This is a genomic window from Nostoc sp. (assembly GCF_036916735.1).
GTDB lineage: Bacteria > Cyanobacteriota > Cyanobacteriia > Cyanobacteriales > Nostocaceae > Nostoc.
Genome location: NZ_JBALFV010000001.1, coordinates 1 through 57,671, shown reverse-complemented (window position 1 = coordinate 57,671; position 57,671 = coordinate 1). Strand labels below are relative to the sequence as shown.

Genomic DNA, 57,671 nt, shown 5'->3' with positions numbered 1-57,671 from the left:
TGATTTGCTGTCAACATACCTAGAGTGCAACACACTTCCAAACCCATTGCGGTTACATCCTTGACCATTTCCAGGACTTCCTCAAATTGTGAGTTATCCCGTACTTCGCGCCAAGCAGCACCCATGCAGATGCGACTAACACCAGTTTCTTTCGCTTTCTTGGCGATGTTAACTACCGTTTTCTTTTCTAGGAGTGCTTCCGGTTTTACCTCTGTTTTATAGCGGGAAGATTGGGCACAGTAGCTGCAATCTTCTGGGCAACCTCCCGTTTTAATAGATATAAGCTTACAAACTTGTATTTTTGTTGGGTCATGATATTGGCGATGCACGCTAGCAGCTTGATAAATAAGCTCTAGCAATGGCGTGTTGTATATCGCCCGAATCTCTAATTCCTGCCAATCGTAGCGTATTCCCACCACATCACTATCCTTCTTGTAGACTGGGTTAAATCTTGAGCTGTCTTTTGGTTGAATTTCCTGCAGTACAGCATTTGGGCAAAGCGATTTTCTCGAAGTTATGCCGCTTACTGTGCTTTATCACCCATTGGCTCTCAATCCTTCCGCTCTAGATATTAGACATCAGCTTATCAAGATTTTGGTTGAATGGCAGATTACCAGTAAAAATACTCATAAATTCAGCATTGGGCAATCCAACTGGCGTGCAATTCTATTTGCCCTGGCTGCTGCTAAACCGTGGGTATGAGAGAATTTAAAATCTAGAGAATGTTTTAAGAAGAGATGCCGTTAATTAAGTAATTTATGATATCCGAACTGCCACTAATTACAAGCGATCGCCTATTCTTACGAGTGGCTATCCATGAAGATATACCCGAAATTCTGAAATACTTCATTTATAACAAAACCTATCTCACTCCATATTACCCTCTTTGGGTTGATGGGTTTTTCACCCAAGAGTATTGGCAGTATCAGATAGAGAACAATTTTTTGGAATTTATTAATGGGCAATCTTTAAAGCTATTTATTTTTACTAAAAAAAACCCAACTGTAATTATTGGAATTGTAAATTTTAGTAATTTTGTCAGAGGAGCCGCTCATTTTTGCTATGTAGGATATAGCCTTGCTGAAAGTAAACAAGGTAAAGGATATATGACAGAAGGGCTAAAAGCCGCCATTCAATATCTTTTTCAAGAGTTAAATTTTCACCGAGTCATGGCAAATTATATGCCTCACAATCGGCGCAGTGGCAACGTACTCAAAAGACTCGGTTTTGTCATTGAAGGATATGCTAGAGATTATTTGTTAATTAATGGGCAATGGGAAGATCATATTATGACAAGTCTCATCAATCCTAATTGGCAACCACCTAAATTTTAAAGGCGACTGAGTATAATTTTTAATATAATATATTTTCCTTACTTGCTATAACTATTGGTGAATGTAGTCATTCGTATCAAAAATAATGTGAGGGAATGCTTAAATAAGTTAAAGCACGTATCTTTGACCACCTTTTTACTACTAAATAACTTGGTAAAGGTACTGGATTTGGATTAGCGATCGCCCAGCAAATTATAGTAGAAAAACACAACGGTATAACGGTATGATCTCAGTTAATTCTACCTCCGAAAGTCCTGCTGATGTAGACGCTATTGGAGTGATGAGTGGTGTGTTGGTGGGAAATCTGGCGCGAAGATTCGTTGTTCTTTGAAAAACTAGATCCTAATGGCAATATGGAGTGATAACACGAATTATGCTACGTATTTACTTTATAAATAATCTCTGAAAACACGCGCAGTTTTATTAATCTAATTTGAATGAAAATCGTCATTCTAGGCACTTAAAAATTTTGAGTGCGTACAAAAAATTAGAATGAATACAATGACCCCAGTCATAGTGCGACCCGTCCTCATTTTTGGGTTACGGAGAAAACATTGGCTGTAGCGTAGTTAGTGAACCTTTGTAAATATTACGTGTGTCTGCAAAAAATTTATGAAATGAAACTGAAAACTCAACAGACACTACGCTGTAAAATTATCAAATAAGAATTTTTATAAACTTTTATAAACAATTAGTTGGTTCTGCATAAAACTTATATGCCCAATGTAAATTATGTAGGTACTTGCTTGACGAGCATTAATTAAAGTTTACTTGCTTTGGATCGCGTAACCGTTGTGGGAGCAACTACTGCTTGTTTCGGTATTATTTGATTACAAAACTCATGAAAATTATACTTATAATAAGCTTAGTAGCCTTTATTACTAGCTTATTAATTTACTTCCTACTGACCTCAAGAAGTCGAATTTTGCTCAAATCCTTGGTGACAAAAATAAAGTGCCAATGGTGGAAACTTAGGTTTGGCAAGCTTAACCGATTAGAATCAAGATTTTCTAAGACTATAACAATTGCTGCCATTATTATGCTAGCAGTAATTGCTGGAAATAGTGTATCCGCGCAGGTTACGGGGTCGCCTCCAGTTTCGCTCAAGAGCGTATCGGTTCCAGAACCTGACAATCTTGGAGACTTTGTAAAAAACAAAGCAGCTGCAATCAAGTTAGGAAAAACTCTCTTTTGGGATATACAAGTTGGGAGCGACGGAGTGACTGCCTGTGCTAGTTGTCACTTCCATGCTGGAGCCGACAATAGATCCATAAATCAGATTGCTCCTGGGCTTTTGCGGATTAACGCTGATCGTACACAGAATCCAGATACAATTTTTAATACAGGCGCCGGGCCAAACTACCAGTTAACAAAAGCAGATTTTCCCTTTCACAAGCTGTCAAATCCAAATGATTCTACGACTGTGGTATCTGACAGTAATGATGTTAGCTCTTCTCAGGGAGTCGCCAATACAAAGTTTCTTGGTGTTATACCTGGTAGTTCAAAAGACTTAGATACAAGTGAGCCAGATCCAGTGTTTCAAGTGGGAGGTATCAATGTGCGCCGCGTCCAGCCGCGTAATACGCCAACCGTAATTAATGCAGCATTAAACTTTCGCAACTTCTGGGATGGAAGGGCACAGGATATCTTTAATGGGGTGAATCCTTTCGGTTTAAGAGACCCTAACACCTCTGTAGTGAAAGCAGAAAACCCAAATCAGCTTAAATTTGTCAAAGTCAGCCTGAATAATTCGTCTTTGGCTTCCCAAGCGGTCGGCCCGCCACTGAGTTCCTTTGAGTCGTCTGCTGATGGCCGTACTTTTCAAGAAATTGGTAATAAGTTTGGTCAAATTGACCTGAGCAAATTTATAGTTGTCAACAACTCGCTGGGTTCGCTGGAAAATATTCTGTCAATTGGGGGTACAAAGCTCCCTCGATTACTAGGGCAAAAGTTATCTGGACTTACACCACTAGGTAAACAGGTTGTGCATCCACAAGACAGCGTTTTAGGTGCAGACAGTAGTTATCCTCAGCCTGGACTGAAGGAAACTTACGAGCAGCTGATTCAAGATGCCTTTAAGCCAGAGTGGTGGAACTCTAATCAACTCATCCAAATAGATACTCAAGGTAAACGGACTTTTGTCAACAGCCCTGATAACTCTTCCGAAACTGATGAGTTCACGCTGTTGGATTATAACTTTTCGCTATTCTTTGGGCTGGCAATTCAGTTGTACGAGTCTACACTCATTGCCAATGATACGCCCTACGATCGCTTCTTAGAAGGAAATATTACCGCCCTCACCGTGCAGCAGCAACGAGGCAAACAACTATTCGAGGGCAAAGCTGCCTGCATCTTCTGCCATAGTGGGTTAGAACTCACCAGCGCCTCGATTAGCAACGTCAAGAACCAAAGACTCAGAGCCACTACTACTACTCCCAGAACCGTCTCAGACAGAGGTTTCTTCAATATTGGTGTTAGACCCACCCTAGAAGACATCAGTCTTGGTGGTCAAGACCCATTTGGTAATCCACTTTCGGAGTCAGGGGTAGCTGCTTTAGGGAAATTCCCACTACTTCTGGGTTCAAGCCCCAATGTTACAGTTAGCCCCAATGACACAGTAGTTGCAGACGGACAGTTTAAGGTTCCTGGACTACGCAACATTGAACTGACAGCTCCTTACTTCCACAATGGTGGCTATTTGACTTTGCCGCAAGTAGTGGACTTCTATAATCGTGGTGGAGATTTCCGCCAGCAAGGGGTTCTTCGCCCATTAGGATTAAGCGAAACTGAAAAAGCTGACTTGGTGGCTTTCCTCAAAGGACTCACTGATGAGCGAGTCGTCTCTGAGAAAGCGCCCTTTGACCACCCGCAACTGTTCGTTCCCAATGGACATTTCGGTAACTCTATGTATGTTGTCAATGATGGTACTGGCAAAGCTGCCGATAACCTACTAGAAATTCCTGCTGTAGGTAAGAATGGTGGTAAAGGTACTCCAAATTTCCTGAACTAACTAGCAATTTGAGTTAGTCGCTCAGGTGTTAGAGCAGGGGGAGATAAGCGAAAAAAATTACTTCCTTGTCCCCCTGATCATTGCATACTTACAAACTGATGCTAATTTACTAACAGAAATTGGGCGTTGCTGAATTTAAGTATGAATTCGGATGTAGAAACGTAGCACTGCTACGTCTCTACAAAAATTTTGGTATTATGCAAAATCATTTTCATCCGTGGAATCAGCAACGCCAGAAATTGAACCAGCATTAATTACTTGGTTTATACCTCTGCAATAGTCAGCTTCAAGTTTTAGAAAATCAATTTTATTTAATTAATGTTAAATTTCAGAAGACTGACGGATTTGTTCCAAACTTCGGTTGAGCCAGTCTTCATACCAATTATAAAAACTTAAAGGGTGCTCCTCATTGCTATTTGGATAAGAATCATCAGGGTTGATGTCATGAAAAGCATGGCAAAAACTCAAACAAGCAGGATATATTCCATTATCATTAGTACGATCATCTATCCAGATTTTTCCTGACTGCTCTCCAGTAACGACTAACATCGCATAAATTCCACAACCATAATTTGTAATGGTAAGAGTACCCTGAATAAATTTATTGTCGAAGTAGTCATCATTGTTGGTAACCAAATCTGTATTATTTTTGACAATTAAATCCAAATCATTCCATGCTTTTGTAAAAGGAAATGGTTTAGAAAGAATTTCGTAGTTCTCAGGGTATAGTTTTTCTGAGATGATATCTTCAGATTTAATTCCCGATAGTCCAGATAAGCCGTATCCTGGGCCAGCACCACCATTACCAATTTCTAAGAGAAAGTTTCGATATTCACTTGGTAGTGTAATATTATATCTAGATTCAAACACTTGAATATCTTTGTTACTCAAGCAAGGTTTGAATTGATATTGGTGTGATTCTGAGCCAAAAACCTCAAATGTAGCGTCTAAAATAGCTAATTGAGTTAAGTTTTTCTTTAATTCTAAAACTTTATTCATTATGCGCTCTAGATTTTGATGGGGGCGCTGCCATATTTTAGATATGGGTCGCTTTTTGCGTCTGTGCTGATGCTGAAGCCAGAGGTAGTATTAAGGGAAGAATGAATTAAGTTTTGCTCGTAATGACTCTGGCTGAAACTCCAAACTACAAAAATTCTAGCAATCCTTTTCTCTCCCTCAACTACGAAAGCGCCTTGGAATCTTTAGGCGATGACTACTATGATGAGGTTGCAGCAGAAAAATTTCCTCAACACCTCCTGCGTTGGCGTAATGATGCACTACTACCCCGCTTGGGTTTAGACCCCCAACTAGTCAAAGATGATGATTTTATCACAGCTTTTGGCAAATTTCAGGGGCGTAAACCCTTGTTGGCACTACGTTACCACGGTTATCAATTTGGTGAATATAACAGACAGTTAGGTGATGGTAGAGGCTTCCTCTACGGGCAAGTACGCACCACTGATGGCGAATTGTACGATTTTGGCACGAAAGGTTCTGGAAGAACGCCTTACTCCCGTGGTGGCGATGGTATGCTGACGCTCAAAGGTGGAGTGCGGGAAGTTCTGGCTGCAGAAGCACTACACCAATTGGGTGTACGTACCTCGCGCTGTCTGAGCTTGATTGAAACAGGTTTACCCCTTTGGCGGGGCGATGAACCTTCGCCTACTCGCTCATGTGTGATGATTAGAATGAGCAGTTCTCATATTCGGTTTGGCACTTTTGAGCGACTGCATTATTTCCAGCGTCCAGATTTAACTAAGAAGTTATTAGACCACGTAATTGAGCAGTATTATCGACACTTAAGTGCTGAACAAAATAAATATGCCTTGTTTTACGCCGAATTAGTGAAACGAGTTGCAGAACTAGTAGCCCAGTGGATGGCGGCTGGCTTTTGTCATGCAGTCCTTAATACTGACAATATGTCGATTACGGGAGAGAGTTTTGACTATGGCCCTTATGCGTTTATCCCAACTTATAACCCATCCTTTATAGCTGCATATTTTGACTATTATGGACGCTATTGTTACGGTAATCAACCAAGTATTTGCCAGTTGAATTTACAAATGCTCCAGGAACCTTTAAAGGCAATTATTGATAAAGGCGAAATGGAAGCTGGATTAGCAATGTTTGATGAGTATTATCAAGCTGAATACAGTTCTTTGATGTTGAAAAAGTTAGGTTTTGAGGATTTGCCACATCCAGAAGCTGGAATACTGTTGAATCTAACGATTGAATTTTTGAAAGATAGCCAAGTTGGTTATCACCAGTTTTTTTATGAGATGGCTCGGACTTTTTCATCGAAATGGCGAGATGATCCAGGTTTTGTGTTAAATAATTCAGATATTGTGCCAGTACCAGGTGCGTCAGGAGTTTTTGATGATTGGTGCATACTGTACCATAAAATTTTGAATGATTTGGAGAGCGATGTCTACGACGGACTACGCCTACGCATTGATGTAATTGCCCAAACTCTAGCTGTTCATAATCCCAAAACAGCATTATTAAGACCTGTAATTGAATCTATTTGGGAACCAATTGCTCAGGAAGATAATTGGCAACTTTTTTATGACTTAATCAAGGCAATCCAGTCTAGAAGATAATAGCGGGGCATTGAGCATGGGGCATTGGTTATTCACCTGTCTTTCCTGCTCCCTTGCCCCTGTGCCTCTTTTCAATTCCAATGCCCAAAAACTCCACGCCACTTGCAGGATGGAGTTTTTCATTGAGTCTACTTTGTTTGTGCAACTGGTTGCACGCGCAAACCCTCAGTCTCATCAACTGTAGGAGTAGCAATCAGCGATTCATTTCCTGTCAGTCCTGATGTAATTTCTACTTCAGTACCATAATCTCGCCCAACAGCAACTTTTTGATAATGCACTGTTTGGTCTTGGGTTACAGTGGCAACCTGCGTACCTCCGGCGTTAACGACTAAGGCACTATCTGGCACAACAAAGGGAGTATTAGCACGGTTAATCGCAAATTTGACAGTGGCATACATCCCAGGTCGCAGCGTCGCATCGGAATTCTGCACTTCTAATTGTGTCAGCAAAGTGCGAGTATTTGGATCTATAGCGTTGCTAGTACGCACTACTTTACCTGTAAACACTCGTTGTGGTAACTCTCTGACTGTAATTTGTGCTGTTTGACCAGTCTGAAGTGACGGTGATAAACTCTGTGGGACATTCACATTCACATCTAACTTGTCATAAGCAGCAATAGTATAAAGGCTAGTATTGCTAGTGTTGGTGTTGCTGGTATTGGTGGTACTACTAGTATTGCTGTTGCCACTACCTGCTGAAATCAAAACACCTGTATTTACGTTACGTGCAGTAATCACTCCTGAGAAAGGAGCAGTAACTTTTTTGTAAGACTGCAATACGGTATTACGCTGGAAGTTTGCAAGACTTGCATAGGCGTTAGCTTGTGCTGCTTTGACGTTGGCAGAGTCAGAATTGACAGTGTTTTGTGCTGCCTCAACGCTGGCAAGATTTGCCTGATATGTAGCATATTTTGTATCTGCATCTTGTTGAGGCACTGCACCTTGCTTAACAAGAACACTCCAGCGCTGCCAGGTCTGACGTGCTATCAATAGATTAGCGCGGGCTTGCTTCAAATCAGAAACACCTTTAGCTAAACTAGCACGACTTTGAAGCACGTTGGCTTGTGCTTGTGCTAACTCTGCCTTCGCTTGCAAAACTTGCTGATCTATGTCTGGTGAATCAATCTCGGCTAACAACTGACCAGCTTGGACGCGATCGCCAATGTCTGCGTACCACCGCCGCAAATACCCAGTACTGCGAGCGTAGATGGTCGTTTGGTTAAGGGGTACAACACTGCCAGGTAGTTCCAAATTGGTAGTAGCAGCAGCGCGACGGGGAGTGATAACGTTAACTGAGGGTACGGTGCTTGCTTCTTTAACTGCTGCTTGTAATTCTGACCTTTGGCTTAACCGAGGCAGAATACCTATGGCTAGTAGGCTACCAAAAAAAACAGCACCAATTACAGCCCAACCAATTCGACCGATGCCGCGTCTTTTTCTAGAAGTCGTTTGTTGTTGAGAATCAGGAGATGCAGGAGGCTGAGAATCCATAGGTAATACTCATTCGTAATTGAGAAAGTCAGATTCAATCTGGGTTTGAGGGTTTGAATCTGTTGCCGAATTTTAGAAAATTAGTATAATTTGCATGAATTCGGCAGCTAGAGTCATTACCCTCATTGGCTTTGGCAATTTTGAACAATGAAATTGCTTATGACTTACTTTGGGATGATGACAAGGAGTATGCAGTCTGTGGATCTGAGAAATTTAAATCGTCATCATCCTCATCAATAGGACGAGGTTGTTGACGCCGTAATATGCTGTATACAACAGGTACAAAGACGAGAGTTGCAACTGTTGCAGCTGACAAGCCGCCAATCACAGCGCGACCCAAAGGCGCATTCTGCTCGCCACCTTCACCAAGACCGAGAGACATTGGCACCATACCAATGAGCATGGCTAAGGCAGTCATCAACACAGGACGCAAGCGTGTGTGACCTGCCGCCTGGGCTGCATTATAGGCATTTTGCCCTTCTTGACGCTGGTCATTAGCAAAAGTGATCAGTAGAATACTGTTTGATGTCGCTACACCTATACTCATAATTGCACCCATTAACGAAGGGACGCTAAAGGTGGTGCGGGTGACAAACAGCATCCAGACAATACCAGCTAAAGCGCTTGGCAGTGCCATCATAATAATCAAGGGATCGAGCCAAGATTGGAAGTTCACTACCATTAAGCAGTAAACCAGTACAATTGCAAACACAAGTCCGAAACCAAGTCCCAGGAACGAAGAGTTCATCGTTTGCACTTGCCCACGGACATTAATTTGACTACCATGAGGCAATTTTTTCTTATAATCAGCGATGATTCGATCTACATCGCGGGCAACTCCCCCCAGATCGCGATCGTAGGAGTTAGCGTAGATATCGAAAACTGGCTGAATGTTGTAGTGATTTACAACTTGCATTACTGTGTCGCGTTTGACACTAGCCAAATTACCTAAAAGTTGGGGTGCAGTTTGACCGTTGCCAACTGGCGTATTTTTCAGGCTGTCAATAGAGTCAATTTTGTACTGGGGAACTTGTACAGCAAGAGTGTAACTTACGCCTTTTTTGGGATCGAGCCATTGGTTAATTGCGGCTTGACCGCTTGAACTTAAGGAAGTAAGAACGCTATTGGCAACATCACGCTGAGTCATACCCAGTTGTTGAGCCTCGGTGCGATCTACATCAAGACGTAACTCTGGAGCATCGACAACTTGCTGCATGTGTACATCTACAGCACCAGGAATGCGCGTCATCTTTGCTTCGATTTCTTTGGCAATTTTAAAGTTGGCCTTTGAGTTTTGCAGAGGGCCAGATATTTGCACGTCAACAGCAGCAGGCAAACCGAAATTCAGAATTTGAGTCACAATATCAGCTGGTTCAAAAAAGAAGGTGTAATTGGGAAATGTCGCTTTCAATTTCTGGCGGAGTTGCTTAACGTAAGAAAAAGTTGAACCAGATTTTTTTAGGGACACCAGAATATCAGCATCAGCCGGCCCAATTGTCGCACCGTTGTAGCCGTATGTAAGGTTAATACCGCTATTGGGTAAGCCGATGTTATCCAAAATCTTCGAGAGATTTTCTTGAGGTACAGTCTGGCGGATAACGCCTTCGACTTGGCTGACAATTCTTTCTGTCTCTTCCAAACGAGTACCAGGTAAGGCTCGAACATGGAGGCTAAACTGACCACCATCGACTTCCGGGAAAAAATCTTGACCGACGAATGGTAACAAAACTCCTGCACTGACTATAAAAGCACCAAACAGCACAAAAACTATGCGGCGGTGATTTAATGCTGAGGTCAGGACATCGTAGTACCAACTGCGAAGTTTCTCAAATTGTCGGTTAAACTTTTCGTGTAGCCGCCATATCCAATCTTTCTTGACAGATTGCGTTTTTTGTGCAGTCGCTGTGGTTTGGTGGTTGTCATGACCATTATTGTTTTGGACTGGTGAATGGGTGTGGTGGTTGTCGCGATTATCATGGATTTCGACTGGTGAATGGGTGTGGCGATCGCCATGACCATTATTGTTTTGGACTAGCGAATCAGTATGATGGTTGTCGCGACCATTATTGTTTTGAACTGGCGAATCTATATGATGGTTGTCGCTATGACCATTATGATCCTCGCTTTCTCTATGCCAATCCGCTTCCTGTGGTAAGAAATAATTTGCCATCGTCGGTACTACAGTCCGAGATAGCAGATAGGAAGCAAGCATGGCAAATACTACCGCCATCGCTAGGGGGACAAACAGGTACTTTGCCACTCCACTCAAAAACACCACCGGTACAAAGACAATACAAATACATAATGTTGCGACAAATGCTGGAGTTGCGATTTGCTGCGCTCCATCCAAGATTGCTCGCTTAATTGGTTTACCTTGTCCGAGATTTCGATGGATATTTTCAATTTCTACTGTGGCATCATCTACGAGAATACCGACAGCTAAGGACAAACCACCTAAAGTCATAATGTTGAAAGTTTGTCCCAAACGACTCATCACAATAATCGAAACCAGCATCGAAAGGGGAATCGATACGGCTACAATTATAGTGCTGCGCCAACTTCCCAGGAAAACCAGAATCATCAGCGCGGTGAGACACGCGGCAATCAATCCTTCTTTAAGAACGCCTTGAATCGAAGCTTCAACAAATATAGATTGATCAAACAAAAAGGCTAAATTCAGTCCTGGGGGTAAAGTGGATTGGATGCGAGGCAAAGCTTTTTTTACCCGATCAATCACATCAATTGTTGAGGCATTGCCACTCTTAAGAATACTCAGTAAGCTTGATCGCTTACCATTTTCACGTACTATGTTCGTTTGCACGGCAAAGCCATCCCTTACCTGCGCCACATCGCGAATGTAAGTCACATTTCCATTAACTTGCTTAATTGGCAAATCGTTGAGGGCTGCCACTATATCTGGACTATTGTTGATTTGTACAGCAAAGTCGCGAGCGCCTATCTTCATATTGCCTGCGGGCAAGACTAGGTTTTGGGCGCTGACAGCGTTAGTCACGTCTTGGGCAGAAACGCCTTTAGCCAACATCGCTTGGGGATCGATATCAACCATAATTTGCCGAGCTTTACCACCATACGGCAAAGGTACACTCGCCCCTTGCACTGTTGCTAACTGGGTGCGGACAAAGTTAGTAGCATAGTCGTTGAGCGCTTGTTCCGGCAAATTTTTGCTGCTGACGCTCATCTGGATAATCGGCACGCTAGAAGCGTTGTATTGAATAATGAATGGCGGCGTGATCCCCGGTGGCAAAGGACGAAGAATTGTTTGGCTGACAGAGGTGATTTGAGCAACTGCTGAGGCTATATTGACACTTGGTTGGAAGAAAACCTTGACAACACTAACACCATTTAAAGATTGAGACTCAATGTGTTCGATGTCACCAACAGTTGTTGTCATGGAGCGTTCGCTAATCGTTACGATTCGCTGTGCCATTTCCTCAGATGTGGTACCAGTATAAGTCCAAACTATACTGACAACCGGAATGTTGATTGCCGGAAAAATGTCAACCGCTGTGCCAAATATCGTTACTACACCCAAGATCACAATCATCAAGGCAGCGATCGCGAATGTATACGGAAGACGTAAAGCAATTTTGACGATCCACATAGTTAGTTAGGATACTTCAAAAGTTTTTTTGTGTTAAAGCAGTTTTATTGAGGTTGGCCTTTGGGCTAATTGAAGTTGTTCTGTTTGGAGTTGCTCAACTAGCCACTCAATTTCTGATTTGATCACTTCAACTCCCCGCTTTTGCACTTTCACTTGATATAAATCATCAGTAACTTCAAGTGCTTTTTTCTCTGCAAGGCGTAACTGACATAACATCAATCGATGTTCGATTAACTGGATTCGTTCTTTGGGTAATAAATAACTAAAGAAAAAAAATTTGATAAAGAATCGCGATCGCGCATTAACCCAGCTTTCATGAGGATATGCCAACATCTCTTGATACCAAGTGGTTTTGCCGAGGGATGTAATCTCATATACCTTTCCACACTGTCCACTTTCTTCTCCTTGTTCTGCACATAGCATCGCTTCACCTTGTTCTTCCATGCGCTTCAGAAGAGGATAGATTGCGCCATAGTTGACACAAATACTGCAACTCATAAACATCTCTAGTTGCTGTTTAAGCCGATAACCATTTAATGGCTCTCGCTGTAATAAACCTAACACTGCCAACTTTAGCATTTTGATATATCAATTTGATATGTCGATTAACAATATCAAATTGAGCCTTTTTAGCCAAGTACTTAAGGTTCAATTGTCAGAATTCTCTGTGATACCGTAAAGGCGAAGCCGTATAAGTTACCTGTCAATACCGTTCGGATAAGCTCTTGAGGCAGGGGAGGCAGGGGAGGTTTGACTAACTAAAGTGCTGGGCATAAAATCGCGCATAGCGACGCTCTAGCACTAATAATTCTTCATGGGTTCCCGATTCAACAATTTGACCCTGTTCGAAAACTAAAATGCGATCGCACCTCCTAACTGTTGATAAACGGTGAGCAATAATAAACACCGTCCGTTTTTCCATCAGTCTTTCCAGCGCTTCCTGTACCAATGCTTCCGACTCAGAATCTAATGCTGATGTCGCTTCATCAAGAATCAAGATTTGGGGATTAAGCAGAACAGCACGAGCGATCGCAATTCTTTGTCTTTGTCCACCTGATATGTTTACCCCACGTTCACCCACCCAAGTCCGATAACCCTCTGGTAGTTGGCTAATAAACTTATGGGCATTAGCAATTTTTGCTGCCTCTTTAACTGCTTCTATGTCAAAAACGTCTTGTCCAAAGGCGATATTTTGGGCAATTGTCCCGGAAAACATGATGGTTTCTTGAGGAACAATCCCAATTTGTCGCCGTAGACTATGCAGCTTTACATCTCGAATATCAGTACCATCAATTAATATTTGACCAATTTCGGGGTCGTAAAAACGGGGGAGAAGATTGACGAATGTGGTTTTACCAGCACCAGAAGCACCCACAAGAGCGATCGCTTCACCTGGTGATATTAATAAACTGATATCTTTTAATACAGGTTCACCCGGTTTATAACCGAAGGAAATATGACGATATTCTACTTTGCCTTTGACTGGGAGTAGAGCGATCGCATTTGCTTTTTCTATCACCGTCGGCTGAATTGCCATCAATTCAAAAACGCGGTCAACAGATGCTTCACCCTGCTTAAATTCGTTGTAATTATTAGTAGTATGACCAATTGGATCAATTAATAACGCTGCTGCCGCCAGATAACTGAAAAAACTCGCCACTGTCAAGTTACCTTGGGAAATTTGCCACGCTCCCACAATCAGTAACGATAACGCACTTAAAGCTTCCAGAAATCCGACAATGGGAATTTGAATCGCTTTCAGGCGTTCGGCTGAGTATTTGGCTTTGAGACTGCGTTCTGCTTCATGGCCAAAGCGGGCAATTTCGTAATTTTCGGCTGCAAAAGCCTGTACCAAACGAATACCGTTGAAAACTTCTGCGAGGATAGCTGATAAACCCGAAACGCGATTTTGACTTTTTAAGGAATATTTGCCCAAGCGTTCACCAAACCAGCCAACTAAAATACCCATCAGTGGTGCAACTATCACAGTTGCTAATGTCAGTTGCCAATTGAGGTAAATCATGTAAACCGGAATTGCTAGCAACTGCAAAATGCAGGGGATAAAGTCGTGAAATACTTTATTTACCACTTCGCCAACGCGGTCAACATCTTCTGTGAGGCGGTAAGATAAATCACCTGCTTTTGCGGTTTCAAAATAGCTGAGATTTAACTTTTGCAGATGTGTGTAGACTTGCTGACGGAGATGAAAAGCAACTTTCAAAGAAGCTTTCGCCATGTACATATCTTGTATAGACTGAAATAAGCCTCTAACAAGAAATACTAAGGCACAGCTACCAGTTATTTGAGCGATCGCTACTACATTACCTTGTGCAAAGGGAGTTGCCAATTTACCGGCAAGATTGATCAACACTAATGTTGCCAGCACATATCCCAAAATACCAATAATCCCCTTAGTGATGGTTCGCCACTGGAGTCGGATATAAGGCAGTAGTTGCCAGTAATTAGAACGGGTTTTCAAGCTTGAAAGTCCACAATGATATTTTCCTTTGTTTGACGCTAGCAGTTTTTGGTGAGTTTCTGAACAGTTCACTAAAGCGAACGCCTCGCTACGCTCTAAGCGCAGCTATGCCGCAGGCTTTAGGCAATGGTGCTCGTTCGCCCTTGGGAGAAGACTCGCTCTAAACGTACCTCTGCGGGGAAGCAAGCTAGGTGTAGCGTCTCTAAGAGTTGCTATGCCGAAGGCGTTGCCCTCGTTCGCGCAGCGTCTTTGATAGGAGAAGAGAAGGCTTTATGCTACGCTAGCGCAGCTATGCCGCAGGCTTTACGCAATTACATTTTGTAACGGGGATTTAAATTTAGCTTCCATTCTCGCTGCTTGATAGAAGCTATGCAACTTAAACCCCTAAACTAGGTTAAAAAGATCCAAGCCTCAGTAATAACACAGGACGTAGATATTAAAACTACACCCTTTTATAGAGGAAAGTTTTTTAGTTTTTATTAATAATAAAGTTTTTAGTTTTTATTAATAATACTTACGTTTATATTTGACCATTACTTACACCCATGCTTTATTGTTTTGCAGCTTAAACTATATGGATGTAGATGAGTTTAACCAACAGATAGAAAAATTGCGATCATGGGTAAAAGGAGTATGGCAGGGCACTGTAACTCAACCAAACTCAGAAAAAGAGCTAATGATAGCGGCTTTCGATGAACTCCAAACGGCAGTGGAAGAACTATTGACTACCTCCGAGGAGTTAGAGCTAGCAAGAATGAAAGCAGAGATAGAACGCCAGCGTTACCAAGAATTATTCGATTTTGCGCCGGATGGTTACTTGGTAACTAATACCGTAGGGAAGATCCTAGAGGCTAACTATGCAGCAGCAACTATGCTCTGTATGCACCAAAAATATCTGGTAGGTAAACCATTAGTTCTGTTTATTGCTCAACAAGACCGCCAGATGTTTATCTCTTTGATAAATGATTCGCAGCAGATAAAAGACTGCGTAATTGACCTAAAGCCACGCTCGGGTACACTCTTTCCTGCTAGTATTAAGGTATCTCCAGTGTATGACTCACAAGAAAAGTTGATAAGCTGGCGTTGGTTGCTGCGTAATATCACTGAAGCTAAACAAGCAAAAGAACAAGTAGCAAAACGCACAGTGCAACTGGCAAAAGCAAATCAGCAATTGCTGAGTGAAATTAGAGAGCATAAACAAGCCAAGTCACAACTGCTGCACTTGGCGTTTCATGATGTACTAACGGGACTCCCAAACCGCGCTTTATTTATGAACCGCTTAAAAGATGCGGTCAATTATTCCCAACGGCATCCAGATTATCAATTTGCTGTCTTGTTTCTAGACCTAGATCGTTTCAAACTGATCAATGACAGCCTGGGACACACATTTGGAGATCAATTACTGCTTACGGTTGCTCAAAGGCTTCAAGAATGCTTGCGTTCTATAGATATAGCTGCACGACTGGGAGGAGACGAGTTTATTATCTTGCTAGTGGGAATTAGAGATGTATTAGAAGTGGTAACGGTTGTTGAGCGAATACAAAAGAATCTGGCACATCCAATGGTTCTAGACGGGCACGAAGTGTCTACTACAGCGAGTATTGGCATTGCTTTAAGCATAACAGGTTGTGAACAACCAGAAGATTACTTGCGTGACGCCGATATTGCAATGTACCGAGCTAAGGCACAAGGTAGGGCGTGCTATAAGATTTTTAACACTGATATGCATATTCAAGCAATGGCACACTTGGAGTTAGTTAACGAGCTGCGCCGAGCCGTTGAGCTTCAAGAGTTTCGGGTTTATTATCAACCGATAGTGTCACTCAGTCGCGGCAGGATAACTGGTTTTGAAGTGCTTGTGCGCTGGCTACATCCAAAACACGGCATTGTTTTGCCAGAGTATTTCATGTCAACTGCCCAAGAAACCGGGCTAATTAACCTTATTGAGCAGTGGGTCTTGCATGAGGCATGTAGTCAGATACAGCAATGGCAAGAACAATTTTCCTCTAGCTGTGGGGATCTGGCTGAGTGTCCCTTGACCATTAGTGTCAATCTTTGTACTACTAGGTTCAGTGAAGAAAACTTGCTGCCGCACATCAATAAAGTTCTACAAGACACCGGAATCCCCGCGTCGAATTTGACGCTGGAGATTACAGAAGGCGTAATTATGGAAAACAATGATCGAGCCATTATCAGGCTAAAGCAACTGAGAAATTTAGGAATTAAGTTGGCAATTGACGACTTCGGTACAGGCTATTCCTCATTAGGTCGTCTCCACCACTTTCCAATTAATCAATTGAAGATAGACCGCTCTTTTGTTAGCGGGAGCATTATTGATGATGGAAATTTAGATATTGTTGAGACAATTATTACATTGGCACATAAATTAGGTCTGGATGTGACCGCCGAAGGGGTAGAGACAGAAGAGCAACTAGCACTGTTGAGAATGTTGAAGTGTGAATATGGGCAGGGATATTTTTTCTCCCATCCATTAGATAGCTCTCAGGCAACGGCATTAATTATGGCAAATCCTCAGTGGTGATGCAATACTATTCGGTTAAGATCCCCCCGCCTACGGCGACCCCTTTTTTAAGGGGGTAAAAGAGGCTTGGAAGCCCCACTTTTTAAGGAGGGTTGGGGGGATCTTCAAAATATGAAAACGTTAACCGAACCGTATTGGAACTACAGGGGGGTTAAAACGATCTCAAATTCTCACGAATGATTTAGGACTGCTATATAATACCAATTCTGTATGAAGATGCGCTTATGGGGCAAGAAATAAAAAACGAACCGCCAAGAGCGCCAAGTACGCCAAGAAATAAGAAATTAAGAGATTTAGCGCAGCTTCACAAAGAAACGGTATAAGCAACAGATACCTCGAAGTCATGTTGAGGTACTTCAAAGTCATGTTGAGGTACTCCAAAGTCATGTTGAGGTACTTCAAAGTCGTGTTGAGGTACTTCAAAGTCGTGTTGAGGTACTCCAAAGTCGTGTTGAGGTACTTCAAAGTCGTGTTGAGGTACTTCAAAGTCGTGTTGAGGTACTCCAAAGGGTACTCCAAACTTGTACTGAGCGTAGCCGAAGTATTGCGAATTGGTATTAGACGATGCGTTTTAATTTTGTTCATAAAAAACCCCCTCCTCGCTGGCACGGGGAAGGGGTTGAGAGTGGAGATAACCTAATATTCGCTTTCTTCTTCGTATTCTGGCTGTCTTTCCTTGACTTTTTTAGGAATATTCACGGGCTTGGGCGCATCTTCCCAAGCATCGCCTTCTACATCGTCATAATCATCGTATTCATCAACATAAGGCTTGCTATAGGGCTGGGCTTCATACTTTAGCGGCTGCGGTTGTTGATACCTGTCGCTGCCTGTTGCTTCGCTCCAATTATCTTCTTCCTCATCTTCTGGGTATTGAATAGATTCATATTGCCGCGCCTTCATTACCTGACGCTGTGGCCTTTCTTCTTCCACATAGTCTTCTGTCCATTCCTCTTCTTGAGCTACGGGTTCGGGGGCGCGAACTTTTTGCCTTGGTGGCTGCAATGGCACTCCACTAGGCAGTTGATTGGCTGGTGCAACTTGACGCGGTGGAGTATAGCCGTATTCTTCTTCTATATCTCGCTCCCAAGGTGCTTTGCCGATGCCCAGGCGCTCTAGTAAACCAACTGTCAACTGGTTTACTCGTTCTTCGGCTCCCTCAAACACAATCAATCGATTGGGGCCTGTGCTGACAATTTCATCTACTGAGAACTCGTAAGTACTCAGAAATTGATCGGGAATTTGGGGCAATCCTAAAGAAGCAATAACTATAGAGTTAAGCTTGCCGGTTTCGCCGTTGAACTTGAAGCCGCGAACTTTGCCTAAGACTTCGCCTGTTTCTGTAATTACTTCCCAGTTAATCAGATTACTGAGAGATTCAACTTCAATATCTTCTATTACATCTTCGTTATCAACCAAAATGACATCACCAATCTGGCTGATGTTGTTGAGGTACATATAGCGCGGTATGCCCGAAATGGAGATCAGGCTGTCTCGCAAACCAAGAGCCACAACCTCTCGTTGATCTATATCAACCCAGACTTGACTGATGATGCCTAGCCGCTTGCCGTTGTCGCGGGTAATCACCTGGGTATTTAATATGTCGGAACGCCTAATTATCTGTTCGGAGGTCATTCTATACCGAGTCCTGATCTCGAATCCGGTTTATCTATACACTATTATTAACAAAAACTCAAGCAGATGTATTGGATGATTGTAACTTAATCCCCAAAACTTGAGTGTAAGCTCCTCGTGCTTGAGTAACGCCAATTGTGCGTTCGGCTGATTCTATCATCGGACGACGCAAACTCACAACTATAAATTGCGCTTGTTGTGATTGTTGTTTAATCATTTTAGCTAATCGCTCTACGTTTGCCCCATCTAGGAACATATCTACTTCGTCAAAGGCATAAAATGGCGATGGGCGGTAGCGTTGCAGAGCAAAGATAAAGCTCAAGGCTGTAAGTGATTTTTCTCCCCCAGACATGGAAGCTAGGCGTTGTACGGGTTTGCCTTTGGGGTGTGCAACTAAATTCAGTCCACTACTAAAAGGATCTTCAGGATTTTCGAGTTGCAAAAAGCCGTCACCGTCTGAAAGAATGGCAAAAATCGATTGAAAGTTTTCGTTGACGGCATCGAATGCTTCTTTAAAGGCAAGTTGCCGCAATGTGGTAAAATTTTCAATCCGTAAAAGTAATTCAGTGCGTTCTCCTTCTAGTGTCTCTAATTTTTGCGTGAGTTCTTGAAGGCGGTTTTGGGTGCGTTCGTATTCTTCTAACGCCAGCATATTAACAGGTTCCATTGCCTGTAAGCGTTTGGTAAGCGATCGCAATTCTTTCTGCAATTCTTCCAAATCTACCTGATCTGGAACTTCCGGCAAAGGATTTGGTAATTCTGCTCCTACATCCTGCAACTGGCTTTGCAGTGCAATTAGTTCCTCCCGCCGCTTCTGTTGGGTTTCTTGGAGTTTTTCTATTTCCCATTGTAATTGTTGTTGGCGCAAAAGCTGCGATCGCACTTCTTGTTCTGTGGCGTCGCGTTTTTGTTTTTCTTCTCCTAAATTCTGTTCCATTTGATTTAACGATAAACGGGTTTGGGTGATTTGGTTGTCTATCGTTGTGGTTTGTGTAAAGACGCGATGAATCGCGTCTCTACAAGAGGTTTGTTGGGTTTCGTATTCGGTGATGCGTGTTTCTGCTTCTTGGATTTTTTCTTGTAAACGTTGTTGCTGATTTTCTAAATTTTTTAATCTTTGTTCAGCCTCGCGTAACGCTGTCTCTCGTTGTTGCAATTGTTGCTCTTGAGTTTTAATTGTCGCCTGGATTTGTTGCCATTCGCTGGGGGTTTGGGATGCTTCCAACTCTGCTAAAGCGTGTCGCAATTGTTGCAACTGAGTTTCTTGTCCCGGTAATTCTCGCTCCAAGATTTCTAATCGAGATTGAGCAGTGGCTAACTTTTCGCTGTTTTGGACGAGTTGCGATTGCGTCCCCTCCAATTGTGCTGTTAAATTCTTAATGTCTTTTTGCAACTGTTCTAATTGCAACTGCTGTTCGCGTCGCGCCTGACGTGCTTCTGTAAGTTCTTGCGTCAGTTTTTTGGTTCTGGTTGACAAAGTAGCGATCGCTTCTGTACAACGCTCTAAAACCCGCTCAATATCCACCAAGCGACTTTTTAAAGCGATCACTTCATCAGATTCCGCCGCTTCTGCATTGCCAAACCGCAAGGCTGAACGCTGGGTGTTACTACCACCAGTCATTGCACCACTGGTTTCTAACAACTCTCCGTCTAAGGTGACGATGCGATATAATCCTAAGTTTTTCCGCGCCGCTTCCAGGTTGGCAAAAACTACTGTGTTACCAAAAACATAGCTAAATACATCTTTGTAACGGCGATCGCAATCGACTAAGTTCACAGCATAGTTAACAAAGCCGCTAGCGAAACGCAGCGTTGCATCTTGAGTAAATTTAGGAGCGTGAATTTTATTTAGTGGTAAAAAAGTCGCTCTCCCTGCACGTTTCTGTTTGAGTAATTCAATCCCTGCTGCGGCGATGCTGTCATCTTCTACCACAATATGTCCCAAACGTCCACCGGCTGCCATTTCTAAAGCTAGCTGATGGCGGGGTTCCACTTTTGCTAATTGCACAACTAAGCCACAAAGTCCAGGCATTCCCGATTGCAGAATCACTTTACTCGCTTGGGTTCCTTGGACTTCTTGCTGTGCTTGCGCTTGCGCCTCGATTTTATCCAACTGGCGTTGTTTTTCTCGTTGTTCAGAAAGTAAGCGTTTTTGGGTTTCCTGTTGGATTTGCAGTTCTTGTTCTGTGGCTGAGAGATTTTGAGCTAAATTTTGAATGGGTTCGCTAGAGGCGTTAAATTCCGTTTCAATTTGACTACAGTCAGTTTGTTTTTGGGCTAATAGGGGTTCATCACGTTCAATTAACTGAGTTTGTTCTTGGATTAACTGCTGTAACTGATTATTGCGTTCCCTGAGTTGTGCTTGTTCCGTGCGTTGTGGTTCTAGAGTTTGCAACAGAGTTTCAATTTGACGGTTGAATGCCGTTTGTTGCTGCACCCACGCTTCCGAAGCCGAGGCGATTTCTGTGGCTGCTTCGCGGGAGGTTTGTAGCGCTTGCTGTGCATCATCTCTTTGTTGCTGGGAAGACGCGATGAATCGCGTCTCTACAATTTGTGTTTCGGCAATTTCTTCAAGGGAATGACGGTGTTTTTGAATTTCTTGCTGAGTTTGAGTCAGACGTTTGGCAGTTTCTTGAGAAGCTGTTTCTAATTCCGTTAACTGACGCTGGAGTTGCTTTCGTTCAGCTTCTTGGGTGGCGAGGGTAGATTGTACTGCCAAAAGTTCCTCTTCTCCCAATGCTTTTACATGAGCATTGAGTTGTTCAAGTTGATCTGTTTTTTGGATGATTTCGGAATTTAGATTTGTGAGTTGGGTATTGAGTTGATTAGAATTGCGATCGCCTGTTTGAATTTCGTGAACTAACTTTTCTTGTTGTGCTTGTAGCGATCGCCATGATAAAACAGCTTCCCAAGATTGTTTCGCGAGAAATTCCGTGCGGAGTTTTTGATATTTTTCAGCTTTCGCCCGATCTTGGGAAAGGCGATCGCGTTGTGCAGTTAATTCTGTCTCAATTATCCGACAGCTATCTTCCTTTTCCTTCACCTCATCTAAAGTTGATTTGGCTTGGATAATTTTGCGATCAAACGCCGCCACCCCAGCTAATTCATCAATAATTTCCCGCCGTTCCCGCCCATTCATTGAGATAATGCTGGTGACATCCCCTTGCAGCACCACGTTGTAGCCTTCAGGATAAACCCGTAGATTACTTAGTTCTCCATGTAACTCTGCCAATGTGCAAGGCACACCATTTATATAGTAATTCGATGTGTAAGTCCCTTGGTGAGTCACTCGTAGCCTTCTAGTAACACTCCACTCTGCCGATTTTTGATTTTGGTCTTCGGCTTGGCTCAGTCGAACGATTTCGGATTTTGGATTTTCTTCCCCTGCTTCCCCTGCTTCTCCTACTTCCTTTCTTTGTGCCTTTGCGTCTTTGTGGGAGATTTCATCAGACAAATCAAATGTCACTGTGACGCTAGCCTCAATCGAAGCGCGTCCTTTAGTTGTTTGGGTGTTATTTACCAAATCTGGGAGGCGATCGGCTCGCATTCCTTTAGAACTAGAGAGTCCCAGGCAAAATAGCAGTGCATCTAAGATATTAGATTTACCCGAACCATTTGGCCCAGATATGACAGTACACCCCGGTAGCAAAGGGACTGAGGTAGTGCCACCGAAGGATTTGAAGTTCGTAAGTTCCACGCGCTTGATGTGCACCATGCAGTTATTCACGCAATATCACCACTTCTAGTCGCTAATCCTTTTAAAATGCTCATCTAATGCTCAAAATAGCTACTTTTAGGTGTTTAGGCTAAATCTTGAGTATAAAAAACTACCAAATAGCTATGCTCAATAAATGCTCATTTTTTGAGGGTAGAAGAACGTAACATACATCGTATTGTAAGAACTGTATTTTGTTTTAGTTCCTGACGGTTTTGGTCAAGTTCTGCTAGTTGTACCTTAAAGTCTGAAATTCTATCACTTATTACACAACTACTCGTCTTGCGAAAAAATGATGACTCGTGCAAGCGTGAGTGATGCGATGCATGGAAACATTAATGTTCCCGATGCAAGCGACGGACAAGCGAGAGTGCTAAAACTGAGTTACAGAAAGCTTTGGTAGCATGCCTGAGCGATCGCACAAATCAGTCCCTGCAAAGGATGTTGACATCCTCCTGTATACACTTGTAGCTACTTGGCATTGGGTATTGGGTATTGGGGCATAGAGCATTAGGCACTTGTACTGACTGACCTATGCCAGGCGACCTTTACTTTAGGTACGCCACCGTTGCAGTACCCGGCTTGGAACGACCAATATTCCTTGTGGATACCACTGGAAGACACAACAGTTTAGCGCAAAAACAGTAGGGGGTATACGCTTCTGGTAGAGTGTCAAAAAAAGTGTCAGAAAAAATGACAAAAATTCTGACAAAAAAAGTGACACTTCCACCGAAGGGGTAGGGTATGCCCTCCGAAACGGCTGAAACAACGTAAAATCCTTCAAATGATATTCAATAAAAAAGCCTAGCAATGATATGCTAGGTGTGAATATTAATTCAATTCAGCATTCCTCTAGCGACTGCAATCACTAGGGGATATTTTATTAACCACCTATAAATGAATACAGGGTATCTTTCTCTTTGCAGGCGTCCTTCAATGCTCTGTGAATGCGATCTTCCACACCTCCCGTGCGGTATCGTGAAAAATGTTTTTTCACTTTCGCTACCAGTAGTAATTCGTCAGAGTCCTCGATATAATTCAATCCCACATCTTTGCTACCTTGTATTACCTCTAATGCCTTTAGTTCTCTTGCAGTTTTGTGTACGGCTGCTATTGTCAACTTATTATGAGTAGATGCACAACTGAACCCGTAAGTCTTGCAGGCATACTCAAAATTGGTATGCTGTTCTCTGAGATACTTTCGTCGTACCTCCCATTGTTTCCTGATTGTGGTAGTTTGTTGCTCGTATTGCTGGTCTGTCTTGGTTACGCCGAATGCATTATCACAACGACGCTATAAAGCTTCCTGCATACATGCTGCTACGAATGCTTGAGCCTTGACATTGCCTTTAAACGCTTGAGCCATCCAGAAGTCAGATGCAGTATCAATGGAAACGGCTTTTATCTGTCCAGCCGCAGTCGATACTGAAAGTTTGTCGAAACCTAAACCTTTATCAATCAAGGGTTCTGGTTGATTTTCCTTCAAAAAACGACGGAACCCAGTCTCGGACAATCCAATTGCTCTTGCCACTTGTGTTTGACTCATCACATAGTCACCATTAGGCATCTGAAACGCCTCTACTTCGATACCTGCAATTTGAATTGATGTGCGTCTAGCTTTATCTGTCATGATTATTTTTCCTTGGTGTTTTGTTCGTTGTTTCGTTATCAAAGTAAGTAGAAATTGTATTGATACCTAATGCATCAATTCGTTCTCTCAGAAGTGAAACAAGTTGCCTTGCTCTTTCGTATCTTGGGCTTGTAGATTTTTCCTCACAAGCTTGCTCCCATGCACTAATCTCTCCATCTAGTTCTAGTAAGAAACGATATACATCATCGATCTTTTCAGCAATTACTGTAGGTATTCGCCGACGAACTGTAGGACTATCAAACTTTTTTTTTCTACCGCCTCCTGGCTTGCGTATACCCGTCTTTGGAATACCTCTAGGCATAAAATTCAGTATTGTGTGTAAAAAGGGAACTTAATCTAACGACCAGCAATAACAACGCTATGGAAGTGATAAACCTCTACTTCCCTTACTGTTACTGCCTTTTCTTATTTATAGCCACTAAATAATAAAGTATCAACTTATTTATGTCCCAAAATAAAAATATAAGCTACAACGTATGCTGTGACTGGTAAAATCCATATTTGTAGGTATTTTGGCAATACTGAGTATACCCCTTTCAAAATAGTGTCAGAAAAAATGACAAAAAAAATGACAAAAATTCTGACACTTTTTTTGACACTTTCCAGAAAAGGGTAGGGTATACATAAAAATACCCCAAGAAAATAGGCACTTTTCCGGGGTATTTGCTTTTGTGGTGAAAATTTTACTTTATGATTTTCTATCTTGCATCAACTTATTTATTACTTCCTGCTGTTCCCGTAATTGTTCCTTGAGTTGGTCAAGTTCTGACTGCTGTTGAGATTGTTGGCTAGCGGTAGTTGGTATCCCGTAACCTGGCGTAATCCTGGTATCGGTCTGCCTGTAGCATTGTTTGCTCACTTTCTCGCTATGTTCACACCAGTCATTAACCACATGAGGAGCTATCCCGATAACGTTAATTTGGTGGTTAATGAAACTGTGTCGCGTGTTGTAAGGAGGCAAATATTTGACAAGTTTGCCTTGTTTCATCAATTCGGTAATGATGCCTTTTTGTGATTTATCTCTACCTAACCATGTGGTCTGGAAAATATGAGACGAGATTTTTTTACCTGACTTGCTTGTGAAAACCGTGTCTTTGGGGTCACCTTGTGGAATTGATTTTAATAGATTCCATAGTTCACCATCTTTAGGCATAGGGAAAATCCTAGCGTGCTCGTTTTTTGTTGGCTTGTGAATACCTAATCGATAGTCATAACTTCTATCAAATACAATTTTTTCATGCTCCCACTTAACATCAGTCCACCATAAACCAGCAGCTTCGCCAGGTCTACAGCCAGTAAGAAACTTGAACTTCAAATAGTTGTACCAATGAGGGCAATTTATCTGAACATAGTTAAGTATTATTTGCGCCTCATCCCATGTGTAAGCTTTTGTTCTGTCAAAAATATCTGAATCATTCTCGATATCATCTGACTGATTAATTACTTTAGGCTTGCGCTTGATTTGTATATCTTCGGACATCCCCTCGTAAGGGTCGTGTGAGACTAGTTTTTGCTTCATTGCTATTCGATAAGCTTTAGACAACTGAGACAGAACTTCCTTAACGGTTTTGGAATTCCTGTTTTCAAGTAGCCAGTTGTGAACGCCTAATGGATTGTTCTCTCCCACAGCTTCTATTGCTTGCTTGATTGCTCTGTAGTAAACCCCCCTGAACTCATGATGATATGTTGTTTCTGCCAAGTCTCTATCTTTTTTGTACTCACAGTACACATCCCAGATTTCAAGGGTTGATAGCTCAGGCTTGGGCGGTAGTTGGTCGCTGTCTGTTAGCGTTGCACTTTTCCCCGCTCTTGATCTTGCCCGCAATCCGTAATCCTTCAAGATTTCCTGATACCGACTTAATCTAAAATTCCCTTCACCATCGTCTAGTTTTCCGTCTTCAAGTTCTATCTGTAGTCGGCGTTGCAACAGGCTAGCCTTAGCTTCCCAACCATTAACCAGAGAGATACCTGTTGCTAACTTTATTTGACCTTTTTTGCAGTAGCTTCTAGGAAAACAAGCTTTGATACTTCCTGAGTCTTCCCTGACGGCTACTTGACCCTTTTTAGTTCTACCCGTTTGTGTTTTGCTGCTATTTACCATAATGCTCATTCAATGCTCAAAATGTGGATATCAGTTTTTTAGATAACTGATATATATGCATTATAATGAATGACGCGCTTGATGTGCCCCCATAGGCGCTGGTTCCCTAGGCTAATGAGGAACAAGTGTATCAACTAATTAAAAATTGGCAAGAGGGTAGAGGGAGTAATTGGGGATTATTGTAGATGCGTTGCAGTGAGGCTGCAAGCTTCACCCGAAAGGTTTAACGCAAGCGATCAATCAGTGTAGAGCGAAAATTTTTATGTCGCCAACTAACCAGCCAAATTTTCCTAGAGCAGATAATATCATGTCTGACTAAATTACTTGTAATTCAAAATCTTTGCGTCTGCGTGTCTTTGCGTCAGTCCTAATTACAAGTATTCAACCGGATACAATCTTAGGAAAGTTTAAGTGTGAAGGTGAAATAGTTGGTATAGTTTAAATTATCTTCTCTGGATCTGTCGCCCTCGGTTTATCATGACAACCAAGCGATCGCATTTTTAGCTCAGGATATAACTAGTTTAAAAAGACGCTCAAGACGTTTTCACACAGTAACGTGACTTGCTAAGGAACCGAGGCGAGCAAGGGAAAAAAGCAACTCAACCAGTAGAGGATATTAAAAGCACCAAATGAATTTATAATATAGTAATCTTTACAATTGCAAAAACGTAGAAATCAAGTCCTCCTTACTACCTCAATCTGCCCTCTAGAATTTGGCTCTTAACCCGTAAATTTTTGTAGAACTCAGTAATGAAGAGATTAATTAAAGGTCTGCGCGAATTTAAATCTAGCTATTTTTCGACACATCAACAATTGTTTGAGCAACTTTCACATGGTCAAAAACCGAGGGTATTATTTATTACCTGTTCTGATTCGCGTCTTGATCCAAATCTAATTACACAAGCCCAAGTTGGTGAATTATTTGTCATTCGTAATGCAGGTAACATCATTCCACCTTATGGGGCAAGTAATGGTGGTGAAGGTGCGACAATTGAATATGCTGTTCAAGCTTTAGATGTTCGCCAAATTATTATTTGTGGTCATTCTCATTGCGGTGCAATGAAAGGACTAATGAAGTTACACAATCTCAGCGATGAAATGCCGCTTGTACATGATTGGCTTAAATATGCAGAAGCAACTCGAAGGCTAGTTATAGACCACTACAGTGACTACGACGGAGAAGAACTGCTAGAGATTATGATTGCCGAAAATGTTCTTACTCAAATTGAGAATTTGAAGACATATCCAGTGATTCACTCTAAGCTTTATCAGGGAGAACTCAGCATTTATGCTTGGGTTTATCACATTGAAACAGGAGAAGTTTTTGCATACGATCCCCAGAAACACGCTTATGTTTTACCTCAAACTCAGCTTCTAGAATCAGAAATGGATGAGTCTCTTACAGCTCAGTATCCAAATACCAATCTAGTAACGCATTCACCTCAAAACCAGCAGGATGATGTTCAATCTTATGAGAAAGTATCTATTTCTGCATTTGAGTGGTTTCCAATGAAACGCCTTTCTCCAGAGCAGATGGAGCGAATTTATCGAGGTTCAAATAATGGAAGTTGAAAAATGAGAATATAGAATTATAACTCCAGATATCACTATGACTAAAACTTGCATTGCAACGTCAAGACATACCACAACACCCAACCAATAACCTTAACCGAATCGTATTGCAAGTGGTATCAACTACCTACTGCTTACTTTTAGTTAGGACTTACGCAAAATTATGAAAAAACGAACCGCAAAGGACACAAAAAACACAAAGTCAAGAGGGTTTCAGAGAGTTCTTGCGTAAGTCCTGTTAGTAAAGCAAGTAAAAAACAGAGACTTACACAGATATAAGTCTCTGTTCGGCTTTCATGCCGATGCTAACTGAAAACTTCAGTTATTCTTTTATGACTTTTTCACAGCATCAACTTTTGCTTCTACCTTCACCGTTTTTACACCTTGAACTTCTTTAGCTAAGGTTTGAGCTTTATTGAGTTCTTCTACAGAAGTCGCTGTGCCTTTGAGGATAATTTCACCCTCTTTGTTTTCAACTTGTAATTTATTGCCTGGTAAACCTTTGTTCAACTTTTCGCTAATTTCAGTTTTCAAGTTGCTCTTAGCTTTTGTTGCTGCCGTTTTTTCAGAATCTGTTTTAACTTTAGTATCTGTACTAACTGCTAAAGGAGTCGTTTGTGTTCCTGGAATTTTGGCAATAGTTTTATCCGCAGTTTGATTTATCTGAGAAGCTGGTGTTGCTGGTGCTTGAGCGGCTTCATTAGTAGTGCTAGAAGTTTCTGAACCAGTTTTAGGAGTCTCTTGACAGCCAAAAGTACCAACTACCAAAATGCTACTAACTAGTAATAGAATTAGCTTTTTCATTATCTTCTCCAAATTGAATACTGGAAGCGATTAATTGAGGTGTGTGATGGTGAGGAGCAGATGTTAAAAAGCAATTAAATGTGAAGTAGCAAAAATGCCTAAGCAATTTCTCAGGTTACTGGAAATTGAAACTTAGACAATTTCTTGAGGCTAAGATTTTGCAGCCATTTTTCAGAACCGCCAATTCAATTTTCCTGATGTTTGCTAACTAGGATGCGTCTGCATAAAGTCTGTAGCTCTTTATAAATTTAATATAGATGCACAGTAGCTCTTTCAGTGGTAGGTAGACTGTGCAGCCTGACAGTAGTGACTCGATGTTATCAGATTTAAGTCAGTTTGGCGATATCTAAGCCTATGCAACTAAAAACTTCAGCATTTTTACAATTCTGTGGCAGCAAAATTACCAACAAAATGTTACTTTAGAAAACTATGGCTTACTTATAATGCCCCAAATATCAGGAAATATTAGCCAATGCCATACCTTACTTCCGCCCACGAAATTAGTGCCATCGTTGCTGAATATACCAACGCTAAAACGCTGTGGATAGATACAGAAGTTGCTGACTATAAAAGTCGTAATCCCCGACTATCGCTGATTCAGGTATTAGATAATCCTAAAGATATGAGTGGTGATCGCGTCTACCTTTTAGATGTCTTAGATCAGTCTAATATTATAGCTGAATTTATTGAAAAAATTATGGTTAATTCTGCAATTGAAAAAGTTTTTCATAATGCTAGTTACGATCTAAAACTTCTCGGTAACAAGAAAGCGAAAAATATTACTTGTACTTTAGATATGGCCAAAAAAATTCCCTACTATCTTTTACCATTACCTAATTACCAACTCCAAACCCTAGCTACATCACTTTGTAGATTTAACAATATTGAGAAACAAGAACAAGCAAGCGATTGGGGAAAACGACCCCTGACTGAAGAACAGATAGAGTATGCCTACTTAGATTGTATTTATCTGGCTCAAATTCACTCAAATTTATTAGATTTACAAGCCCAAGCCAGTCCCGATCCCGCAACGGAAGATTTAATATCACTAAGTAGTAAATATTCACAACTAGAGCAACAATACAAGTTGTTGAATTCAGAATTTGAGCATTTACAAGAACGTATAAAAAAAGCCATGCAAGCTCAGAATATATCTGAAACTGCCTATTACAAACTGACTAGTTATGAGCGGACTACAGTCAAAGCTACTTTTACAGAATTGGCAAGGCTAGTAGAAAGTGAAGGTATTAATTTAGATTTTCCAATCACACTAACTCAGAAACTCCAAAAAGATTTAGGGCAAAATCTAGAACAACTTTCTGTAGATATTGAAAAAACTACATCTTGGCGGCTAAATCCCAAAACTCAAGAAAATGATATTGAAGATGAGTAAATTGTTTAGATGGATACAAATGCCAGATTTTATGGAGTTATTATATTAGAATAAATCCTAATACCAATTTTGGATGAAGATGCATCTATAGTATAAGAAAGAACGAACCGCATTCGCGCAGCGTCTCGTTAAAGAAGGGCGCAAAGAAAACGTTCGCGGAGTGTTTTGTAGAGAAGTAATCAGAGTTGAGAGAGTTTTTGCATAAGTCTTATAACTATTGAGTTAAAGAATTAAAATCTAGATTTTGATACTAATTGTGTTCAGATTTTATGGCAGTTGATATTAAATTATGAGACGGCGTTTATTTAAACAAGTATTTCCCATAGCTATTTTTACTATATTGACAGCAATTAGCACTGTTTCTTGTAGTAAGAATGACAATGTTTTGGTAACAGAAATAGGAGTTAGTCAACCTAGTCGTAGTTCAGCTACAGCTTCCAAAGGTGGGGAATTCTATCTTCAGGGAAAGAATCAGCATTTAAACGGCGATTTACAAGCTGCGATCGCTTCTTATGATAAGGCAATTGCTCAAAATTCTCAATATGGCGCTGCCTATAACGGGCGGGGACTAGCCTACTTTGATTTGGGAGACAAGGAAAAAGCGATCGCAGATTACAATCAAGCACTTAGCATCAACCCTAACGACGCAGAAGCCTACAATAACCTGGGGAATGCCCGCGCCTCACTAGGAAATAACCGAGAAGCAGTGAAAGATTACAGTGAAGCGATTCGCCTGAACCCTAACTATGCCGAAGCCTACAATAACCGAGGGAATGCCCGCGCTACCAATGGGGACAAAAAAGGTGCAATAGATGATCTCGATCAAGCCATTCTCCTCAACCCCAAATATGCGATCGCTTATAATAACCGAGGAAATGCCCGTGCTGCCAATGGAGAGGCACAGGGTGCGATCGAAGATTACAGTCAAGCCATTCGCCTCAACCCTAACTTTGCCCCTGCCTACAATAACCGGGGAAATGCCCGCGCCACCACTGGAGATAAGCAGGGAGCATTAAAGGACTTACAACAAGCAGCAAGCATTTTTCAAAATCAAGGTAACAATGACTTATATGAACAAGTGATGAAAAACATCAAAGAACTTGGACAGTAGGCAAAAGCAGGGTTTCAGTTAAAAGCGAATAGACTGTTGAGTTATAACAAAAAAACTTATTATATATAGCGTATATTAGGCTATATCAAGGATTAGCCTAATTTTATTTTTTTGTATTAAGTGAACGACAGTAATGTGTTAATAATGATAAATAATTTTTCATTTTATATTTGACCTAACTACTATTAAGATTAGACAAAACTAAATTAGTTATGTCCCTTTTACATAATGTAACGATTACCAAGCTGTGCAGTAATAATGTTAGTTTGTAAAAGAATAATGAATTTTCAAGATAAACTAAGCAACGAATTATTTATAAAGCGTTGTGTAATTTATTTAACTCAAAAAAAGCATGTGTATTTAAATATTCTTTCCGTTTGATACTAATTAAATTGAGGTGAAAAAATGGAAAATTCAAAACTAGATAATCTAGATAATGAATTAATTAGTTTTGATTTAAGTCAAGAAGATATGGAGGCAATCAAAGGTGGTACAAGCGCGCCAACAAATATCTCGACTGGTAGTAACTGTCCATCCCCTCCGAAGCACCCTTTTGGAATTTTAATCGTTGCAGTACCACCCAAGCACCCTTTTGGAATTCTAATTGTTGCAGTACCACCCAAGCACCCTTTTACAATTACAATCGTTGCAGTACCAACCAAATGCAAGGACGATTAATCATTAAATTGAAAGATTAAGTTTAAGAGGATGTTTGAAAAGTCTAATTTATTACTAGTCTTGGCGACTATAAATCGCGGCTACACGAGACTTTATCCACCTCCGTGGGTTTAAAATCCTTGGTTTTTTATTAGTCGCCATAGAGAAAAGTCTGAGCGTTGAACGCATCGCCAGATAACATGGTGCGTTACGGCTTGGGCCTAACGCACGCTACTTAATATTTACTTTATAAATGGTTTATAAGAGCTATGTGCTGCTAATAATTATCCAATCATGCGTAGGAATTATACTAAATCGTAAAAATTCAGTCGTCAGAATAGTTAGAGAATCAAGATAAAATTTAATGAATCAACATACTAACTTCTGACTGATGACCGAAACATTCGGAATCTCCGGCTTTGCTCCTGAGTGCTGAATTATTATCTAAATCTAGTTTTTTTAAGATAAAACAGATGAACAATGTTTGTGAATTGGCGCTGAATTATTTACAACGTTATAACTGCCAGATTCTTGAAGATTATCAAAGTGTTTTAAGACAGGCTTGTGAAATTCACCCACCACCACATGGTATGGCATGGTACGGTAATTATTATCGTCAGTTTGCTCGTAATGCTGAGTGGTTCTCTAATTCTCTGATTACTAATGTTGCTGAAGAAGGAACTGGTTCTAAACAAGTTTGGCAATTTTCGGAGCAGATTGAAAATCAGGAGTTTGCCCAGTTGGTGAGAAATCACTCTATTGATGAATCGCGCCACTCACTAATGTTTGTGGCACTGTTGAATATTATTTTTCCAACGAAAATAGAAGCAGATTTCCGCACACAGTTGAAAGCCTTTTCTCCACAATACTATCACCACAAACATCCGCCCCTAGTGCCCACTTCTTCGGCCCAACTAATGGATGAAAAATTGGTGATGGATGAGATTATCCAAATCAATCTTTTAGAAATTCGGGCATTGATTCTACAATTATTGTTGCGTCCAGTACTGCAAGCATATTCTACACCTAAGGACTTAGCAAAAGTAACTCGAATGTCTGACTTGTTGATTTTTGATGAAACTAAGCATATTGAGTACTCTGGTTACTGTATTGGTAGGTACATAGAACAAGGTCATGGCTCTTGGATGCAGGAAATGATGATTTACCGTCAAAAGACTGTTAATGAAATGTTTTTAGAAGATATGGAATTAGCCCGTTCTGTTGGCACTACTATTTTACGGACACAAGATCGCTCATAACTGTTTAAGTTTACCTAGCACAACAAATCAGTTTCCACGCTAGTTCTGAGCGGCTTTCGCCGCTTGGACTTGTTTATGCTTTGACAAAATCACAGTCCAGAACCAATGTGGATGCGATCCTCAACTTCCGCAAATTTTTCTAGTGCCTGCTGTTCAGTACTCAATAGTGAAACGACGATCGCCACAATAAACGCTAGAGGAATAGTAACTAATCCAGGATTTTTCAATGGAAAGGGTGCAGAAGCGTGCTTGAGAATCGTTACTTGAATAGTAGGTGACAAATAAATCAGCACTAAAGATGAGATAGTACCTACTAACATACTTGCAACCGCACCATTAGTAGTGAAGCGTCGCCAAAGCATGGATAAGAGTAACGCTGGAAAGTTTCCACTAGCAGCGATCGCAAATGCTAAACCTACCATATAAGCTACGTTTTGCCCTTTAAACAAGATGCCCAGGAATATCGCCACTAATCCTAAAAGCATTGTTGCACCACGAGCCACCTTCAGCTGTTCTGATTCGTCAGCATGACCAGAGCGCACCACATTCACCCACAAATCGTGGGATAATGCAGCCGCACCTGAGAGTGTCAACCCAGCGACAACCGCCAAAATAGTTGCAAAAGAAACAGCAGCAATAAAGCCTAACAAAGCATCACCACCGATAAATTCTGCTAACATCGGCGCAGCCATATTACCACTAGTATTAATTTGCTTGATAGCATCTTGACCTACTAACACCATCGCCCCAAAGCCCAGGATGAAGGTAAGGAGATAAAAAACGCCAATAATAGCTGTGGCATAAGTAACAGAGAGCCGTGCGGCTTTGGCATCCGGTACTGTGTAAAAACGCATCAGGATGTGGGGTAATCCAGCAGTGCCGAACATCAACGACATCCCTAAAGAGATAGCATCCAAAGGATCAGAAACCAGTTTGCCCGGAGCTAATACACCTGTATACTTCTGGGATGCAGCAGCGAAAAGAGCGATCGGGTTCAAGCCAAATCGAGCCAGTACTAAGATAGCTAGTAAGACAGTTCCACCGAGCAATAGAATTGCTTTGATAATTTGTACCCAAGTAGTGGCAATCATCCCGCCAAAAATTACATAAGCCATCATCACGCAACCGACAATGACCACAGCTAATTCATAATCAAAGCCAAACAATAGTTTGATTAGCTCACCAGCACCTACCATCTGGGCAATTAAGTAAAAGCTTATCACTACCAGCGTTCCAATCGCAGAGGCGATACGTACAGGTTTTTGCTGCAAGCGATAAGCCACTACATCAGCAAAGGTGTATTTACCTAAGTTACGTAATGGTTCTGCAATTAGGAACATGACAATCGGCCAGCCCACTAAGAAGCCGATAGAATAAATTAAGCCGTCAAAGCCGTTGAGTGCCACCAGCCCAGCGATACCTAAAAAGCTAGCTGCACTCATGAAGTCTCCTGCTAGGGCTAGCCCATTTTGGAAACCGCTAATCTTACCGCCAGCTGTATAGAACTGTGCCGTATTTTTGGTAAGCTTTGCTGCCCAATAGGTAATGCCTAGAGAACTGGCAACAAACAGAAAGAAGAAAGCGATTGCCAACGGGTTAAACTTACCAAGACTGGTAATGTCCGCCGCTAGTGGCAGATCGAACCACACACTATTCATGCTTTTTTGGTTTAGTATTTTGGATTTTGGATTAGAAATTGCTATAGCTAACTCACTTGCGTGTTAGCCTTGCGATTTGGTCGTCGTAACTGCTATTTGCCCAACGCACGTAAATAAAAATTAATACCCATGCCGAGACAATTACTAACGCCCCTAATAAAATTCCCAGGCTGAGACCAGGAACTACTAATGACCCCAGTAGCGGCTTATTGAACGCGATTAATAAGATAAAGCCGAAATAAATAAACATCATGGCGCCACTGAGAATCAGGGATATTCGCCAACGTTCAGCTGCGAGAGCCTGAAGAGCCTTTGTGCGATCGTTCATGTCTTCCTTTAGGTTGAGAAGATTAGGTCAGATTGTCTCATTGAAGCTGATTTCTGCGTAATTTTCTTAAAGATTATTAGTAAATCTATTACCAGATCAAGTAATAAAACTAACTTTGCCAAGTAATATATCAACATTACAAGACAATAGCAGCTCTGTTTTGACTCAAGGAAACATGAAACTATAGATGCAATTAGGCACAAAAATAAAACTCATCTATCTGTAATTTGTGATTTTACACATATTAAGTACTTTATTATACTATTTTAATAAAGTACTAGCTAATGAATTAAGTTTTTAAATACTAAAAAATAAAATAAATACGTAGTTATTCGCAGGTTATAAAATCTTTAAAGTGTTATTAAATGCTTTTTTAAGCTATCAAATCAACTGAGATTAATAAAAGTAGTAAATTTTAATTTATAAAATATACCAAAAATTACAGTAGCATTTAAGTAAGCATTTTAATAAAATTTATACTTAAAGCTTGTTATTACACAGATAGGGTATTACCAAAATTTAGTAACGTATGTTTATTGAAACACTAGTCACAAACCCGATTCATTTTTTCAGAATCGTTGTAATTGTCATATTTTCCATAACTTTGCATGAACTTGCTCACGGCTGGGCTGCGATGAGTCAGGGAGATAACACTCCACAACAGACTGGTCATCTGACGCTCAATCCTGTAGTTCACATGGGCAAAGAATCGATCATCTTTCTCTGTCTCATGGGTATAGCTTGGGGAAAAATGCCTGTCAACCCCTCTAAGTTTCGCTCTGGGAAGCTAGGCAATATTTTGGTATCCGCAGCTGGGCCATTATCAAATCTGGCTTTAGGCATTCTATTTATTGGGATGCTTAAATTTCTCTCTAATCCGAGTCTTTTAGAACTTTTGAGTGGGGAATTTCTTTATTTAGCGGCTCAAATCAATTTGACCTTATTTCTGTTTAATCTCCTGCCAATTCCACCACTAGATGGTTTTCATGTTTTCAGTGAAATTTTTCCTCAGCTAAAGCCACTGCAATATAGCCAATTCGGAGTTTTTGCAATGATGCTTCTATTTATAATTCCAGAATTTGGAACGGGACTTAGTGGCATTGCTCATTTAGTTATTCAGTCAGCGCTTGGAGGAGAATGACCAGCTTCTCAGGCAAAAATAGATTATTTACAGCAGTTTTCCTTTGTATAAAGTACGAAGCTACGAGTTTAGAGGTAGGATAGCGCAATCGAAAAGTTACACACTTGTTAACATAGTTTTCATAGGAGCAAAAAAATGGAATTTGATAAAATAAAACAACTAATTGAAAAACAGGAAATTCAAACCATAAGTTTAGATACATCAATTTTTAAGGCTGAAGGCTTAAAGTTAGAGTCAGGATTACTTAAGCAGTTAGGGCAATTTAGTGATACATCTATAAAAATTATTATTTCTGAAGTTGTTAAAAATGAACTTCTCAATCATTTAGAAGAAATACCGAAATCTCTGTATACAGATATTGATAGACTTTTAAAAGATGCCCAAACATATTGTCAATTTGAAGGTGACATTGATTTGATAAAAGCATCACTTTTCCAAGGGCGGAGACCAGAAGAAATTGCGTATGATCGTTTAAAGAATTTTATTGAAACAACATCTGTAGAAATCATTCAAGTTCAAGGTAACGTAGAAGTCTCTGAACTTTTAAACAAATATTTTAAAAATAAATCACCATTTGCAGGTACAGGTAAAAAGAAAAATGAGTTTCCTGATGCTATTGCTTTAATGTCTCTTGAGTCATGGGCTAAAAAAAATATGAAAAGAGTTTTAGTGATTTCAATAGATAATGACTGGAAGCGATATTGTGCTCATTCACAAAATCTTGTGTTTCTTGAGAGCTTGTCAAAATGTTTTGAGTTATTTCAAGAAGTAAAACCTTATAATATATGTAGACACTTATCAAAAAAATATTATCAAGAAGAGCTTTATTTTATAAAAAAAGCCATCAATCATACACTAGAAAACCAAATTTTTGATTTCAATATTCATATAGAAGCTAATTCTTCTTATCAATATGAAGATGAAATAACGAATATAAGTCATGAGGGAAATGAATTTAAGATTATTAAGAAACCTAACATTATTTTTATACCTATAAAATTTGATAATGACACTTTAGTTGTTCAAGCAGAGCTTAACGTTAATATTAGTATTGAATGCAACTTTTACTTTACAGTTTGGGATTCTATAGATGGCGAAGATGTTGGGATAGGAGCCAATACTATCGAAAAGCAAGAAGATTTAGATATAACCGTCTTAATAACACTAATAGACGAATCTGGAAAATTTGACGAAGACATAGAAGTAGATGAAGTTGAAATAATAACCACAAACATAAAGATTGATTTTGATTACATTGAACCAGATTGGAGAGATCAAAATGATGATGACTAAATGAAATCAGATTGCAAGTAGGCTGATACGATTAAGGTTACTAGCGGGGCTAACTGCTGAAAGAGTCTGCGAGCGTCGGCAGGATATAGAAACTTTTTATATCTATCTGATCTTAAGTCTTGCATTTCGTACCTCGCTGACTTGCAATATGGTGTAGTAATTTTATTTTATTTGTGATAATTTAAGCCGACAGAACCCCGATTTTTTTAAGAAGTCGGGGTTCTTGCTATTCACTAATTATTTAGGATAGCCACCTTTTTACTGGAGAATTCAGTCTTAGGATATATACTGATAATACTATCACCAACTGCAAAAAAAGAACCTTGTTGCTCATCTTTAGAGAATTGCAAATTTGGGTATTTAGCAGCAGCTTCTTCGGTAGTCATGGCTTTTGCTTCCATTTCTTCTGGCAGTACTCTAGTACAACCAATGTAAAATACTAAGGGAGATATCTTATATTGGTAGATATTTTCTGCATATTGTTCTAGCTTGGTATTCGCTGCCGTTAAAGCTGCAACCATTTCCTCTTTGCCGATCTGCTTACCAGCTTGCTTTTCCTGCAATAACTGCGCCAAACTATCAGCACCAACTTTATTAAGAATATCTACAACTATGCCATTTTGCTCAAGCCCCAGAAAATCATCAAAAATTGGTTTCATAAACTCGTCAACTTTCGTTATCTTAGTGCGTGATGATAGTAACCTGTGTTTAACAGCGAGATTGTCATTAAATGCCATCTCAAAAGTAGGTTTGATGATGATTGCTCCAGTTATCTTATTATAAAACCGATATATTTTATTCAGAAATTTGTTAGCCGAATGAAATTTACTCAGGTTAAGAATATCTTGACTACCAATATCAATTTTATAGCTCAACCTTGAGTCAAGAGTACCGTTAACTAAGGCTTCATGGATATCTGTGTATTCATTAGTTGTAGGAAAGTTAATGTAAACATTTTTAGACAGATAGTGCTTTTTAAATTCATCTAACTGTCCTGCTATAAATACATCTGACTCCTTTCTTAAGTAAGCAGAAATAATACTAGTAAGTACTTTAATTTCTGCTAGTTCATTGAATAGTCCATCTATGCTACTGTAAGAACTATTAGCAGCTACAAGCGGCAAGTTATCTAACTGAATCGTATGTTCAGCCCGAAAGTCAAATTCGTCTGCATCCAACACACCTTTTTCTTTGAGTAAGTCAAAGACTTTTTTACTACTGATTTTGACTTGTAAAAACTTGATGTTTATTTTGCCGTCACTAACAATTGTATAATTATTAAAGCTATTGAGGTCATTTACTAGCAGACCTGCTACCTCAATAGTAGGGGTTTGGTCTTCAAATTTGGCAAGTTTGACCTTACGTTTGATAAGCATGTTGATAGTAGCAGTATTGCGATTAAACTGAAACTCGCCCATACCAACATACTCAGCATTATCTATATTTTCTGTTTGCAACCAAGGCTGAAGCAGTTCCCCATTTTCGTTTCTCACACCTTTAACACGCTTGATACCTGTTCTTTGATAATGTTCTTGCAGGTGCTTGATATTGACGATAATATTGTTGCGATATTGTGCAAAAATTTGGATTAGTTCTACCAGATAAATTTTATTATTCGTCATATTGGTACCTTCCATATAAAGGTCAAAAATCTTTTAAAGCCTGTTAAACCGTGGAAAATTGATAGGCAAATACACAATAAATTAATACCAAAATGCTAAATTTGGCATACACCACACAACTATTGTGTGTTCATGATCGCATTCACGAACTAGCTAATATCGCATTTATTTACTACAAACTTTGGGCATCGCCTGGTAAACTTTGCGTTGCATACTTACCGGATATTTTTATAGTACAATTGTATCATAAAAAGGACAAGTTGTGTAGGCGTAGCCTGTGATACACATTGCCCTGCAATGAGGTGTTATAAGACATCTGGTAAAAAAAATGTAGAGACGTAGCACTGCTACGTTTCTACAAGGGTTCTGGGTAACGCATATTTAATTTCACCAGATGTCTATGGTATTGCTGAAGGCCAGAATAGATGCTTTCTAACCTTTGCGCCCATTATTTTTTTCCAACATTTAGGCTCCGGGTTTAAAATAATCGAAGAGGCGATCGCCTGAATCTGCGCGAATTAATGCTACAACTACATCTGGTAAGGCAGCTAAACTGGGGTAAACTAAATAACGTGGTTCCCAATGGGGGCGGAACTTCTCTCTGTAGGCGTGCAGTCCCTTGAAATTGTAAAAGCGATTCAAATGCCCGTAAAGATAGTGCAATACTTTTTCCAAGCGGCGCGATTCTGGGTTGTCTCCAACTCCTACAAGGGCAGAAAGACCGAAATTAAAGCTGTCGTAGCCACCCTCTTTAAAATGTTGAAGCAGGGAAATAAATAGAAAGTCCATTGTGCCATTTTCGAGGGATGCGCGATGTCGCATCATGTCAATAGTGGCTTCGTTGAGTTGATATTCCTGGAGAATGTTGGTAAAAGCACTGATGTTACCTTCAGGATCATGAACTACAGCAATCTCACACTCTCTTAGGTAAGCTTCGTCAAACCAACCCAAAGAAAAATGTTTTTCCGAACCTTGTGCCATTTTCAGCCATTCATCACTTACAGATTTGAGCTGGTGCAATAAATCATTGGCGATAGGTGGTTGGTAAAACTCGATTTGGTATCCTAGCTTAGTTAAACGACTGATTGATGGTCTAAAGTTTTTACCGGCTTTACCTTGTAAGGTAAAACTTTTCAGGTCAACGATCGCTTCTTCTCCAATCTTGAGTACCTTAAACCCCAATGACTTGTAAAGTTCAACATCATTGGGTAAAGTTTGATAAAAACCAGGATACCAGTCATTACGTTGGCAAAACTGGCAGAAAGCAACAATTGTCTCTTTGCGGTCTTCAATGGGGCCTATAGGATCTCCTAATGCGATCGCACCGCGTCCTTTGGGAACATAAGCAATTAAACTATTACCCGAAGGACTGAAATAATAACTTTTATCATTTAAGAGTGTGAACGCTGCTAAAGAAGAACGTCCATATTGCTCGACAATTTCTTTAGCTCTTTTTCGCTCATTTGGCGTTGCTAGATTCCGCCAAAATACAGGTTGCAATAACATTACTATTGCATAAGTAATAGTAACTGCGGCAATAACATATATAGAATTAGCAAAAAATTCTCCAAATTTGCTTTTTGGTTGCAGTCCCCAATTATCCTCAGTGAAGAACATTGCCAAAGTCTGAACTATTGCCTCACGCCAATTAAAATTCTCTGAAAACTTGCCGTCTAACAAATAAAAACCAATAGTTCCGTATGCCAAGGTAAATAATAAAGCGCCTATCAGCGCTCGAACTCCCCGTGCTATCGAAGGACGGTCTGATTGCGCCGTGAAAAGATGGCGCATCAAGATTAATTGCACCAGCAAAACTCCAGAGAGTAGACTTTCTTCATAGTCCAATCCCTTCAGCAAGTGGCTGAAAATGGAAATCACTAGTAAACCAATGGTAAGTAACCAGGCTATTCTTTTTCGACGTAATAAATTAGTAGCAAGTGCTAATAAAATAAATCCAGTAAGGGCTGCAAATATATGACCACCAGCCCGAATTTCAAATGGTAAAAACTCCTTCAACCAGTGATTTCGCCCATATAGGTTAGGTGTCACTGCTGATAATAAATTTACTACTCCGACTAAACCTGTAAGTAAAGCTGCACTCCAAAGTCCAATCTGAGTTTTTAAATTATTAGTATTGGTCATAAATCTAAAAGTATTAATTAGTAATTAATAGTTATAAGTTAGTAATTTTGAATTTTTACTCTTTTATTGACTAAAATAATAACAAAGCAATTTTATTGGCTATGTTAATTCTCGGTATTAAGTTTTAATGTTTTAAATTTTACTTATAACACCTTAATTTTAATTCCGTAGCATAAGGGAAGCGGTAGAACCTAATTTTTAAAATTTTAACTCCTAACTCCTAATTTTTCACTCCGAATTTTTGAAACTGTTCCCCTACATAAGAGAGCGAATCTCTAAGATGCTTGTGGAAGTAGTTCCAGCCTATATCAGCACCAGACAAACCATGACCTCCTGGAAACGCATAAAATACGTGAGTAATACCTAATTTATTTAAGGTTTCGTTGAAATCTTTGGTAGAAGCCAGCAAATTAGTATCGTTCAAACCCGCATCTAGGTAAACACGCAATCGCTTCCTATCTTCAATTGATAGCTGTTGCACGATTTGTTGGGGGCTATTTTGCGAACCGCTATTATCGGTAAAATAACCGCTATGACTAAACAGAATGTGAAAGTTGTTGAGATGGCGCAACCCGATATTAAAAGCTCCCCATCCTCCAGAAGACAGACCCCCCAGCGCCCAAAACTGGGGTTCTTTTAAAGTGCGGTAGCGTGACTTGACAACTTGCACTAGTTCTGAACCAATTAAAGTCCCTACTTTACCATTTGGCCCATCAAAATAATCGGGGTCGTATAAAGGACTAGAACCGCGATTATCATTACCATCAGGTGTAATTACAATTGATGGCGGTAATTTTCGACTTTTATAAAGTTCATGCAATACATCTAAGATTGCATATTTATCAGCGTAAGCACGGGCATCATCATGACCACCGTGTAGTAAGAATATTACCGGATACTGCTTTTGCTGATTTTTATTATAACCAGGCGGCAAAATCACGCCATAGTTACGGACTGCACCCATCACTTGGGAGTTAAAGGTTGTTAATTGAAACTTTAGCCCGGTGTTTGCCTCTTCTTGGGGCGGGTCTAGTTGTGGCGCACCTAAGATGAATACATAATAATAACCAGCAGTAGTAAGGAGTGCGATCGCTCCTATCAAACTAATTAAAAATTTAGAAATCTTCATATTCTTTTAACGTTTAAAAAATCACCTCCATTAGAACTTAATATAGTTAATCTACTGAAAAATTGCATCTGAGTTTTCCACATTGATGTTTAAATATCAAAAAATTTTAAAAATCTATGCTATATCCAGTATGATTTTTACTACAAATTGTTAATTGTTTTGACTTTTGACTTTCTCAAACGGACTAACACCTAAATTTTCAGTCCTATGTGCTATTTCAGAAACTCGAAATTGTTCTCCTACAAATGTCAACGAATCGGATAAATGTTCTCGCCAGTATTTCCAGGTGTGACTACCAGGAAACTCACGAAACAAATTATAAACTTTTAGCTTATTTAGTACTTGGCTAAAATTTTGAGCCTCGTCTATTTCTTCAATATCTGATGTACCAGAATCTAGATAAATTCGCAATTTTTTTTGAGCTTGTAAAGGAATGGTTTTGATATAACTTATTGGGCTATTCATTGGGCCGCTTTTATCATGAAAATAACCACTATGACTAAATAAAATCAAGAAATGATCCAGGTTATGTAATCCCACATTCATTGCTCCCCAACCACCAGAAGATAAACCACCTATCGCCCAAAAATCTGGATTGTTTATTGTACGATAACGGCTTTGCACAACTTTTACCAACTCATCTCCCACGGCTGTGGAGACTTTACCGTTAGGGCCATCAATATATTCGGGATCTCGGTAGGGGCTAGAGCCACGTTTGTCGTTGCCGTCTGGTGTGATAATGATGCTAGGTGGCAATTTACCTTTACTATAAAGTTTTTCCACAGTTTTGAGAGCTTGTCCCTTACTCTGATTAAACCAATCAGTGGGATTACCATGTCCACCGTGGAGGAGAAAGATTACAGGATAGCTTTGTTTTGGGTTTTGTTCATAACCAGGAGGTAAAGAAACGCCGTAGGTGCGACTTGCGCCCATTACCTGACTATCGTAGGTTTCAATTTTGTAGGTTAGGGGAGTAGCTGAGTCGCTAGTATTAAAGTGGGTTGGAGCTACAGAAGGGTTTGTTTGTAAATTTTGCTGTTGTAGTGGTTTTGCTACGGTACTTTGGGAGAAATCACAGCCAACTAGAGTTAATACTGAAAGTAGTAAGAGAATTTTAGATTGTTTGTAGTTCATCTATTGGGTAGTCGGTGTTTGTTTACAAAAGTTTATGCAAATAATATGTCAATGCTGTGTCAACAGGATGGAAACTTTACGACTGGTTATAAATTAAAAGTCAAGAGTTAGGATAAGTTTCTTCATAATGCTTAAAAAGCTGCGACTCAATTTCAGTTCTTTGTTTGGCTTGTTGCTGCTAGTGCTTTGTGCATGGGCGATCGCTCACGAATTGCATGAGTATAATTATCGTGATATCCTCAACTCCCTAGCAGCAATTCCCAAAAGTCGCTTAAGCTGGGCAATTTGGCTGACAGCTTTGGGTTATCTGGTGATGATTGGGTATGATATTTTAGGTTTTAGCTACATTAATCGTTCCCTAAGTTGGAATAAGATTGCTCTAACCAGCTTTATTAGCTCTGCATTTAGTAATACCATTGGGTTTGCCTTGCTAACTGGTAGTGCCATCCGTTATCGATTTTATGCTAACTGGGGAGTTTCAGCAGTTGCGATCGCTCAAGTAATTGCTTTCGCCAATTTTACTTTTTGGTTGGGGATGTTTGCTGTTGCAGGTTTTTTATTCCTCATCAACCCCTTGAAGATTCCCACTCAAATACATTTACCTTTTGCTACTGTGCGTCCCATCGGCGTAATTTTTCTACTATTAGTCGTTATCTATTTAATTGGAAGTATTTTTATTAAACAACCGTTAAGAATTCGCGGGCAAGAATTTCGATTTCCTTCTTTTCAAATATCCTTGGCTCAAATAGCAATTTCTAGTTTTGACTGGATTTTGGCAGCAGCAGTTCTTTATGCTTTACTTCCTAACAATATATCTTTGTCATATCTAGACTTTTTAGGCATTTATTTACTAGCGATGTTTGCAGGTGTGGTTAGTAATGTCCCTGGGGGTTTGGGAGTATTTGAAACTATAATTTTGCTGATTCTTTCCTCAAAAGTTTCGGCGGCAGTAGTTTTGGGTTCAATGTTAGCTTATCGGGGAGTCTATTACTTTTTACCTTTGCTAGTAGCAGCAGGTTTGCTAGGGCTTTATGAAATTAAATTTAGAACCGGAAAGTTACAAAAATGAATCAACTATAAAGCAATATGGTTCAGTTAAGGCTAGCACGGCGAAGGTTATTGAACAGGCAAAAACACAACCTCATTTTATCTATAGCTAAAAAAGTAAACTCTTTGTCATATAAAACTTTACTTTTTTTACATATAAATAAAGTAAAGAGCTACAGGCTTAAGTAACTGGAGTTTAGACTAAGCCATCCAAAAATACCCAGCAGTGCTGAGTTAATGAGAGACGTAATGATATTATGAATAATCTTGAGTATTAAACCGCAACTGATGGTTATTTACGTGGTGGAGTTACTGTTTTTTTAACAATTGGGGATCGGTTTTTACGGTGACGCTTTTTTCCTGTTTGCCAGCCAGGGGACTTTCCACGAGGTTTGGGTGCGCTTGTTGGAGTACCAATCACCGCAAAAACTCCTCCCATAGCTTGAGCAACTCGCCCAGGGGTGAATTTATCGGAGGACTTCTGCCAAGGTAAAGGATTATCAGTCACGATATCACGGGCTAACCACAATTCCCAAGTCATGAGGGGCATCACGTCACTCCACCGTTCACACTGCTTAGGAGTACTAAACTTGGGCACAGTCCAATGTAAACTTGCTTTAAAAAACGATACCAGTGGTCAACGGTAAAACGACGCAAGTAAAGTCGCCAAACCTCTTCTAAGGGAGGCATTTCTTCCCCTACCTTATATCTTGCATCTCTAAGGATAAACCACTAGAACACAAATAGGAGCGTAAAAAAGTAACTCCAGAAGTGAGAATATATCTAAGCAAATTAAAGTAATTTTACTAACTAAATAGATAGTGATATTACGTAAATAACTCAGGAATGGGCGATCACTAAATTGAAACAGAAGTGAGATTTGCACACAAGCACAGAAATATGAGAAAAAAGGCGTGAAAAAACATAATGAAAAGCAAGAAAAATGATCTCAATTCTTGCCCACGCCCAAGGGCTAGTTTACACTCTGGTGTTGTGTGTGACTAATGTTAAGTTATGTGTCAAGGCAATCATAGCTATTTGAAAATCATTGGGGCCTATTGAAGTACCGTTTGCTGCTAATTCTGCACGAATTCTACCGTAGGTGAGGGCAGTAATATCATCAAAAGGCAGAGAAACAAACAAAGTGAGAAACTGCTGTTGTCGAGCTAAAGTAATTTGGGGATTATTGCAATTCAAAAGCTCCATAAAACAACTCTGCCTTCACTACTCAACAGACAGCAATATCTTCTACATTTGTTGACTGTAAATGTTCTCGAATTAAGAGCGACCTACCGTTGAGATAACGAGCGCAAACATTGATATCTAATAAATACCTCACAGAATTTCTTCCCTTGTCTCAAAATCACCTTCAGAATCGATAACAATTGAATCGTCTTGACAGCTACCACAAGTCTGCTCAAAAAAGTTGGGTGGCCATCCTAATTCTTCTGGTGTTTTTGTGGTTGTTGACGGTTTTAGTTGTTGATAAATCACCATTACTTCTATTTCTTTGTCTGTTATTCCTAATGGGATATCAAGGTGTAAAATCCCATCAGACCCCACATGAGTGTTTAGTTTGATACTTTGCATCACTGTTTTCTCTCACTTATTGATTCATTTAAAATTGCCTGCCACTTCATTAATACCGTACTCTTTCTCAATCACACCCAACAACTTCTCCTCCACAGCCGTCAAATACGGTCGCTTCAGTTCCCCCAGATGCTTCAGCACAGCACTTGGGGCATCTTCCAAGTTCTCGTTTTCCCGTAACCTACTGATGCATAGGCTAGCAAGAACCGTAGGCATCGCTAATCTGCTGCATCTGCTGCATGATATAAGACTTGCAATTAACACCCCCAATCACCAAACCGTAAACAAAACTGATTAGAGGTTGAAAAAAACCGATAATGCTTAGTCTTCGACCCCGAGGCTTCGTCTGAACAAGCGCGTTTTTGCTCACCCCGTTGGTAATAGCTGTAACTTGGCTCACTCCATGCACAAAACCCTGATTCTTCTATTTACTTGAGGTCTATTTCTCCTGTAGCAGCAGCTAATTCCAACATATCTAGGTCAGCTTGCTTCTCTTGTCGTACTACAGGGTCTTGTTTTCCTTTATGACTCTTCCTGACTCGCTTCCATATGACCCCCTTTTTTTTAGCACCCGTCTTAACCTGTCAGGACTTAATTTAATAGAGCGATCGCTTCCTCCGGAGTGGAGCATCATCACTCGTTTTTGTCCAACTTCAGAAAATCGCGTTGCTCCCAATGCCACCTGCTTTACGGACTGCATCTATATATTCACTTGGCAGAGAAAATAGTAATGCTGCAAGGCGACCGTAAGTTGTAATCCCAATCAATGGGTTTCGAGATTTTCTACTCATCTTGATGCTATTTCTCAATTTTGGATAAAGTCGAGCCGAGAAGAAACGGTTCTTCGGCGAATGCATAATTCCTCAATAAACCTCTGTTAAATGCAAGAGCGTTGGCTCAATAACACTCCTAAACCGAAACCAAAAATTTAAGTGAATATCAAAATTAGTGTACTAAAGTATACCTTAAGCATCACCCTTGAGGCAGATTTTGGTGCCCGAAAATAGCACTTATAGCAAATTGACAACTGAAGTTACTGAAAAAATTGATTTAAATAGTAAAAGTTATGGCAAATATAATTGGAACCAAAGGTAATGATACGCTAGTGGGCAGCGAGTTAGCCGACATGATTAACGGTCTTGCAGGCAACGATACTATCATAGCTACCAATGGCAACGACATTTTGACTGGTGGTGGTGGCAAGGATCAGTTTAAATTCATGAACGTGTTCAACGGCACTGATAACATCACCGATTTCGGTGGTGTTGGTAAAGGAACAAAACCGACAGCAGCAGTCATTGCCGAAGTGGACACCCTAAAATTCGAGGGCTATGACTTCTTTCGTGCCGAAAATTTGCTGCTTACCCAGAATGGCAGCAATCTGGAAATTGCGTTTGAAGGAGTAGGTGAAACCATAGTCATTCTGCAAAACTTCAAATTAGAAAACTTGGAAAACCAGAAAGCTTCTGGAGCAACACCAGCGATTGGCAATATCTTGTTTAATGGGCAAACTAGTATCACCGATAGCTTTGATGTCTTTGATGCCAATTCCACTGAAACTAAGCTGAGGATCAAAAACACGGTAACCTTCCTCAATGACCTATCCAACAACATCACGGGTTTAGACGACTCAAATGATGTGGTTAATGGTCAGGGTGGTAATGACAAAATCGACGGCAAAAGTGGCAACGACTTGCTGCGGGGTGGTACGGGAAATGATACTCTCATCGGTGGTGCAGGGAAAGATACCCTAATTGGTAATACGGGCAATAACTCCCTCGTTGGTGGTACTGGTGACGATGTATTGAATGCTGAGGATTCAACAGGCAATAGCACCCTTAACGGTGGTGCTGGTAACGATTACTTAAGTGTTGAGGGTTCAACAGGCAATAACCTGCTTTATGGTGGGGATGGCGATGACAGCTTTTCTTTGAGGGCTTCATCTACTGCCCCCTCTTTTTTAGTAACTCAAACGATAGATGGAGGGAAAGGTGATGATTTTTTACAAGCGTATTATACCAATGCTACGGGGAGAATGACTTCGACATTCAATGCAACCACTAACATTGGTTCGATTACAGCAGGCACGAATCGGGTTAACTACAAAAATATCGAACGATTAGAGATCAGAGGTACAACCTACGATGACTTGATTGTGGGGACTAATGGCAACGATATGCTCTATGGGGGTAGTAGTGGAAATGATCCGACCTATGGCAATGATACGATTTTTGGCAGTGAAGGTAACGATGACTTGAATGTTGATTATTCAACAAGCAATAACATCCTTAATGGTGGCGCTGGTAACGATCAATTGAGTGCTACTTCTTCAACAGGTAATAACCTGCTCTCTGGGGACGATGGCAATGATAATCTCTCGACTTCTGGGACTCACATCGACTACGACGGAGGAAATACCAATGCCGCCTCTGGCAATAACACCCTCAACGGTGGCGCTGGTGACGATAACTTAAGTGCTGATTATTCAACAGGCGATAACCTACTCTCTGGGGGCGATGGCAATGATTCTCTTAGTACCTCTAGCTACGCTTCTGACAGGTACGGATTTGACACCTCTGGCAATAACACCCTCGATGGTGGTGCTGGTGACGATACCTTAAGTGCTAACTATTCAACAGGCCATAACCTGTTGTTTGGAGGCGATGGCAATGATTCTCTCTTTGTCTCTAGCTACTACGACTACTCTGGAAAGTTTGATGGCGCGTTTGGCAATAACCTACTTTCTGGAGGGGATGGCAATGATTCCTTCTCTTTGGTTATATATACTTCCCCCTCTGACTTAGTAACTCAAACAGTAGATGGAGGGACAGGTGACGATTTATTGCAAGTATCGTATATCTATCCTACTGGGGGAATTACTTCGACATTCGATGCTGCTACTAACACTGGCTCGATTACAGCAGGCACGAATCAGGTTACTTACAAGAATATCGAAGGATTAAATATCTCAGGTACAGAGTACGATGACTTGATTGTGGGGAGCAGTGGCAATGATACAATAGATGGGAGCGGTAGTGGAAATGATACAATAGATGGTGGTGCTGGTGACGATTATTTATCGTTTTCTTACTATAGTGCAACCCAGAGCATCACTTCGACATTCGATGCTACTACTAACACTGGCTCGATAACAGCAGGCACGAGTCACGTTACTTACAAGAATATCGAAGGATTAAATATTTATGGTACAGAGTACGATGATTATATAGTGGGGAGCAATGGCAACGATTCGCTCCACGGGGGTAATAGCGGCAACGATACCATCGATGGAGGTGCTGGTGACGATTTATTATTGTTGTATAACTATACTACTAGCAACGGAATTACTTCGACATTCGATGCTGCTACTAACACTGGCTCGATAACAGCAGGCACGAGTCACGTTACTTACAAGAATATCGAACAATTAAATATCTCAGGTACAGAGTACGATGATTATATAGTGGGGAGCAATGGTAACGATACTATAAATGGAACAGATGGAAATAATACGATTTTTGGCGGTGCAGGTAAGGATTTCTTGAGTGCTGACTATTCAAATGGTAATAATTTGCTCTCTGGCGGTGATGGGAATGATTCTCTTAGTAGCTTTGGAAACTACAACGACTACCGAGGCGATTTCTCTCTTGATGCTATCTCTGGCAAGAACACCCTTGATGGTGGCGCTGGTGATGATAACTTAGTTACTAACTATTCATCAGGGAATAACCTACTGTCTGGGGGCGATGGGAATGATTCTCTTAGTGCCTCTGGTTCAGCCTCTTTATACTCTTCATACGGAGTTTATACTGTTTCTGGCAATAACACGCTCAACGGTGGTGCTGGTAATGATCGCTTGAGTGTTGACTATTCAACAGGCGATAATATCCTCTCTGGTGGCGATGGTAACGATACTCTCACAGCTTCTGGTGCGTCTGGTAAGAACACACTCATTGGTGGCGCTGGCAATGATCTCCTCACAGGTGGCAAAGGTAATGATAGCTTAATTGGAGGAACTGGTACTGACACCTTTGCTTTCAATAGTTTCAATGAAGGCATTGATACTATTTATGACTTTAACGCAACCACGACTAATGAACTGATTCAAGTATCGGCTGCTGGTTTTGGTGGCGGGTTATCATTAGGTACACTCTCAGCTAATCAGTTTACCCTTGGAGCATCTGCAACGACTAACCAAGAGCGATTTATCTACAACACTGCTACAGGTGGACTGTTCTTTGACCTTGATGGCAGTGCGTCTGGGTTTACTCAGGTAAAATTTGCACAATTATCTGCTGGATTGTCAGTAAGCAAAAACAATTTTGTGGTTGTTTAATCTTTCATTAGCGTGATTCAAGTCGCCAACTAGTACGATTTGCGGGGTGCTATTTTTAGCATCTCGCATCTGTTTTGCTCCCGACGCAAGTCGTTTCGATAAGCGATCTCGCCAAAAGCAACTTTCTCAGGGAGCAATGCGATTTTGTTAACGTGAGTTCGACGGATTTTAGGGGCTACAAGCCCTGTAAATAAAAGATTATTTCAGCTAAGGCTGAAAGAAACTCTTAGCCATTAGTTGAGAATAAAGTCAATAATTGACAGATTCAAGAGTTATATCATGTCCGGGTAATGACTTACGATTAAACACCAATTTGAAGCCACCAATGAAAACCAGTTAAGCCACGAATTAACTCTGTCTGTTGGAGTAAAGATTGACACCGATGAAATAAGACATTCTCTAAATCATTGAGTGTCTCAAAAGAGCGATTAGCAATTGGTTCGCAATGCCTATCATTCGGTGAAACCCTTATTTTTAGCTAAAGACGCAGTATAAGCTGTGACACTACCACCTGTAATCACCAAAATTAACGCTGCTAGAACAAGTGGTGTCCAACCACCCCAAACGAACAGTATCAAGCTAAGTCCAGATAAAAAACCGAGTGCAGTAACCACTGCTATTCCTAATTGCAAAGGATTGCAAATACGCCACGCTAGTATTCCACCCAAAACAGACCAACTCCAAATCCATAAAGCTTCGCTCCAAGTGGGTCAAACCCATAATAGGGGTCGTCCATCTAAAACTGCACTCAGAATTTGACTAACCATGTGAGCATGAACAACTACCCCAGGTATTGTGCGATAGAATTTTTGTCTAGTACTGTAAGGAGTAGGAAAATAATCACCAGCGCTTTGAGCCGTAATGCCAATAATAATTATCCGATCCTTCACTATCTCCGGCTTGACTTTACCTGTTAGTATATCTTTTAACGTCACTTGTTCGGCAACTTTTAAAGAATCAGAAGAACGGTAATTAAGCAATATTTGGTAACTTAAATCATCTATTTGTTGATAGCCGCTCATATGCGATCGCCAACGCTTAACACAACTTTACCAATCTGCAATTCCTTTGTTCGGGTATACTTAGGATAAATTCCTAGAGAGTTGAGATAATTAAATGCCAACTGAGCGCTAAAAGCGTAGCGAGTAGTACAAACAGATGTGTAATCTGGTTTCATAGCTATAAAATGGCAACGCACAATTCCATCTGGATCTTCCAGAAAATCACTAAATCCTTAACGTTCTACAGGAATTTCTGGAGGAGGTGAAACGCCTGGTTGATTTATTTTTGGTTCACTAGCTTTGCAAATAGCTATTAAGCTACTATCTCGCCGCATCCAAGTGGCTAAATCTGCGTTGCTGGGATCTACGGAAAAATCACGATAGATATCTAAACCAATAGTTCGTGCTTTGAATTGTCTAAGTTTTTGCAAAGCTAAAGCCAGTGCTTGATCCGATAGTGAACCTTTTCTATGTTCCTGTTCTGGAAGCTTAAAATCATCTTCAGTGATAGTCACCAGCAAAATCCGCGGATCTGTGCCTTCATGCGGACGCAACTGCATTAAATGGTCGAAAGCTTGCAACTCCCATGTTTGTAACATTCCCAATTGTCGGACTCCGATTACCAAAGCTGTTACAACTACACTCAAAATAGTTATTATTTGAAGATGGCGTTTGCTCGGCAAGATTTGATGAGAGTTTCTATTTTCCAACAAACCAATTTGAAGCTTTCCTTTTTCCAACTCAAGGCTTGCAGTTAAAAATTTATAGTCCTGGTTACTCAAACTCTTACCTTCTGCCCATGCCTGGGCAGACTGCAAAGTTTGCCCCCACAAAAGATGGGATTCATCTTGATAATTCGTTGCCACCCATGCTTTTAGCTCTAATCCATTTGGTCGCAAGTCAATAACGCTTTCTCAATCCAAGTTTGATTAAAAACAGATGCATAAATGGGATTGTAGACCTTTAACAAACCTTGTTGTTTCACTACCAACCCTGATAACCGCAATTCCATTTGTTCAGGACTAGCATCTGCTGTTATTTCACCCTTCAATAAAATTTGCTGATACAGTTCCACGAGGTGCCCAGGGCGCTGTTCGCTTCTAAGTATGCGATCGCGAATTGTCTTTATATGTTCCGGTTCATCTTAAGATTCCCAATTCTCGATTACTCTTGAGCATACTATGTTTTCAACACACTTGGCCTCATCACCTACTATAATTGGTAAGTCAGACGAAACAACCAGCTTGCAAAGCTTTTGGGTAAGAAAGGGTTGACCACCTGTCCAAGCTAATATCTCTGTTAAGATTATTTCAGGGTTAAAAACTTTTCTCACTAATCCTTGAGCTAATGGCTGTGCTTCATGTTTTTGAAAGCCACTAAGTTGAATTGCCCGACCAATGTTAAATGGGGTGCGATTTTTGTCTCGAATCAAATCGTAAGGTGTGGCTACTCCTAGCAATGCAAAGGTAAGACGTTGGTATGCAGGGTTGTCAGACCTTTTGTTATAACAAGCTCTTAACAGTGCTAAAAAATCATCTTTGAAATTTAATTTCAGGATGCTATCAATCTGGAGTTTAGACTAGTTCCCGGTGCGAAACTGCTGAAAAAATCAAATATAAAACTTTGCTAATAATCAATAGTTGACGTATACAGATATTGATTATTAATCAAGCTAATTTTAATTATTTATCTTGTTATGTTTGATAGTGTAATCTTTAATTATACTCAAAATTAATTAATAGTAATAATTTCAAAAAAAGATGTAATAATTTATTTTGCTTTTGAGAGTGCCTCGACTAATAATAGTTAAATTATGAGCAATAATTCCCCAGCCAACTCAACGACAAAATCCCAACTCTCCCCTATATAAACAACGTTGTAAGCCAAAACATCGTTTCAAGAAACTGATACGTCCTTCTACTCCATTATGCCAGCGCTTTTTGAAAATTTCTTTTTTTTTCATGCTTGATTCTTTCTTTACTTCGATAACCGCCCTTGGGTAAGATGACTTCTTTGACTCCTAATAATTGAGCATAGTTTTCGTTTGTTTGAGAGTAAACACCTCTATCTGTAGTTACGACTTTTGGTAATGAACCAAAGTTTTCTACATGTTTGTTAAGACTTGGGATTAATTGTTGAGTATCGTGAGGATTACCCTTTAGAATCCGATAATTGCTTACAATTCCACCATCAACTTCATCTAACCAAACTTTATGTCCAAACTCCACATCTACATTGATTTTACCTCAACATATTATATCTGTATGAGATTCAAATATACTGACAATTTTCGAGGTAGCAGGTACTTTCTCACAATTGAAAATTCGTCTTTGAGTTTGTTCAATTACTTGTAATACACGAGGGAGGAAAATTTCAAATCGTTGAAGGAAATGATGATATTCTAGTAAATTTGAATCCCCAATAACTAACTTCACTTTTTGAGCCTGTTTCCAGCTAGCTTTAGCAATCTCAATCAATTTAGAGTAGGCTTTTTCTCTTTTTTGACGACCGGATTGATTTCGCGTTTTAGATAAACTATCAATTTCTCTAGAAATTCTTCTAGCTGTGCGATGACGATTCCTAAAAATACTTAAGTTAATATTTTTTGAATATCGCAATAAAATTTATTTCGCTTGCGATAAAAGCCGACTGATTACCTTAACTCCATCTACTAATAAACTGTTATCAGAGGAAAAGTGAATATTAGTAGCCACGACTGTACCATCTGTTCTTATCTTTTTACCCTGAGTTACTTGTAACTGAATTGCTATTTGAGTTAAACGTTGGTTAAATTGTAACAAAGTTTCTTGACGAATTTGATTTGACCAACGAATTAAAGTACTTTTATTGGGAAGAGGATTAAAATAAATTCTACAAAATTTTCTTAAAACTAAACTTTCGTGAACGTTTGAAATAGTTTTTGCATAGCTTAAGCCCCGCAGGTGCTTCAATGCTAGCATTCTTAATATTACTTCAACCGGAGTTAAATTTATCCCTGTTTTATTTGTATTAGGATAACGCTTTGATAAATCGGATTCTACTAACCGAAACAATTGTTCATCCGAAAGGATTTTATCTATTTTAAAAATCAACTCATCCATTTCTCCTATTAACTCAATTAAAATGCTAAGTTCTTTATTAAATTCATATTTTCTACGTAACATCAGATATTGATTGAGCCTGCAAAGAAAGTACTACTCAAAAACATACTTAAGAATGATTAACTATTAAAATTTACTCAAAAATAATTGAAAAAAATTTTATCTTTTATTGAAATTTATTCATCTTTTTTATCCTCAGAGACTCGAAGAAGAGAAAATCGCGATCGCTAATTTATTTTATAAGAGCGAACGCCGACAAGACCCTATCAAAAACTCCTCCCATAGCTTGAGCAACTCGCCCAGGGGTGAATTTATCGGAGGACTTCTGCCAAGGTAAAGGATTATCAGTCACGATATCACGGGCTAACCACAATTCCCAAGTCATGAGGGGCATCACGTCACTCCACCGTTCACACTGCTTAGGAGTACTAAACTTGGGCACAGTCCAATGTAAACTTGCTTTAAAAAACGATACCAGTGGTCAACGGTAAAACGACGCAAGTAAAGTCGCCAAACCTCTTCTAAGAGAGGCATTTCTTCCCCTACCCAAGCTAACCAGATTTGAAAAAGCATGATGCCAACCAGGTAATACATGCAGCGTATAAAACTCTTTGAATGTCCTATAGCCCGAACCGTGAAAGGCGTTCGCCCTTGGCGTTGGCGAAGCCATCGCAATCGTCATCACCTCTGATAGATGCATACGGGAAGTGCTGCGACGCTCTCCAGTCATTGACGGTAGCTGCGGTACTTGTTCCCATATTCTCTCCCATGACGAACAGAAATCTTCTCTCGAATAAGACGAGTCTAAGACAAAATAGGCAATTGTGGTAGAATCGGCGAAAGCAAAATTAAAAACGCTTGCTGCATTTGCGTTTGCAGTTTTTTGAGGAGAGGATGCAGGATAAAAATTGCAATTTACTTCAGAATTAAAAAATTTGTTGCTTTAGAACGGCTTGACCCTCAACTGTGTCCGATTCGTCCTTGCATCTATCATCTACAGGTGAGTCATGCAGCAGGTTGAATGGCTTGCCCTTCAGGTGTGGGATGTTCTCAAGCAGGCTGCAACCGAACCCGAAGATGCAGATTTGGCGCTACTGTGGCTTGAAGTTGAGGCAGCGATCGTGGATTTGGATTGTTCGAGTCAACTGAGCGTGGTAGGGGAAGCGATCGCACAAATTACCGATGTGTTTGAAGCGCGCTCGCAATTGACGTTCGAGTCGATCCAAGCAACGACGAGCCATGATGGTCCAGTTATGCCGTCAGATGCCTTTGATCGCTATGTGCGGCAAACAATGCAAATTGACTTTGAGCAGTACATCGAGCCGTTAATTAATTTACCGCGTAAAGCACCCCAATTCAGTGACGTTGACGATACACAATCAATTGTTGCTCCAGTTGATCGACACGCCTTAATCGATGCGTTGGCGAAGACAGAACTCATTGACCCAGAAGTGGCATATCGACAAGCGATCGCCGCTTCAAACGAAGAGGATGTTCGAGAGTGGGGGGCAGCGATCACAACGTGGTTGAATCAGCACAATCGGGCGGTACCATTGCTAAAGCTACAGCAATCGCTTTCGATGCCGCTGGTGAATGTTTGGCTAGGGTTACTGCTGAATGGATTCGTGCTCGAACAACGCGGGGAATTTTATCAAACCAAGCATGTTTGGGTTTTACGATAATGTCAGACTAAAATCACTCGGCACTCAGGCTGTTTTGGCTCTCTACATTCAGCCTCAAGAGCGATTTCTAACTCAAATCAGAAATAATTCTTCAATCTGATTCGAGGCTTCAGGACTTAAATCTCTAATTACCCAAATGCGATCGCTAAATTTTGTCAGATTTTTTTCACTATGGTTTCCAATTAAAATGGAGAAAATATTTGTTTCGAGATGCTGTTTGTGCTGGTTAAGTTTTGCTAGAACGTCTTGACTCATATCACACAAGGCATCTGTAATCAGAACAATATTGGCTTTGTGCAAGCTCTTGTTGTTGTCTATGCATTTAATAGCTTCTGTCAAAGCTGGTTCCCAATTTGTACCCCCACCACTGTAAAAACTCAGCATCAAGTCCAGAAATTTCCGGTAATCATGATGTTTTGGTGGAAAATCATCTGTCTGCCGAACCCTAGTATCAAAATGGATGACACGGAAGTGGCGCTTATCCTTGTGAGCAATTTGCAAGAGAACTGCTGTTACTGCTTTGGCCCAAGTATCAGGGAGTCCCGCCATCGAGCCAGAAGAATCCAGGCACACAATCAATGGCCCTTTAGACTTTTTCTCCTTGCCTACAATCTTGTACTGAAGTAGAGAATGCTCATAGTACCCTTTGGCGAACAACAGAAGCACCTTGGTCTAGTTGCTAGGTGAATCAGCGTCAGTTAGAGATCATGAATAAGTGTAGCCAGACGAGAATCAGTAGGGGCTTTAGTTTAATAATTGACGATTCTGGTCATAGAAAAAGTGCGGAGCCGGAGACGCTGCGACTTTCTCACAAGCTACTGATATTGACTATTTTATTACCAATGTCTCTTCATCAATTGTCACCCCAAAATGGATAGTTGACACCTATGGCTCAAGGAATTGGGTAGAAGTTTTTTATAGAGAAGCTCTCATGTTGGTTAGGGCTAAAAGAATATCAAGTTCGAGATAAAAGAAGTTTACTTCGACATTTTATTTTGGTTTTTTGTGCTTATACTTTTATTCTTTGGCATCAGATAACAGGAGGCTTGAGACGCAGGTGGGCAAACAAACCTTTGAACACTTTTCCTGAAGCTTTGTCAGCATTTAGAACGGCTATGTCTTATTGATTCTTCGATTGGTTGACCCTCAACCGTGACGTGTTTACCGCTTATAAAGCCAGTTTAGGATTTGGGCTTAATTTTTGTTTAAGTCCAGTTAACCCATAATATTGCCGCAACAGAGGCTGTAATACTCATTATTTCGTAAAGCGATCGCATCCTTTTTTGATACCTTGGAAGCATAAGCACGTTTTAACGGCAATCTTATCCTTCCACCAACAGTTTTTAAACTAAACGGTTTAGTTTGCACTTCATGACAGCTTCGCCAGTTCTACCCCCAATAGGCAGGGCTAATTCATTGTGATGAGAGAAAATTAGGGTAACCAGAAGTTAGCATACACAAAATTTTTTAGCGACTGATTTGATTTGTCCACTTT

At 40.4% G+C, this 57,671-nt stretch carries 48 protein-coding genes and 4 pseudogenes (1 of these 52 running past the window's edge); 17 read left to right on the top strand and 35 right to left on the bottom strand.

Going from position 1 to position 57,671, the window contains the following annotated elements; translation table 11 throughout:
* Positions 1-419 carry the 5' end (the start) of a biotin synthase BioB gene (bioB, locus tag V7L20_RS00265; protein WP_334742131.1) on the bottom strand. 589 nt of this gene lie to the left of the window's left edge, so 419 of the gene's 1,008 nt are visible here — the first part of the coding sequence; its start codon is at positions 417-419; its stop codon lies off the left edge, out of view.
* A 97-nt stretch (positions 420-516) separates the two neighbouring features.
* On the opposite strand from bioB, the gene V7L20_RS00260 reads away from it, so the two are divergent.
* The 3 genes from V7L20_RS00260 (at position 517) to V7L20_RS00250 (ending at position 4,344) form a co-directional block, all read left to right on the top strand.
* Positions 517-702 (top strand): hypothetical protein, encoded by a 186-nt coding sequence (locus V7L20_RS00260; RefSeq protein WP_334742130.1) that lies wholly within the window; start codon positions 517-519, stop codon positions 700-702.
* Positions 703-758: 56 nt separating this feature from the next.
* Complete coding sequence (locus tag V7L20_RS00255; RefSeq protein WP_334742129.1) at positions 759-1,334, top strand: GNAT family N-acetyltransferase; 576 nt, start codon at positions 759-761, stop codon at positions 1,332-1,334.
* A gap of 940 nt (positions 1,335-2,274) precedes the next feature.
* Positions 2,275-4,344 (top strand): cytochrome-c peroxidase, encoded by a 2,070-nt coding sequence (locus tag V7L20_RS00250; protein ID WP_334742128.1) that lies wholly within the window; start codon positions 2,275-2,277, stop codon positions 4,342-4,344.
* A 321-nt stretch (positions 4,345-4,665) separates the two neighbouring features.
* Here the strand turns inward: V7L20_RS00250 and V7L20_RS00245 are convergent, their stop codons facing one another.
* A complete protein-coding gene (locus V7L20_RS00245; protein ID WP_334742127.1) occupies positions 4,666-5,343 on the bottom strand; it encodes an SMI1/KNR4 family protein in 678 nt (225 codons plus the stop codon).
* Between the two features lie 122 nt (positions 5,344-5,465).
* On the opposite strand from V7L20_RS00245, the gene V7L20_RS00240 reads away from it, so the two are divergent.
* Positions 5,466-6,944 (top strand): protein adenylyltransferase SelO, encoded by a 1,479-nt coding sequence (locus V7L20_RS00240; RefSeq protein ID WP_334742126.1) that lies wholly within the window; start codon positions 5,466-5,468, stop codon positions 6,942-6,944.
* Positions 6,945-7,072: 128 nt separating this feature from the next.
* Here V7L20_RS00240 and V7L20_RS00235 read toward each other — a convergent pair whose 3' ends face one another.
* From V7L20_RS00235 to V7L20_RS00220, 4 genes are all read right to left on the bottom strand, one after another.
* Positions 7,073-8,434: an efflux RND transporter periplasmic adaptor subunit gene (locus tag V7L20_RS00235; protein ID WP_334742125.1), complete on the bottom strand. Its 1,362-nt coding sequence runs from the start codon at positions 8,432-8,434 to the stop codon at positions 7,073-7,075.
* A gap of 157 nt (positions 8,435-8,591) precedes the next feature.
* Complete coding sequence (locus tag V7L20_RS00230; RefSeq protein WP_334742124.1) at positions 8,592-12,056, bottom strand: efflux RND transporter permease subunit; 3,465 nt, start codon at positions 12,054-12,056, stop codon at positions 8,592-8,594.
* Positions 12,057-12,089: 33 nt separating this feature from the next.
* Positions 12,090-12,635 carry a PadR family transcriptional regulator gene (locus tag V7L20_RS00225; protein WP_334742123.1) on the bottom strand — a complete coding sequence of 182 codons (546 nt, stop codon included), beginning with the start codon at positions 12,633-12,635 and terminating at the stop codon, positions 12,090-12,092.
* A 175-nt stretch (positions 12,636-12,810) separates the two neighbouring features.
* The gene (locus V7L20_RS00220; protein ID WP_334742122.1) at positions 12,811-14,535 is read right to left on the bottom strand and encodes an ABC transporter ATP-binding protein; all 1,725 of its coding nucleotides are present in this window, start codon (positions 14,533-14,535) and stop codon (positions 12,811-12,813) included.
* A gap of 126 nt (positions 14,536-14,661) precedes the next feature.
* On the opposite strand from V7L20_RS00220, the gene V7L20_RS00215 reads away from it, so the two are divergent.
* Both V7L20_RS00215 and V7L20_RS00210 read left to right on the top strand, forming a co-directional pair.
* Positions 14,662-14,859 (top strand): hypothetical protein, encoded by a 198-nt coding sequence (locus V7L20_RS00215; protein WP_334742121.1) that lies wholly within the window; start codon positions 14,662-14,664, stop codon positions 14,857-14,859.
* A 250-nt stretch (positions 14,860-15,109) separates the two neighbouring features.
* Positions 15,110-17,077 (top strand): sensor domain-containing protein, encoded by a 1,968-nt coding sequence (locus V7L20_RS00210; RefSeq protein WP_334742120.1) that lies wholly within the window; start codon positions 15,110-15,112, stop codon positions 17,075-17,077.
* 222 nt (positions 17,078-17,299) lie between these two features.
* Here V7L20_RS00210 and V7L20_RS00205 read toward each other — a convergent pair whose 3' ends face one another.
* From V7L20_RS00205 to V7L20_RS00180, 6 genes are all read right to left on the bottom strand, one after another.
* Positions 17,300-17,662, bottom strand: a complete 363-nt coding sequence (locus tag V7L20_RS00205) for a hypothetical protein (RefSeq protein ID WP_334742119.1) — start codon at positions 17,660-17,662, stop codon at positions 17,300-17,302.
* 51 nt (positions 17,663-17,713) lie between these two features.
* Entirely contained in the window at positions 17,714-18,709 is a 996-nt protein-coding gene (locus V7L20_RS00200; protein WP_334742118.1) for a PRC-barrel domain-containing protein, read from the bottom strand.
* Positions 18,710-18,767: 58 nt separating this feature from the next.
* Positions 18,768-22,424 carry a chromosome segregation protein SMC gene (gene smc, locus V7L20_RS00195; RefSeq protein ID WP_334742117.1) on the bottom strand — a complete coding sequence of 1,219 codons (3,657 nt, stop codon included), beginning with the start codon at positions 22,422-22,424 and terminating at the stop codon, positions 18,768-18,770.
* Between the two features lie 1,294 nt (positions 22,425-23,718).
* Complete coding sequence (locus V7L20_RS00190; RefSeq protein ID WP_334742116.1) at positions 23,719-24,054, bottom strand: hypothetical protein; 336 nt, start codon at positions 24,052-24,054, stop codon at positions 23,719-23,721.
* Positions 24,044-24,376 (bottom strand): hypothetical protein, encoded by a 333-nt coding sequence (locus tag V7L20_RS00185; protein WP_334742115.1) that lies wholly within the window; start codon positions 24,374-24,376, stop codon positions 24,044-24,046. Before V7L20_RS00185 ends, V7L20_RS00190 begins: the two co-directional genes overlap by 11 nt.
* Before the next feature lie 387 nt (positions 24,377-24,763).
* A complete protein-coding gene (locus V7L20_RS00180) occupies positions 24,764-26,185 on the bottom strand; it encodes a site-specific integrase (RefSeq protein WP_334742114.1) in 1,422 nt (473 codons plus the stop codon).
* A 741-nt stretch (positions 26,186-26,926) separates the two neighbouring features.
* Here V7L20_RS00180 and V7L20_RS00175 point away from each other — a divergent pair.
* Positions 26,927-27,748 (top strand): carbonic anhydrase, encoded by an 822-nt coding sequence (locus V7L20_RS00175; protein WP_334742113.1) that lies wholly within the window; start codon positions 26,927-26,929, stop codon positions 27,746-27,748.
* Between the two features lie 330 nt (positions 27,749-28,078).
* On the opposite strand, the gene V7L20_RS00170 is transcribed toward V7L20_RS00175, so the two are convergent.
* Complete coding sequence (locus tag V7L20_RS00170) at positions 28,079-28,552, bottom strand: BON domain-containing protein (protein WP_334742112.1); 474 nt, start codon at positions 28,550-28,552, stop codon at positions 28,079-28,081.
* 472 nt (positions 28,553-29,024) lie between these two features.
* Here V7L20_RS00170 and V7L20_RS00165 point away from each other — a divergent pair, with 472 nt between their 5' ends.
* The 4 genes from V7L20_RS00165 to V7L20_RS00150 all read left to right on the top strand — a co-directional run bounded on the left by V7L20_RS00165 (position 29,025) and on the right by V7L20_RS00150 (position 32,972).
* A complete protein-coding gene (locus tag V7L20_RS00165) occupies positions 29,025-29,945 on the top strand; it encodes a ribonuclease D (RefSeq protein WP_334742111.1) in 921 nt (306 codons plus the stop codon).
* A 289-nt stretch (positions 29,946-30,234) separates the two neighbouring features.
* The gene (locus V7L20_RS00160) at positions 30,235-31,056 is read left to right on the top strand and encodes a tetratricopeptide repeat protein (RefSeq protein ID WP_334742110.1); all 822 of its coding nucleotides are present in this window, start codon (positions 30,235-30,237) and stop codon (positions 31,054-31,056) included.
* Between the two features lie 405 nt (positions 31,057-31,461).
* Positions 31,462-31,734: a hypothetical protein gene (locus V7L20_RS00155; protein ID WP_334742109.1), complete on the top strand. Its 273-nt coding sequence runs from the start codon at positions 31,462-31,464 to the stop codon at positions 31,732-31,734.
* A 452-nt stretch (positions 31,735-32,186) separates the two neighbouring features.
* The gene (locus tag V7L20_RS00150; RefSeq protein WP_334742108.1) at positions 32,187-32,972 is read left to right on the top strand and encodes a hypothetical protein; all 786 of its coding nucleotides are present in this window, start codon (positions 32,187-32,189) and stop codon (positions 32,970-32,972) included.
* An 89-nt stretch (positions 32,973-33,061) separates the two neighbouring features.
* On the opposite strand, the gene V7L20_RS00145 is transcribed toward V7L20_RS00150, so the two are convergent.
* The gene (locus V7L20_RS00145) at positions 33,062-34,630 is read right to left on the bottom strand and encodes a sodium:solute symporter family transporter (RefSeq protein ID WP_334742107.1); all 1,569 of its coding nucleotides are present in this window, start codon (positions 34,628-34,630) and stop codon (positions 33,062-33,064) included.
* Between the two features lie 52 nt (positions 34,631-34,682).
* Positions 34,683-34,958, bottom strand: coding sequence for a DUF485 domain-containing protein (locus tag V7L20_RS00140; RefSeq protein WP_265271491.1), 276 nt, complete (start codon positions 34,956-34,958; stop codon positions 34,683-34,685).
* A 529-nt stretch (positions 34,959-35,487) separates the two neighbouring features.
* Between V7L20_RS00140 and V7L20_RS00135 the strand changes: the two genes are divergently transcribed.
* Positions 35,488-36,099, top strand: a complete 612-nt coding sequence (locus V7L20_RS00135) for a site-2 protease family protein (RefSeq protein WP_334742106.1) — start codon at positions 35,488-35,490, stop codon at positions 36,097-36,099.
* A 135-nt stretch (positions 36,100-36,234) separates the two neighbouring features.
* Positions 36,235-37,392 carry a PIN domain-containing protein gene (locus V7L20_RS00130; RefSeq protein WP_334742105.1) on the top strand — a complete coding sequence of 386 codons (1,158 nt, stop codon included), beginning with the start codon at positions 36,235-36,237 and terminating at the stop codon, positions 37,390-37,392.
* 233 nt (positions 37,393-37,625) lie between these two features.
* Here V7L20_RS00130 and V7L20_RS00125 read toward each other — a convergent pair whose 3' ends face one another.
* From V7L20_RS00125 to V7L20_RS00110, 4 genes are all read right to left on the bottom strand, one after another.
* Positions 37,626-39,014 (bottom strand): hypothetical protein, encoded by a 1,389-nt coding sequence (locus V7L20_RS00125; RefSeq protein WP_334742104.1) that lies wholly within the window; start codon positions 39,012-39,014, stop codon positions 37,626-37,628.
* Between the two features lie 465 nt (positions 39,015-39,479).
* Positions 39,480-41,156, bottom strand: a complete 1,677-nt coding sequence (locus V7L20_RS00120; protein WP_334742103.1) for a phosphatidylglycerol lysyltransferase domain-containing protein — start codon at positions 41,154-41,156, stop codon at positions 39,480-39,482.
* Positions 41,157-41,376: 220 nt separating this feature from the next.
* On the bottom strand, positions 41,377-42,285 hold the full coding sequence (locus tag V7L20_RS00115) for an alpha/beta hydrolase (protein ID WP_334742102.1): 909 nt from the start codon (positions 42,283-42,285) through the stop codon (positions 41,377-41,379).
* 150 nt (positions 42,286-42,435) lie between these two features.
* The gene (locus tag V7L20_RS00110; RefSeq protein ID WP_334742101.1) at positions 42,436-43,419 is read right to left on the bottom strand and encodes an alpha/beta hydrolase; all 984 of its coding nucleotides are present in this window, start codon (positions 43,417-43,419) and stop codon (positions 42,436-42,438) included.
* Positions 43,420-43,546: 127 nt separating this feature from the next.
* Between V7L20_RS00110 and V7L20_RS00105 the strand changes: the two genes are divergently transcribed.
* The gene (locus V7L20_RS00105; protein WP_334742100.1) at positions 43,547-44,488 is read left to right on the top strand and encodes a lysylphosphatidylglycerol synthase domain-containing protein; all 942 of its coding nucleotides are present in this window, start codon (positions 43,547-43,549) and stop codon (positions 44,486-44,488) included.
* Positions 44,489-44,758: 270 nt separating this feature from the next.
* Here the strand turns inward: V7L20_RS00105 and V7L20_RS00100 are convergent, their stop codons facing one another.
* From V7L20_RS00100 to V7L20_RS00075, 5 genes are all read right to left on the bottom strand, one after another.
* Positions 44,759-45,064 carry a hypothetical protein gene (locus V7L20_RS00100; protein ID WP_334742099.1) on the bottom strand — a complete coding sequence of 102 codons (306 nt, stop codon included), beginning with the start codon at positions 45,062-45,064 and terminating at the stop codon, positions 44,759-44,761.
* 380 nt (positions 45,065-45,444) lie between these two features.
* Positions 45,445-45,672, bottom strand: a complete 228-nt coding sequence (locus V7L20_RS00095; protein ID WP_334742098.1) for a type II toxin-antitoxin system VapC family toxin — start codon at positions 45,670-45,672, stop codon at positions 45,445-45,447.
* 129 nt (positions 45,673-45,801) lie between these two features.
* A complete protein-coding gene (locus V7L20_RS00090; RefSeq protein WP_334742097.1) occupies positions 45,802-46,056 on the bottom strand; it encodes a hypothetical protein in 255 nt (84 codons plus the stop codon).
* 24 nt (positions 46,057-46,080) lie between these two features.
* A complete protein-coding gene (locus V7L20_RS00085; protein WP_334742096.1) occupies positions 46,081-46,272 on the bottom strand; it encodes a hypothetical protein in 192 nt (63 codons plus the stop codon).
* 437 nt (positions 46,273-46,709) lie between these two features.
* Positions 46,710-46,847: a hypothetical protein gene (locus V7L20_RS00075; RefSeq protein ID WP_334742269.1), complete on the bottom strand. Its 138-nt coding sequence runs from the start codon at positions 46,845-46,847 to the stop codon at positions 46,710-46,712.
* Between the two features lie 275 nt (positions 46,848-47,122).
* Here V7L20_RS00075 and V7L20_RS00070 point away from each other — a divergent pair, with 275 nt between their 5' ends.
* Positions 47,123-50,392 carry a beta strand repeat-containing protein gene (locus V7L20_RS00070; RefSeq protein WP_334742095.1) on the top strand — a complete coding sequence of 1,090 codons (3,270 nt, stop codon included), beginning with the start codon at positions 47,123-47,125 and terminating at the stop codon, positions 50,390-50,392.
* Positions 50,393-50,844: 452 nt separating this feature from the next.
* Here V7L20_RS00070 and V7L20_RS00065 read toward each other — a convergent pair whose 3' ends face one another.
* From V7L20_RS00065 to V7L20_RS00025, 9 genes and pseudogenes are all read right to left on the bottom strand, one after another.
* Positions 50,845-51,060 carry a hypothetical protein gene (locus tag V7L20_RS00065; RefSeq protein ID WP_334742094.1) on the bottom strand — a complete coding sequence of 72 codons (216 nt, stop codon included), beginning with the start codon at positions 51,058-51,060 and terminating at the stop codon, positions 50,845-50,847.
* A 42-nt stretch (positions 51,061-51,102) separates the two neighbouring features.
* Complete coding sequence (locus V7L20_RS00060) at positions 51,103-51,414, bottom strand: CHASE2 domain-containing protein (RefSeq protein WP_334742093.1); 312 nt, start codon at positions 51,412-51,414, stop codon at positions 51,103-51,105.
* Positions 51,411-51,569 (bottom strand): hypothetical protein, encoded by a 159-nt coding sequence (locus tag V7L20_RS00055; RefSeq protein ID WP_334742092.1) that lies wholly within the window; start codon positions 51,567-51,569, stop codon positions 51,411-51,413. The genes V7L20_RS00060 and V7L20_RS00055 overlap by 4 nt, the downstream gene beginning before the upstream one ends.
* Positions 51,570-51,626: 57 nt before the next feature.
* The gene (locus tag V7L20_RS00050; RefSeq protein ID WP_334742091.1) at positions 51,627-52,259 is read right to left on the bottom strand and encodes a CHASE2 domain-containing protein; all 633 of its coding nucleotides are present in this window, start codon (positions 52,257-52,259) and stop codon (positions 51,627-51,629) included.
* A 14-nt stretch (positions 52,260-52,273) separates the two neighbouring features.
* Complete coding sequence (locus tag V7L20_RS00045; protein ID WP_334742090.1) at positions 52,274-52,468, bottom strand: hypothetical protein; 195 nt, start codon at positions 52,466-52,468, stop codon at positions 52,274-52,276.
* Positions 52,469-52,537: 69 nt separating this feature from the next.
* Entirely contained in the window at positions 52,538-52,915 is a 378-nt protein-coding gene (locus V7L20_RS00040; RefSeq protein WP_334742261.1) for an AAA-like domain-containing protein, read from the bottom strand.
* A 228-nt stretch (positions 52,916-53,143) separates the two neighbouring features.
* Positions 53,144-54,557 (bottom strand): annotated as a pseudogene (locus V7L20_RS00035) (ISNCY family transposase).
* A gap of 205 nt (positions 54,558-54,762) precedes the next feature.
* Positions 54,763-55,055 (bottom strand): annotated as a pseudogene (locus tag V7L20_RS00030) (NF041680 family putative transposase); the annotation flags it as partial.
* Positions 55,036-55,317 (bottom strand): annotated as a pseudogene (locus V7L20_RS00025) (hypothetical protein); the annotation flags it as partial. The pseudogenes V7L20_RS00025 and V7L20_RS00030, both read right to left, overlap by 20 nt.
* Before the next feature lie 184 nt (positions 55,318-55,501).
* On the opposite strand from V7L20_RS00025, the gene V7L20_RS00020 reads away from it, so the two are divergent.
* Positions 55,502-56,176, top strand: a complete 675-nt coding sequence (locus V7L20_RS00020; protein ID WP_334742089.1) for a hypothetical protein — start codon at positions 55,502-55,504, stop codon at positions 56,174-56,176.
* 72 nt (positions 56,177-56,248) lie between these two features.
* Here the strand turns inward: V7L20_RS00020 and V7L20_RS00015 are convergent, their stop codons facing one another.
* Entirely contained in the window at positions 56,249-56,842 is a 594-nt protein-coding gene (locus V7L20_RS00015) for a vWA domain-containing protein (RefSeq protein WP_334742088.1), read from the bottom strand.
* Positions 56,843-56,969: 127 nt separating this feature from the next.
* Between V7L20_RS00015 and V7L20_RS00010 the strand changes: the two are divergent.
* Positions 56,970-57,402 (top strand): annotated as a pseudogene (locus V7L20_RS00010) (IS701 family transposase); the annotation flags it as partial.
* On the opposite strand, the gene V7L20_RS00005 reads toward V7L20_RS00010, so the two are convergent.
* On the bottom strand, positions 57,392-57,544 hold the full coding sequence (locus V7L20_RS00005; protein WP_334742087.1) for a hypothetical protein: 153 nt from the start codon (positions 57,542-57,544) through the stop codon (positions 57,392-57,394). The pseudogene V7L20_RS00010 and the gene V7L20_RS00005 overlap by 11 nt on opposite strands.
* Positions 57,545-57,671: the final 127 nt, after the last annotated feature.

What these genes read in the sequence shown, in the direction of transcription:
- V7L20_RS00175 (WP_334742113.1), top strand. Translation starts at nt 26,927, where the DNA reads ATGAAGAGATTAATTAAAGGTCTGCGCGAATTTAAATCTAGCTATTTT.
- V7L20_RS00110 (WP_334742101.1), bottom strand. Translation starts at nt 43,419, where the DNA reads ATGAACTACAAACAATCTAAAATTCTCTTACTACTTTCAGTATTAACT.
- V7L20_RS00060 (WP_334742093.1), bottom strand. Translation starts at nt 51,414, where the DNA reads ATGAGCGGCTATCAACAAATAGATGATTTAAGTTACCAAATATTGCTT.
- V7L20_RS00145 (WP_334742107.1), bottom strand. Translation starts at nt 34,630, where the DNA reads ATGAATAGTGTGTGGTTCGATCTGCCACTAGCGGCGGACATTACCAGT.
- smc (WP_334742117.1), bottom strand. Translation starts at nt 22,424, where the DNA reads ATGGTGCACATCAAGCGCGTGGAACTTACGAACTTCAAATCCTTCGGT.
- V7L20_RS00115 (WP_334742102.1), bottom strand. Translation starts at nt 42,285, where the DNA reads ATGAAGATTTCTAAATTTTTAATTAGTTTGATAGGAGCGATCGCACTC.
- V7L20_RS00180 (WP_334742114.1), bottom strand. Translation starts at nt 26,185, where the DNA reads ATGAGCATTATGGTAAATAGCAGCAAAACACAAACGGGTAGAACTAAA.
- V7L20_RS00140 (WP_265271491.1), bottom strand. Translation starts at nt 34,958, where the DNA reads ATGAACGATCGCACAAAGGCTCTTCAGGCTCTCGCAGCTGAACGTTGG.
- V7L20_RS00215 (WP_334742121.1), top strand. Translation starts at nt 14,662, where the DNA reads ATGGTGCTCGTTCGCCCTTGGGAGAAGACTCGCTCTAAACGTACCTCT.
- V7L20_RS00235 (WP_334742125.1), bottom strand. Translation starts at nt 8,434, where the DNA reads ATGGATTCTCAGCCTCCTGCATCTCCTGATTCTCAACAACAAACGACT.
- V7L20_RS00240 (WP_334742126.1), top strand. Translation starts at nt 5,466, where the DNA reads ATGACTCTGGCTGAAACTCCAAACTACAAAAATTCTAGCAATCCTTTT.
- V7L20_RS00160 (WP_334742110.1), top strand. Translation starts at nt 30,235, where the DNA reads ATGAGACGGCGTTTATTTAAACAAGTATTTCCCATAGCTATTTTTACT.
- V7L20_RS00230 (WP_334742124.1), bottom strand. Translation starts at nt 12,056, where the DNA reads ATGTGGATCGTCAAAATTGCTTTACGTCTTCCGTATACATTCGCGATC.
- V7L20_RS00170 (WP_334742112.1), bottom strand. Translation starts at nt 28,552, where the DNA reads ATGAAAAAGCTAATTCTATTACTAGTTAGTAGCATTTTGGTAGTTGGT.
- V7L20_RS00225 (WP_334742123.1), bottom strand. Translation starts at nt 12,635, where the DNA reads ATGCTAAAGTTGGCAGTGTTAGGTTTATTACAGCGAGAGCCATTAAAT.
- V7L20_RS00095 (WP_334742098.1), bottom strand. Translation starts at nt 45,672, where the DNA reads ATGGAGCTTTTGAATTGCAATAATCCCCAAATTACTTTAGCTCGACAA.
- V7L20_RS00190 (WP_334742116.1), bottom strand. Translation starts at nt 24,054, where the DNA reads ATGACAGATAAAGCTAGACGCACATCAATTCAAATTGCAGGTATCGAA.
- V7L20_RS00070 (WP_334742095.1), top strand. Translation starts at nt 47,123, where the DNA reads ATGGCAAATATAATTGGAACCAAAGGTAATGATACGCTAGTGGGCAGC.
- V7L20_RS00105 (WP_334742100.1), top strand. Translation starts at nt 43,547, where the DNA reads ATGCTTAAAAAGCTGCGACTCAATTTCAGTTCTTTGTTTGGCTTGTTG.
- V7L20_RS00200 (WP_334742118.1), bottom strand. Translation starts at nt 18,709, where the DNA reads ATGACCTCCGAACAGATAATTAGGCGTTCCGACATATTAAATACCCAG.
- V7L20_RS00245 (WP_334742127.1), bottom strand. Translation starts at nt 5,343, where the DNA reads ATGAATAAAGTTTTAGAATTAAAGAAAAACTTAACTCAATTAGCTATT.
- V7L20_RS00135 (WP_334742106.1), top strand. Translation starts at nt 35,488, where the DNA reads ATGTTTATTGAAACACTAGTCACAAACCCGATTCATTTTTTCAGAATC.
- V7L20_RS00130 (WP_334742105.1), top strand. Translation starts at nt 36,235, where the DNA reads ATGGAATTTGATAAAATAAAACAACTAATTGAAAAACAGGAAATTCAA.
- V7L20_RS00075 (WP_334742269.1), bottom strand. Translation starts at nt 46,847, where the DNA reads ATGAGTAGAAAATCTCGAAACCCATTGATTGGGATTACAACTTACGGT.
- V7L20_RS00090 (WP_334742097.1), bottom strand. Translation starts at nt 46,056, where the DNA reads ATGCAAAGTATCAAACTAAACACTCATGTGGGGTCTGATGGGATTTTA.
- V7L20_RS00155 (WP_334742109.1), top strand. Translation starts at nt 31,462, where the DNA reads ATGGAAAATTCAAAACTAGATAATCTAGATAATGAATTAATTAGTTTT.
- V7L20_RS00260 (WP_334742130.1), top strand. Translation starts at nt 517, where the DNA reads ATGCCGCTTACTGTGCTTTATCACCCATTGGCTCTCAATCCTTCCGCT.
- V7L20_RS00210 (WP_334742120.1), top strand. Translation starts at nt 15,110, where the DNA reads ATGGATGTAGATGAGTTTAACCAACAGATAGAAAAATTGCGATCATGG.
- V7L20_RS00120 (WP_334742103.1), bottom strand. Translation starts at nt 41,156, where the DNA reads ATGACCAATACTAATAATTTAAAAACTCAGATTGGACTTTGGAGTGCA.
- V7L20_RS00055 (WP_334742092.1), bottom strand. Translation starts at nt 51,569, where the DNA reads ATGAAACCAGATTACACATCTGTTTGTACTACTCGCTACGCTTTTAGC.
- V7L20_RS00150 (WP_334742108.1), top strand. Translation starts at nt 32,187, where the DNA reads ATGAACAATGTTTGTGAATTGGCGCTGAATTATTTACAACGTTATAAC.
- V7L20_RS00185 (WP_334742115.1), bottom strand. Translation starts at nt 24,376, where the DNA reads ATGCCTAGAGGTATTCCAAAGACGGGTATACGCAAGCCAGGAGGCGGT.
- V7L20_RS00125 (WP_334742104.1), bottom strand. Translation starts at nt 39,014, where the DNA reads ATGACGAATAATAAAATTTATCTGGTAGAACTAATCCAAATTTTTGCA.
- V7L20_RS00085 (WP_334742096.1), bottom strand. Translation starts at nt 46,272, where the DNA reads ATGCCTACGGTTCTTGCTAGCCTATGCATCAGTAGGTTACGGGAAAAC.
- V7L20_RS00255 (WP_334742129.1), top strand. Translation starts at nt 759, where the DNA reads ATGATATCCGAACTGCCACTAATTACAAGCGATCGCCTATTCTTACGA.
- V7L20_RS00205 (WP_334742119.1), bottom strand. Translation starts at nt 17,662, where the DNA reads ATGAACAAAATTAAAACGCATCGTCTAATACCAATTCGCAATACTTCG.
- V7L20_RS00020 (WP_334742089.1), top strand. Translation starts at nt 55,502, where the DNA reads ATGCAGCAGGTTGAATGGCTTGCCCTTCAGGTGTGGGATGTTCTCAAG.
- V7L20_RS00165 (WP_334742111.1), top strand. Translation starts at nt 29,025, where the DNA reads ATGCCATACCTTACTTCCGCCCACGAAATTAGTGCCATCGTTGCTGAA.